46 protein-coding genes, 1 tRNA gene and 1 pseudogene are annotated in these 49,959 nt (G+C 45.6%); 28 read left to right on the top strand and 20 right to left on the bottom strand.

Annotated features, from left to right (window positions below; all coding sequences use genetic code 11):
- The 3 genes and pseudogenes from ACKFKH_RS25880 to ACKFKH_RS25870 form a co-directional block, all read left to right on the top strand.
- A pseudogene (locus ACKFKH_RS25880) lies at positions 1-181 on the top strand (hypothetical protein); the annotation flags it as partial.
- A gap of 60 nt (positions 182-241) precedes the next feature.
- Entirely contained in the window at positions 242-568 is a 327-nt protein-coding gene (locus tag ACKFKH_RS25875; protein WP_446861225.1) for a hypothetical protein, read from the top strand.
- Entirely contained in the window at positions 541-786 is a 246-nt protein-coding gene (locus tag ACKFKH_RS25870; protein ID WP_446861224.1) for a hypothetical protein, read from the top strand. The genes ACKFKH_RS25875 and ACKFKH_RS25870 overlap by 28 nt, the downstream gene beginning before the upstream one ends.
- A 34-nt stretch (positions 787-820) precedes the next feature.
- Here ACKFKH_RS25870 and ACKFKH_RS25865 read toward each other — a convergent pair whose 3' ends face one another.
- Entirely contained in the window at positions 821-1,441 is a 621-nt protein-coding gene (locus tag ACKFKH_RS25865) for an FMN-dependent NADH-azoreductase (protein WP_446861223.1), read from the bottom strand.
- A 69-nt stretch (positions 1,442-1,510) separates the two neighbouring features.
- Complete coding sequence (locus ACKFKH_RS25860) at positions 1,511-4,552, bottom strand: type ISP restriction/modification enzyme (RefSeq protein ID WP_446861222.1); 3,042 nt, start codon at positions 4,550-4,552, stop codon at positions 1,511-1,513.
- 213 nt (positions 4,553-4,765) lie between these two features.
- Here ACKFKH_RS25860 and ACKFKH_RS25855 point away from each other — a divergent pair, with 213 nt between their 5' ends.
- From ACKFKH_RS25855 to ACKFKH_RS25825, 7 genes are all read left to right on the top strand, one after another.
- Complete coding sequence (locus tag ACKFKH_RS25855; RefSeq protein ID WP_446861221.1) at positions 4,766-5,407, top strand: Uma2 family endonuclease; 642 nt, start codon at positions 4,766-4,768, stop codon at positions 5,405-5,407.
- A 74-nt stretch (positions 5,408-5,481) separates the two neighbouring features.
- Complete coding sequence (gene glyS / locus ACKFKH_RS25850; protein WP_446861220.1) at positions 5,482-7,617, top strand: glycine--tRNA ligase subunit beta; 2,136 nt, start codon at positions 5,482-5,484, stop codon at positions 7,615-7,617.
- Positions 7,618-7,900: 283 nt separating this feature from the next.
- Positions 7,901-7,987 (top strand) — tRNA-Ser (locus ACKFKH_RS25845).
- Between the two features lie 190 nt (positions 7,988-8,177).
- Positions 8,178-9,398: an Arm DNA-binding domain-containing protein gene (locus tag ACKFKH_RS25840; RefSeq protein WP_446861219.1), complete on the top strand. Its 1,221-nt coding sequence runs from the start codon at positions 8,178-8,180 to the stop codon at positions 9,396-9,398.
- A 197-nt stretch (positions 9,399-9,595) separates the two neighbouring features.
- Positions 9,596-10,387 (top strand): DNA-binding protein, encoded by a 792-nt coding sequence (locus ACKFKH_RS25835; RefSeq protein ID WP_446861218.1) that lies wholly within the window; start codon positions 9,596-9,598, stop codon positions 10,385-10,387.
- A gap of 102 nt (positions 10,388-10,489) precedes the next feature.
- The gene (locus ACKFKH_RS25830) at positions 10,490-11,065 is read left to right on the top strand and encodes a hypothetical protein (RefSeq protein ID WP_446861217.1); all 576 of its coding nucleotides are present in this window, start codon (positions 10,490-10,492) and stop codon (positions 11,063-11,065) included.
- A gap of 34 nt (positions 11,066-11,099) precedes the next feature.
- Positions 11,100-13,775 (top strand): type I restriction enzyme HsdR N-terminal domain-containing protein, encoded by a 2,676-nt coding sequence (locus ACKFKH_RS25825; protein WP_446861216.1) that lies wholly within the window; start codon positions 11,100-11,102, stop codon positions 13,773-13,775.
- A gap of 63 nt (positions 13,776-13,838) precedes the next feature.
- Here ACKFKH_RS25825 and ACKFKH_RS25820 read toward each other — a convergent pair whose 3' ends face one another.
- A complete protein-coding gene (locus tag ACKFKH_RS25820; protein ID WP_446861215.1) occupies positions 13,839-15,956 on the bottom strand; it encodes a DNA phosphorothioation-associated putative methyltransferase in 2,118 nt (705 codons plus the stop codon).
- A 199-nt stretch (positions 15,957-16,155) separates the two neighbouring features.
- Between ACKFKH_RS25820 and ACKFKH_RS25815 the strand changes: the two genes are divergently transcribed.
- From ACKFKH_RS25815 to ACKFKH_RS25800, 4 genes are all read left to right on the top strand, one after another.
- On the top strand, positions 16,156-17,376 hold the full coding sequence (locus ACKFKH_RS25815; protein ID WP_446861214.1) for a phosphoadenosine phosphosulfate reductase domain-containing protein: 1,221 nt from the start codon (positions 16,156-16,158) through the stop codon (positions 17,374-17,376).
- A gap of 17 nt (positions 17,377-17,393) precedes the next feature.
- Entirely contained in the window at positions 17,394-17,636 is a 243-nt protein-coding gene (locus ACKFKH_RS25810; RefSeq protein WP_446861213.1) for a winged helix-turn-helix domain-containing protein, read from the top strand.
- An 81-nt stretch (positions 17,637-17,717) separates the two neighbouring features.
- A complete protein-coding gene (locus ACKFKH_RS25805) occupies positions 17,718-19,049 on the top strand; it encodes an ATP-binding protein (RefSeq protein ID WP_446861212.1) in 1,332 nt (443 codons plus the stop codon).
- 5 nt (positions 19,050-19,054) lie between these two features.
- Positions 19,055-20,026, top strand: coding sequence for an O-methyltransferase (locus tag ACKFKH_RS25800; protein WP_446861211.1), 972 nt, complete (start codon positions 19,055-19,057; stop codon positions 20,024-20,026).
- 42 nt (positions 20,027-20,068) lie between these two features.
- Here ACKFKH_RS25800 and dndE read toward each other — a convergent pair whose 3' ends face one another.
- From dndE to ACKFKH_RS25770, 6 genes are all read right to left on the bottom strand, one after another.
- On the bottom strand, positions 20,069-20,458 hold the full coding sequence (gene dndE, locus ACKFKH_RS25795) for a DNA sulfur modification protein DndE (RefSeq protein WP_446861210.1): 390 nt from the start codon (positions 20,456-20,458) through the stop codon (positions 20,069-20,071).
- A 5-nt stretch (positions 20,459-20,463) separates the two neighbouring features.
- Positions 20,464-22,425: a DNA sulfur modification protein DndD gene (gene dndD, locus ACKFKH_RS25790; protein ID WP_446861209.1), complete on the bottom strand. Its 1,962-nt coding sequence runs from the start codon at positions 22,423-22,425 to the stop codon at positions 20,464-20,466.
- A complete protein-coding gene (dndC, locus tag ACKFKH_RS25785) occupies positions 22,422-23,984 on the bottom strand; it encodes a DNA phosphorothioation system sulfurtransferase DndC (RefSeq protein ID WP_446861208.1) in 1,563 nt (520 codons plus the stop codon). Before dndC ends, dndD begins: the two co-directional genes overlap by 4 nt.
- A gap of 43 nt (positions 23,985-24,027) precedes the next feature.
- Entirely contained in the window at positions 24,028-24,312 is a 285-nt protein-coding gene (locus tag ACKFKH_RS25780) for a hypothetical protein (protein ID WP_446861207.1), read from the bottom strand.
- Between the two features lie 46 nt (positions 24,313-24,358).
- Positions 24,359-25,435: a DNA sulfur modification protein DndB gene (gene dndB / locus ACKFKH_RS25775; RefSeq protein WP_446861206.1), complete on the bottom strand. Its 1,077-nt coding sequence runs from the start codon at positions 25,433-25,435 to the stop codon at positions 24,359-24,361.
- A gap of 118 nt (positions 25,436-25,553) precedes the next feature.
- Complete coding sequence (locus ACKFKH_RS25770; protein WP_446861205.1) at positions 25,554-25,907, bottom strand: hypothetical protein; 354 nt, start codon at positions 25,905-25,907, stop codon at positions 25,554-25,556.
- 102 nt (positions 25,908-26,009) lie between these two features.
- Here ACKFKH_RS25770 and ACKFKH_RS25765 point away from each other — a divergent pair, with 102 nt between their 5' ends.
- The 5 genes from ACKFKH_RS25765 to ACKFKH_RS25745 all read left to right on the top strand — a co-directional run bounded on the left by ACKFKH_RS25765 (position 26,010) and on the right by ACKFKH_RS25745 (position 31,972).
- Positions 26,010-26,255, top strand: a complete 246-nt coding sequence (locus ACKFKH_RS25765) for a type II toxin-antitoxin system Phd/YefM family antitoxin (RefSeq protein ID WP_446861204.1) — start codon at positions 26,010-26,012, stop codon at positions 26,253-26,255.
- Positions 26,252-26,647: a PIN domain-containing protein gene (locus tag ACKFKH_RS25760; protein ID WP_446861203.1), complete on the top strand. Its 396-nt coding sequence runs from the start codon at positions 26,252-26,254 to the stop codon at positions 26,645-26,647. The genes ACKFKH_RS25765 and ACKFKH_RS25760 overlap by 4 nt, the downstream gene beginning before the upstream one ends.
- 115 nt (positions 26,648-26,762) lie before the next feature.
- Positions 26,763-30,173, top strand: coding sequence for a CHAT domain-containing protein (locus ACKFKH_RS25755; protein ID WP_446861202.1), 3,411 nt, complete (start codon positions 26,763-26,765; stop codon positions 30,171-30,173).
- Positions 30,170-30,577 (top strand): hypothetical protein, encoded by a 408-nt coding sequence (locus ACKFKH_RS25750; RefSeq protein WP_446861201.1) that lies wholly within the window; start codon positions 30,170-30,172, stop codon positions 30,575-30,577. The genes ACKFKH_RS25755 and ACKFKH_RS25750 overlap by 4 nt, the downstream gene beginning before the upstream one ends.
- A 12-nt stretch (positions 30,578-30,589) precedes the next feature.
- Positions 30,590-31,972, top strand: coding sequence for a hypothetical protein (locus ACKFKH_RS25745; protein ID WP_446861200.1), 1,383 nt, complete (start codon positions 30,590-30,592; stop codon positions 31,970-31,972).
- Positions 31,973-32,062: 90 nt separating this feature from the next.
- Here the strand turns inward: ACKFKH_RS25745 and ACKFKH_RS25740 are convergent, their stop codons facing one another.
- The 8 genes from ACKFKH_RS25740 to ACKFKH_RS25705 all read right to left on the bottom strand — a co-directional run bounded on the left by ACKFKH_RS25740 (position 32,063) and on the right by ACKFKH_RS25705 (position 40,940).
- Positions 32,063-33,016, bottom strand: a complete 954-nt coding sequence (locus ACKFKH_RS25740; RefSeq protein ID WP_446861199.1) for an HNH endonuclease — start codon at positions 33,014-33,016, stop codon at positions 32,063-32,065.
- Between the two features lie 9 nt (positions 33,017-33,025).
- Positions 33,026-34,789 (bottom strand): hypothetical protein, encoded by a 1,764-nt coding sequence (locus tag ACKFKH_RS25735; RefSeq protein ID WP_446861198.1) that lies wholly within the window; start codon positions 34,787-34,789, stop codon positions 33,026-33,028.
- A 50-nt stretch (positions 34,790-34,839) separates the two neighbouring features.
- On the bottom strand, positions 34,840-35,343 hold the full coding sequence (locus ACKFKH_RS25730; RefSeq protein ID WP_446861197.1) for a hypothetical protein: 504 nt from the start codon (positions 35,341-35,343) through the stop codon (positions 34,840-34,842).
- A gap of 8 nt (positions 35,344-35,351) precedes the next feature.
- Positions 35,352-37,325, bottom strand: a complete 1,974-nt coding sequence (locus ACKFKH_RS25725) for a hypothetical protein (RefSeq protein ID WP_446861196.1) — start codon at positions 37,323-37,325, stop codon at positions 35,352-35,354.
- Entirely contained in the window at positions 37,315-37,518 is a 204-nt protein-coding gene (locus tag ACKFKH_RS25720; RefSeq protein ID WP_446861195.1) for a CxC ATPase DNA modification system associated small protein, read from the bottom strand. The genes ACKFKH_RS25725 and ACKFKH_RS25720 overlap by 11 nt, the downstream gene beginning before the upstream one ends.
- A gap of 2 nt (positions 37,519-37,520) precedes the next feature.
- Positions 37,521-39,509 carry a DEAD/DEAH box helicase family protein gene (locus tag ACKFKH_RS25715; protein ID WP_446861194.1) on the bottom strand — a complete coding sequence of 663 codons (1,989 nt, stop codon included), beginning with the start codon at positions 39,507-39,509 and terminating at the stop codon, positions 37,521-37,523.
- A 275-nt stretch (positions 39,510-39,784) separates the two neighbouring features.
- The gene (locus ACKFKH_RS25710) at positions 39,785-40,138 is read right to left on the bottom strand and encodes a hypothetical protein (protein WP_446861193.1); all 354 of its coding nucleotides are present in this window, start codon (positions 40,136-40,138) and stop codon (positions 39,785-39,787) included.
- 112 nt (positions 40,139-40,250) lie between these two features.
- Positions 40,251-40,940 carry a helix-turn-helix domain-containing protein gene (locus ACKFKH_RS25705; RefSeq protein ID WP_446861192.1) on the bottom strand — a complete coding sequence of 230 codons (690 nt, stop codon included), beginning with the start codon at positions 40,938-40,940 and terminating at the stop codon, positions 40,251-40,253.
- A gap of 183 nt (positions 40,941-41,123) precedes the next feature.
- On the opposite strand from ACKFKH_RS25705, the gene ACKFKH_RS25700 reads away from it, so the two are divergent.
- The 4 genes from ACKFKH_RS25700 to ACKFKH_RS25685 all read left to right on the top strand — a co-directional run bounded on the left by ACKFKH_RS25700 (position 41,124) and on the right by ACKFKH_RS25685 (position 43,133).
- The gene (locus ACKFKH_RS25700; RefSeq protein WP_446861191.1) at positions 41,124-41,741 is read left to right on the top strand and encodes a hypothetical protein; all 618 of its coding nucleotides are present in this window, start codon (positions 41,124-41,126) and stop codon (positions 41,739-41,741) included.
- Positions 41,738-42,172, top strand: a complete 435-nt coding sequence (locus ACKFKH_RS25695) for a hypothetical protein (protein ID WP_446861190.1) — start codon at positions 41,738-41,740, stop codon at positions 42,170-42,172. The genes ACKFKH_RS25700 and ACKFKH_RS25695 overlap by 4 nt, the downstream gene beginning before the upstream one ends.
- A gap of 105 nt (positions 42,173-42,277) precedes the next feature.
- Positions 42,278-42,643, top strand: coding sequence for a hypothetical protein (locus tag ACKFKH_RS25690; protein ID WP_446861189.1), 366 nt, complete (start codon positions 42,278-42,280; stop codon positions 42,641-42,643).
- A gap of 13 nt (positions 42,644-42,656) precedes the next feature.
- On the top strand, positions 42,657-43,133 hold the full coding sequence (locus tag ACKFKH_RS25685; RefSeq protein WP_446861188.1) for a hypothetical protein: 477 nt from the start codon (positions 42,657-42,659) through the stop codon (positions 43,131-43,133).
- Between the two features lie 81 nt (positions 43,134-43,214).
- Here the strand turns inward: ACKFKH_RS25685 and ACKFKH_RS25680 are convergent, their stop codons facing one another.
- Complete coding sequence (locus ACKFKH_RS25680; RefSeq protein ID WP_446861187.1) at positions 43,215-43,442, bottom strand: hypothetical protein; 228 nt, start codon at positions 43,440-43,442, stop codon at positions 43,215-43,217.
- A gap of 248 nt (positions 43,443-43,690) precedes the next feature.
- Here ACKFKH_RS25680 and ACKFKH_RS25675 point away from each other — a divergent pair, with 248 nt between their 5' ends.
- From ACKFKH_RS25675 to ACKFKH_RS25655, 5 genes are all read left to right on the top strand, one after another.
- A complete protein-coding gene (locus ACKFKH_RS25675; RefSeq protein WP_446861186.1) occupies positions 43,691-44,002 on the top strand; it encodes a hypothetical protein in 312 nt (103 codons plus the stop codon).
- A gap of 68 nt (positions 44,003-44,070) precedes the next feature.
- The gene (locus ACKFKH_RS25670) at positions 44,071-44,595 is read left to right on the top strand and encodes a hypothetical protein (protein WP_446861185.1); all 525 of its coding nucleotides are present in this window, start codon (positions 44,071-44,073) and stop codon (positions 44,593-44,595) included.
- A 50-nt stretch (positions 44,596-44,645) separates the two neighbouring features.
- Entirely contained in the window at positions 44,646-44,870 is a 225-nt protein-coding gene (locus tag ACKFKH_RS25665) for a hypothetical protein (protein WP_446861184.1), read from the top strand.
- A gap of 114 nt (positions 44,871-44,984) precedes the next feature.
- Positions 44,985-45,713 carry a Uma2 family endonuclease gene (locus ACKFKH_RS25660; protein WP_446861183.1) on the top strand — a complete coding sequence of 243 codons (729 nt, stop codon included), beginning with the start codon at positions 44,985-44,987 and terminating at the stop codon, positions 45,711-45,713.
- A 492-nt stretch (positions 45,714-46,205) separates the two neighbouring features.
- Positions 46,206-47,903, top strand: a complete 1,698-nt coding sequence (locus ACKFKH_RS25655) for an ABC transporter substrate-binding protein (RefSeq protein ID WP_446861182.1) — start codon at positions 46,206-46,208, stop codon at positions 47,901-47,903.
- Between the two features lie 18 nt (positions 47,904-47,921).
- On the opposite strand, the gene ACKFKH_RS25650 is transcribed toward ACKFKH_RS25655, so the two are convergent.
- On the bottom strand, positions 47,922-48,434 hold the full coding sequence (locus ACKFKH_RS25650; protein WP_446861181.1) for a hypothetical protein: 513 nt from the start codon (positions 48,432-48,434) through the stop codon (positions 47,922-47,924).
- Positions 48,435-48,444: 10 nt separating this feature from the next.
- Positions 48,445-49,611: a ParM/StbA family protein gene (locus tag ACKFKH_RS25645; RefSeq protein WP_446861180.1), complete on the bottom strand. Its 1,167-nt coding sequence runs from the start codon at positions 49,609-49,611 to the stop codon at positions 48,445-48,447.
- Positions 49,612-49,959: the final 348 nt, after the last annotated feature.

Raw genomic sequence — 49,959 nt, 5'->3', positions numbered from 1 at the left:
ACAGGGAATGCAACAGGGAATGCAACAGGGAATGCAACAGGGAATGCAACAGGGAATGCAACAGGGAGCCAGACAGAAAGCGATCGAGATTGCTCGACAATTACTGGATGTGCTGGATGCTGAGATGATCAGTCAAAAGACAGGGCTATCGGTTGAGGAAGTTCAGTCATTGGGAGGATGAAGTTTTGTGGTTGGCGATCTGGCTAGGCTAGAATCGGCACATCTTTGTAAAGAACGAGCGATGTCAGACGTGCTGAAAGATTCGTTGCCAGAAATACTTCACGATCGCTACCACATTCAAAAACAACTCGGCCAAAAAGCAGGGCGGCAGACTCTACTGGCGCAAGATTCCCGAACTAATGAGCTAGTCGTGGTCAAACGCCTGACTTTTAGCAGCGATTTTACCTGGGACGATTTGAAGCTGTTTGAGCGCGAAACTGAAACGCTGCGATCGCTCTCTCATCCGTCGATTCCTGGCTATGTTGATTCGTTTGAAATTGATACTGCAAATGGTCAGGGGTTTGCGCTGGTTCAAGGTTATTGGCAAAATCACTGCCCGAAACTCTAATCTATCTGCACCATCATCAGCCTCCCGTGATTCATCGGGATATTAAGCCGAGTAATGTGCTGTTGGGCGATCGTTCTGGTAATCCGGTCAGGTTTACCTCGTCGATTTTGGGTCGGTACAAAACTTCGCAGCACCAGAAGGTGAAACGATTACAGTCGTCGGAACCATGCTTATTCACTGTGTTTGTTCATCGAGAATGGGCAATCGGCCATTTGTGAGATGGTTGATCACCCATTACTAACTAAGACTGTCCTACCACTGCGCGATCGTCGTTTGGATTTCCGACTTCGCCTCTTCTAGTGCTTGAGTGCGCAACTGATCGCCCATATCAATTCCATTTGCATTAATGAACTGGATATCGGTGATACCCATAAATCCAAAAATCGCCCGAATGTAGGGTTCCTGAAAGTCATATCCTTCAAAGGGTGTGCCGGGTCGATAGTCTGCTCCGCGAGACGTAATCACCAGCATTTTTTTGCCATGAACTAGCGGTACATAGCCCTGATCTGACACGCCAAACGTCTTGCCCGCGCGTACAATCTGATCAATATACGCCTTGAAATTGGAAGGAATGCTCAGGTTATACATCGGGACGGAAAACACATAGCGATCGGCTGCCAATAGTTCGTCAATTAGCTCGTCAGAAATGGCGATCGAGTTGGCAAGTTCTGGGGTGTGGTCGGCGGGTGGAGTGTAGGCAGCAGCAATCCAGGCTTCATCGACGTGGGGGACGGGCTGATGTCCCAAGTCCCGATAGGTTAAGCTGTCACCAGGGTTTGCCTCTTTCCAGGCGGTGATAAAGTGGTGGGCAAGGTTGCGAGAGTGAGAGCGATCGGAGCGTGGGCTGGAGTCGAGGTGCAGAATGTGCGCCATAAATAAGTCCTTTGAGGTTTAGATCCAACCGTATCGTACTGCGATCGAGGGGAATCAGCGATCTCTTGCTTAATCTCCCATCTGTCCGATTATTTTCATGGTTTCTACGCTCACTGTACAAACTTTTTGCAGCAGATCGATCGCGTGATCTTTGTAGTCTGCAAATCGGTAAGTGTTGAATTTGGCGGCGATCGTTGCGTCTTTGGGCTTTTTCTCTTTGTGTTGGTCGAGTATCCATTCTAGTGCGGAGCGGTTGCCAAGTTTGTAGTCGAATGCGATCGGGGGCACTCCTTCTAGTTGGGTTGTTTCGTCGAGGTAGATTATGCCTGTGGTTTGGTCGGCTTTGAGTTTGGGTTTGGGGTTGTTTTTGGTGGTTTTGATTTCGACGAGTTTTAAGCCAAAGGGTTCGACGGTTTCGTAATTGATGTGCAAGTCCATCAGTTGTTTGCCCCAGTTGACCCATTGTTGGAAGTCTGGGTAGTAGGGCAGTCGAGGAAATTCGCGTTTGAGGTTGAGTTCGTATTTGCTGCGATAGGCGGGATTATGGAGTACGGCATAGGTGTAGTGGAAGATGTTTTCTTTGGTAATGGCGGTGTCGTTGTAGTGTTGCTGAAACTGTTGTAGTCCCCAATCGGTGATGTTATCGATACGGTTTCCAGTTTTGTCGTAGCGGTACAAAGGAATACATTGAGTTTTCTCAAGGAAATCATAGTTCGATGAGTACTTCACAGCCAAGGTTTGAAATTGCTTTTGAAATGAAGTTCCTGAGATACAGATAATAATATTTTCCCGCTCAAATGCCTCACCGTGCATTTCTTGATGATGCGAAGTCAAAATATCGCTTAAGAGTGGCTCACTATAAAAGTACTTTTTAACAAAAGGTCGCCAAATCGATTGCACTACTTTATCTCTACGAAACACAACTTTCTTAGCAGAGATGAGATGCTTTTTCAAATCTCTACTCCACTTGATTGAGTAGTCTACAACGTTGTCAACATTCTGACTTTGTTCGGAACACTGATAATTTTCAACATCTCCGTTATAAACCTTCACAAAATGCAAAATTTTCCTCAGAAGCTTTTCTTGATGAAGATCGTATACCCATTCATCTCTATTAGATTTTATACAGCCTGTATAAAGCTTAAACAAAGCTTTCTCTTGTTCTACACTTTTAGTTAGTTTTGTTTCTTTGCTTAATACGGGTAATAGCCTCTTGAATTCATCACTACTCGCGCTGATATTTATCCAATCAAAATTCTCGTCTGGCTGAAGATGTTCAAAAGAGATGCTGAGGAATTTAGCTTCATTTAGAAATTTTAGCTTGGCTTCTGCCATTTCAAATTCAGGTCTACGCGCATAAAAAATTTGGCATGGTGAAGAGCTTTTTCCTACATTCTTGATCATAAAGCTTATTGCCACGCCAGTCTGAATACCAAAAACATTGTGAGTAGTACCTGAAAGCTTCGGATTTTTTCTAACATCCCCTCCCAAATCAATTATGTAGATTGCGCTAAATTCATCAGAAACAACTTTTCTAAAACCGTCAAAAGTTCTAGCATATATAAAAGATGAGTTTGTGATGAATGCCAAGATTCCGTTTTCATTTAATCGATTCGTTGCCCATCGAAAGAAACGAGAATACATATCGTAGAGCTTCGTTTTCTGAGCCGTGCTTTCCTTAATATAAGTCGCTTTAATCAACTTATCAATTTCTAGATATTCGCGATTCTTATTGTTATCGTTTTCGCTCGTTTGATTAGCGTTATAAGGAGGATTGCCAATGACAATAGAGATAGTTTTTTCATTCTGGCGCTTAATCCTCTCAGTGTTCTCAACGCTCATCGAGAGTAGATTACCTTGTTTCCCTTCAAAAGTTGTGTGATCTAAAGTGTCTACGAGGCAAATATTAGAAAACTCTTCATACTTGCCCATCTTTTGTTGATAAGTGAATTCAATGTTTAGATTGGCAATGTAATAAGGCAAAATTCCTACATCATTACAGTGAATCTCATGCTTATATTTATGCTCTAGCTTGTCTTTGGGTAAATATTCAATTAACTCCGTTACAAACGTCCCTGTTCCAGTTGCCGGATCAAGAATCTCTACACCCGGATCAGCCAAAAGTTTTCCAAAATGTTTGTGAACTAAATAATCAGCACTCTCGATCATAAAGCGCACAATTTCATTTGGCGTATAGACAATTCCTAGTCTGTCAGCCGCCTTTGGGTTGTAGGCTTTATAGAAATTTTCATAAATCGCTTTGAGAAATTTTTGCTTCTCGTGATGATTGTAAATGTTCGCAGCAGTTCGACGAATCACCGCGTAATAACGCTCGATCGTACTCAGCGTATTTCGACGAGTTGCCCCCGTAAAAAACGTCTGAACAATCTCATGTAACTCTCGTGCAATATTATTTTCTCGGTGAAACTGTGACTCATTAAAAATATTGAGAAAAATATCTTCTGTCAAAATATGCTGAATTAACATTTCCTGCACATCAAACAGCGTCACTTCAGGATTAATCGACTCCTTACAAACCTCCCAAAATCGATTTCTTCTCTGACAAAACGCAACATTCGTCTGCTCCTGCATTTGCAGCATCGATCGCAAGGTTTCCAACATGGTCGGCAAGTCTTGCTTAAAGGTACGAACCGCCTCCCGAAAATCCTTTACCTCCGGGCGCACATAGTTGGTAAACGACCCCAGCACCGCATCCAATTCAACCGTATCCCGCATTGAGATCCGCGCAACCTCATGCCCCGATTGGATCAAAATCGCCGTCTGCGAATCCTCAAACAAGATATTGTCATTGGGATATCCCTTCTCAAACTTCTTCTCAATCTCTCGATCGAGACAATCATCCTGATCTTTACTCTCCCAATAGCCCCAATCGAGACGCAGCGCATCTTTCACTGTCCCATCGGGGTAGACCACTTTGCCCTGTCTTGTCTTGTATTCCAACTCCGGAATCAGTAAAAAATCACGCGGCTTACAATACTCATTCAACAACCGCTCAAACGCATTTCTGATACTTGTTTCGTTCTTTGAGCCTCCGTACTGAATAATGCGATCGAGTTCTGCGTGATATTGACTAACCAGGAGTTTTGACATTTCATGAAGTCTTATGGGTGCCCGGTTATATTTCCCTAGAAGTTACGATTGATACCGTAATGTCCAATGACTTTTTACGTGATCTCCATCACAAATCACTCCTGCTTAATCAAGCCTTGATAGGAGCTAGATGATCCTCAGCGGTTATGCTGAGACAAAGAACGATCGCTTAGAAATACCCGCAAGGGGTTGCCCTCATCCACAAATCGCGCCATGAGTAACGTTCAAACTAGACTGCTCTCTGATACCTGGGTCGCTGTCCCCTGGGACGAATTTCTGCAATTTGTCGAAGACCCCGCTCACGAAAAAGGCAAAGCCTACTACCACAAAGGACATGCGAGAGTAGAAATTCAAAGCGTAGGTTCTGATCACTCCAGCGATCATGCACTAATTATTTTTGCCATCAACTTGTTTGGCATTCTAAAAGGCATCCCGCTCAACGCAAAAGACAACTGTAGCTATCGAAAATCAGGGGTTCGAGAATGTCAGCCTGATGTTTCTTACTACCTGGGCGATCGGGCAAAACTAATTCCCTGGGGCACGATGATTGTCGATCTCAACAAATATGCTGCACCTGACTTAGCGATCGAAATTGCCGTCACTTCACTATTAGATGATCAGGGCACCAAGCGATCGCTCTACGAAGAAATGGGCGTTATGGAATACTGGGTGGTGGATGTGCAAAACATGCAGATTTTGGCTTATGAAATGAGCGATCGCGGCAGCCACCGCATTGATTACTCAAAAGCTCTACCAGGGTTAGCCATTTCAACGTTAGAAGCAGCGCTGCGTCGCAGTCGAGAAACCGATCAATCCCAAGTAGGCGCATGGCTCATGGAACAGTTTCGCGCCTGAAGGCCCCACATCCTCCTGACACGGTAAACTGATGAGATTGACTATGGCAATTTTGCCCCTGGGCACCCAAAATCATGGCATCGTTTTTGTTGGAAGTTGGCACCGAAGAATTACCCGCAAGCTTTGTAGATGAAGCGCTGGATCAATGGCGATCGCGCATTCCCAAAAGCCTCACTGAGCAGTCTTTGACTCCAGAAGCCATCGAGTACTATGGCACGCCGCGCCGATTGGCAGTCTTGATCAAAAATCTACCGCTTCAGCAGCCTGACCAGATTGAGGAAATCAAGGGGCCACCCGCGCAAGCTGCCTTCAAAGACGGACAACCTACCAAAGCCGCCACAGGATTTGCCCAAAAGCAAGGCGTAACCGTCGAGTCATTTGAGATTCGCCCCACCGAAAAAGGCGATTTTGTCTTTATCCGCAAAGTGATCAACGGTCGCCCTGTTGCCGAGATTCTGACTGAGCTAGTTCCGAAGTGGATTATGGAGCTAGAAGGTAAGCGGCTGATGCGTTGGGGTGACGGTGACATTCGCTTTTCGCGTCCGATTCGCTGGCTCGTTGCTTTGTTAGATGATGCAGTGTTGCCGATTTCAATTGTGAGCCATTCGATCCATTTTGAGAGCGATCGCACCTCCTTTGGTCATCGCGTTTTACATCCTGATAGCGTTTCCATTCCCAATGCAGACTCTTATGTTTCGGTATTACGGTCTGCGTCTGTGGAAGTTGATATTGAGCAGCGACAAGCCACGATTCAAACACAGGTTGAGCAAGCAGCCCAGGACATTGGAGGAATCGCCACGATCGCGCCCCATTTGCTTCGAGAAGTCACGAATTTAGTCGAGTATCCCTCGGCTGTCGTGGGCAAGTTTGATGCAGCCTTTTTGGAATTGCCGTCAGAAGTGATCATTACCGAAATGGAGAGCCATCAGCGCTACTTCCCCGTTCTCAAACGTGAGAATTCTAACGAACTATTGCCTTATTTCATCACGACTTCCAATGGCGACCCTGCAAAGTCTGACATCATCGCTGCCGGAAATGAGCGAGTCATTCGAGCAAGACTGTCTGATGGCAAGTTTTTCTTTGAGGCCGATCGCGCCCATTCACTCGAAAGCTACTTACCTAAATTAGAAACCGTCACCTTTCAACAAGACTTAGGATCGGTGCGGGCTAAGGTCGATCGCATTGTGGCGATCGCAGATCTGATCTCAACTCAACTGCATATTACAGGCAATGATCAAGCCGCTATTCAACGGGCCGCTCTCCTATGCAAAGCCGATCTCGTCACGCAAATGGTGGGCGAATTTCCAGAACTGCAAGGGGTCATGGGGCAGAAATATGCGCTGACGAGCCAAGAATCTGAAGCCGTGGCGACTGCTATTGTTGAGCATTATTTACCCAAAGGTGCCGGAGACAGTCTGCCTCAAACGCTGGCGGGTCAAGTTGTGGGATTGAGCGATCGACTCGATACGTTAGTCAGCATTTTTGGATTGGGCTTGATTCCTACTGGGTCTTCTGATCCGTTTGCGCTGCGTCGTGCGGCGAATGCGATTGTTAACATTACCTGGTCATCTGACTTAAATTTAAATCTGCACCAGCTTCTTCAACAGATTGTTTCTAGCTTTGCGGCTGATTACGCCCAAGTGATCAAGCTCTCATCCTCAGATCTATTACAGCAGCTAAAAGATTTCTTTCTCCAACGCATTCACACCCTATTGCGAGAAGATCGAAATATTGATTACGATCTCATAAACGCGGTCATTGGTGAAAATGATCCTGACTATGCAGAACGAGCGTTGTCAAATCTATTGGATGTGCGCGATCGTTCCCATTTTCTCCAAACCATTCGCAACGACGGTAGACTCGCAACCATTTATGAGACGGTGAATCGGGCTTCTCGGCTGGCTGCTCAAGGTGATTTGGATACGCGATCGCTCGATCTGTCCACCGTCGATCCCAAACTATTTCAAAAATCCTCAGAGCAAGCCTTCTACGACGCATTGGGACAACTGCAATCACAAACCAACTACCCCCAACTGGTCGAATCTCTGAGCAAAATTGCCCCAACCGTGAGCAACTTTTTTGATGGTGCAGACAGCGTTTTGGTGATGGATTCTGACCCTGCAATCAAACAAAATCGCTTAAATCTACTGGGCATTTTACGAAACCATGCGCGAATGTTGGCAGACTTTGGGGCGATCGTCAAAAGCTAACCTACGAATGCCACTAAACCATGTCTACGTTCTACTGAGTGCGACACGAGGGTTGCAGCTTATTCCAATCTGGTAGTCCTAGTTTGAAAAAGTTGGACAGGCATTGTCGGAAGCCTTGCAGCAGGAGACCGCCCACTTGGATATGTTTTTCTCTGTCCTTCCCTAAATGGCACTCCCTATTCCTGTATAAGATCTCCAAAAAACTTTTCAGTGTGGTCTAATTCTGCTAGTATTATAAATCTGTGACTGTGAAAGCTAAAAAGCAGAACGGTACAGACCCAATGGAGAGATGGCCGAGTGGTTGAAGGCGCAGCACTGGAAATGCTGTGATGGGGTAACTTATCCGAGGGTTCGAATCCCTCTCTCTCCGTTCTAAAGCGCCGATATATCAAGGCTTTCAGAGAACCCCCGAAGTTTCGGGGGTTTCTTTTTGGGCGATCAGTTGGGTGATTTTGGACATCTTTAGACACCTTTTGACTATGGTTTGACTATGAAATTTGGACGTGATAATTGTCTGAACAAGGGTGAGTACGTTCGTATTCTTCATTGGGATAATTATTATGTACAGCCAAGCTAATTCAGGCAAATCTTTCAAAGGGTCTGTGAGTGTCGAGGTCTTTCAAGGTCGTTTAAGGTTGCGGCTTCCTCGGCAATTGTTTGGAGGCAAACAGAAATATCTGACGCTGGGGCTATCTGATACGGATGTAAATCGCAGGATGGCTGAGGCAAAAGCAAAACTGATCGAGTCTGACATCGCGCTGGAACGATTCGATTACACGCTGGAAAAGTATGGCAAGCCAAAAGCACCGACTCTCACGGTTGTTGAAGCGGTGAAACCGAAGGCAAAGCCAGAGCTTGATCTTGCTCAACTGTGGGAGCGGTACAAGGAAGTGCGATCGAAGAAAGTCAGCGAAACAACGATGAAGCTCAATTATGCGAGAGTGACGGGTCATATTCAGAAGTTGCCGACCGTTGAGTTAGAGGATGCGATCGCGATCCGAGATCATCTGCTTGAAAACAATTCAGGGTACACTGCCCACCGAATCTGGGTGCAATTCAACGCTTGCTGCAAATGGGCATTGAGAAGCAAACTGATTCCTGAAAATCCCTTTGCCGAAATGCGGGAGGATTTCAGACACAGCGACACTGAGCAGCTAAAAGATATCGACAGCTTCTCAAAAGAAGAGATGGAAACCGTGATTGCTGCCTTCGAGAACCATCCGCACTTCAAGTACTACGCGCCGTTTGTCAAATTCCTATTTTGGACAGGTGCAAGAACTTCTGAAGCGGTGGGCTTGCAATGGAAACATACCACTCCTGATTTCCAGCACATCATCTTTTCAGAAGCCGTAGTGAATGTTTCCTCCAAAGGCATTCGGAAATGCACGAAGACCAAGAGAGCAAGAAAATTTCCACTGTTTTCTCTACCCAAGCTGATCGAACTGTTGCAAAGTATCAAGCCTGCTGACTGCGATCCGGAATCTCCAGTCTTTACTTCTGTCACTGGGAAGTTGATCAACTCTCATTCGTTCAACGCCAATGTCTGGAAAGGTTGCAAGAATCATGGCAAACGGTTCGATGGCATTGTGACAAAGTTAGCAAAGGAGGGGAAGATTGACCACTACCGCCCTCAGTATCAGACTCGCCATACCTTCATCACGTTGCAGATCGAAGCGGGGAAGAGTCCGACGACGATCGCAAGATGGGTCGGAAACCGAGCTAACGTGATTGAGAAGCACTACATGGGCGATTTGTCTCATCTTGGTGCGGCTGAAATCTAATGCAATCGCTTGAATGTCAGCAGAAATAGCACGTCAGAAGCGCAAAACGATGATCAGCAAAAGACTTCCTGATGCAGTTTTCTAAAAGCCTCACTTGCTAAATCTCCTGAGTTTTCCAGCAGCAAATTGTATTGAAAATGATACTAATAGAGCGAAGCAACGCTATTTTAATGAGGAACTGATTTTCAGTGATTGAGGTGAATACTTTATTTTTAGCTTGGCAGGACTTCAAATCCCGAACTTGGTTCCCTGTAGGAAAGCTCACCCGTGTAGATGGGCTATATCACTTCAGCTATCTTCAGGGAGCAATTGAAGCCCAGAATCAAGCAGGCTTTCAGCCGATCTGGTCATTCCCCAATTTTTACCAACCCTATAGTTCTACTGAACTTTTCCCGCTGTTTGCCAATCGTTTGCTACGTCCTGACTACGAGGACTTTGTGCGATGGCTCAACCTTCCTCAACATCAACACGACCCAATCTCGTTGCTTGCGCGGAGCGGCGGTAAACGTAAAACTGACAGCTTTGAGGTTTTTCCTAATCTCGAACGCGATTCGCAGGGAAACTATCACGTTCACTTTTTTGCACAGGGGTTGCGTAACTGTTCAGAAGCGAAGCAACAAATTCAATATCTTCAGTCTCAAACACCGCTATTGATTACTCAGAATATTGAGAATCAAGTTGACTCGCAGGAACCTCGTCGAGCGCGATCGCTGAGCCTACAGACCGAGGATCGAAATTTCGTTGGCTGTTGTCCCCACTATCTATCTCAGAATTTCTTTGAGCTAATTTGTTGCTTTCCTCAGCAAGTCAGCGTGACTGTGGAACGAGTAAATTTGCCTCCGACACCGCTCCAGTTTCGTCTCCTATGCCATTTGGTAGCGACGTGGACAGAGGGTTTTCAGCCCTTTTCTAGTTTGCTCTATCAATCTTTATCTCAAGGTGAGATTAAAACGCTTGGCGCAAAAACTAATGCTGTGGAAATCGTATAGCCTCAGGGCTTGGTGGAGTAAATGATTTAGTGGATACGAGATCAATGTAAAGAACAACAATCACGCGATCGTTCAGTCCATATTTGAATCGAGGTTGTGAGAATGCAGAACAACTTACTGAGTCGATATCTAAATTTAGAAGAATTCTGCACCTGCACTCAGACTTACCGGAAATTTGCAGATTACATTAACCCCTATCCGCAAAACGTAGAGGAAACGATTCCAGCATTGCAAGCGCTCTGTCAGCATTTGCTTGACCCGATCATCGATCATTTTGGCAAGGAGCGGTTCCAGCTTACCTACGGCTTCTGCTCGAAAGACATGAAGCGCTTTCTAAGCCAGAAAGACCTGGAGACAGGGATGAAGAATGGACGGGTTGACCCTAGCCGAGATCAGCACATGGCGCATGAGGTGAATCGGAATGGGAAGTACTACTGCGATCGCTTAGGGGCTGCCTGCGATTTTCGGATTGTGGATTTGGAGAGCGATCGCTTGGTGGAGTGGATTTTAGAGCAGCGATTGCCGTTTGATTCACTGTATTTTTATGGAAGCGATCGACCAATTCACATCAGTTACGGAATGCAACACAAGCAGGAAATTTGGGCATTCACGCCAGAGGGAATGCCGACAAAGAAGGGAATGCCAGACCTCATCAAACTACCAGATCAGTATAATTGAGGTAGCCAATCCTACTTGATGTTCTGAATCGAAAATGCAGACACCAGAGCAGCCATTGTTATCTGAAGAAGATGTTAGAACCAGAGTCGTAGCCGTTTGGTTGGCAGATCATGGGTTTACAGCGGAAAGCATTTCAGTTGAGTTTTCTTTCGAGATTCGTTTAGGAAGAGGAATTCTGCGGGTCGGTTCTAATGAACCTGTCCGTTCACCTGTGTTTCGCCCAAGAGCAGATGTTGTAGTGCGAAGCTGTGATGGTAGAAATCTACTCGTTGTTGAAGTGAAAGCCCCAGGCGAACCGTTAGATGAAAGCGCAAAGGAACAAGGAATATCCTACGCACGTTTACTGCGTGTGGGAGGTATTGCACCTTTTGTCGTGTTGACTAATGGTAATGAAACTCGAATTTATGACAGCATCTCAGGCGAACTAATCAACGATATTCAAGTTCCTACAAGCCATCCCTACGTCCAAAATGGATTTCGTGTCACTACTGACGACATTGCTTTACGTTCAGAAGCACTGGAAACCTTTGTTTCGTTATCCCCAAACAATTTAATTGAGTTTTGCCGCCGTCAAGTTGACCATCGGATGCGTCCTCTGCGGGATGATGATCCGTACGGCGGGAAAAAGTATATTCCTGCGCTCTACATTGAACGGAATCAAGCTAAACAAGATTTTGCTAAGCGCATTGATCGCGAAAAGCGGAGAGTTGTAGTTTTGGCAGGTGAACCCCAAGTGGGGAAGACAAATTTTGTCTGTCATACGGTGGAAGAAAAGCTTGAGAGTGGAATTCCTTGCTTGTTTTATCCGGCTATCGGAATACAACAAGGTTTACTAGAAGAGATTCGCGAAGACTTCGAGTGGATTATTCACGATAATAGTGCAGCGCATCAGATCATCCATCGATTAACTCGAATCATTCAACGAGTTGGACAGAGACTAATTATTTTTATTGATGGATGGAATGAGGCTAGTCAAGAATTAGCTCGTGCAATTGATAAAGGGAGTGAGAGACTGGCTTGTGATGAGATTCAAATTGTCATTAGCTTGACCAATACATCTGCGAATCGATTGTTACTAGACGATGTGGGAAACCCCTCTTACATTGCAGAAGCAGCTTCTATTGAAAAATCAGCAATTCCGCTTTTTGAGATAGCACCTGAAAAACTAAATGAAAATTTCAGCACTGTTGAAATTCAGAAGTACAGCATTATAGAATTTCAGAGAGCTTACGAGGTGTATGCTCGCGTCTACAATGTGCAAGTTCCACCAACACACTTGAAGATTGCTAATCCATTCATTTTACGAATTGGCATGGAAATCTTCAGAAATAAGAATTTGCCGGAGGTAATAGATGAGCCTGAACTTTTAGAAAAAATAATTTATCTAAAAGCTGAACGAGTAAGGCAAATGAATCAAGATGTTGTTGTTGCTCTTTTAATCAGCTTAGTCAGAGAAATGTTTGCCAAGGATGCTCCTGTTAGTCAAGAAAAAGCGAGAGAATTGTGGGCATTACCAGCTACAAATGATGTGCCAACTGGTTTATTTGAAGCGGCACTACTATCGAAAGTGTTTAGCGCCCGAAATCTATCATCTCTAGATTTCTACTATGGGCGCGAACGAGATTTCTTAGTTGCTTATCTATTACGCAATTGGACAGAAGCTCTCTTAGCAGAGCCTGACAAGATATGTTCGGAGCTTTCTAAAACAACTTCCACAGGAGTTGGACTAGAAGCATTAAGATGGTTTCTCAAGCAGCCCAGGCATTTCTGCCATTTACAGGCAGTTGCTAAACTATCAATTCAACTAGAACCAGTTGTGAGGAGAGTAATATCGTCATCTGTACGTCAAAACCCAATTAGTTTTGATGATGCAAATGCAAATTGGCTTAAGCAGACAATTGAGCAATTCATTGCTGATTCTGATATATTCGTTAAAATTCAGGCTGCTAAGTTAATTGCAGAAGCGCTAAAAGATAAAGACAAACTTACCTCACTTCTTTTTGAGGTTGAAGATGATAAAAGCTTGGAAGAACTAATTGCTGGGCTATTGGAAACCAACGAAGAGTTTTCGTTTGGGCGTAGCGGTGCTGGTCAGGTTGTGCTTGAGACATTCAAAATTATTACTGATTCTTTTGAGAACTATAACTTTGAACTGTGTATTGACGATCATGGTGAATCAAACATTTCAGCTATTTTAATGCAATTAATGTTGCATCAGAACGCAGCTATCCGGCAAGGTGCTGCGAAAGCGCTTGGTCACACTGCTCCTCGTACTCTACTTAGTAATATTTCTACTGTAATGGAGGTAAGAACTATAAATGCTCTTGACGATTATATTGAGGCTATCGATTTGGCAACCAGGTCTTTGTATGAAATCTACCTTGGTGGAGCGCTAGGCTGTCCAGGAGCAGTGCAGGCTTTGTCGGATTCTCCGATCGAACTATTCAAGAAGTACGTAGATTTACATCGGCTTTGTAGAGATATCGTTGTTTCTTATTCGGGTAGAGGCTGTGCTGAAAGACTCTTTGAGTTTCTAGAAATTATTCACGAAGAAGTAGAGAAATCACGTCGAAATGCAAAAAGTAATTTTGCTCAGTGTCTTGAGTTAACCCTGCCTTTGGATTGCTTTATCCCTGATCCTGAGTACTCTCTGATGATCGACAGGTGCTATCAAGCCATACAGGACATCGAACCGGATTTTGATAATTAGCGTCAGCACAACCACATAGGTTCCAATTGAATCAGAATTTCCACTTCTAGATTAGTTCCAATTTTAGTCAGATTGCAAATAGCTCTTTTGCCGCTTACGCATTTCTGAGCGCGCTAATTTCACCCGATATGGATCAGCATCTTTTCGCCACACCACTCGATATCCTTTCAATTCAGCGCAATGGTCTTCGAGGCATTTAAGCCAACCTCGTCGATCGCGAATCTTCTCCCAATCGTCGAACAGTCCCCAATCTTCCTCCTGCCGACTCAGCTTGGCAAACTTCTCGTAGAGCGGGTAGTCCGGCATGACGAGCAAATCTTTCTGATGCAGCACAGGCGGATTATCGTTTGGGTCATAGTCCCGATAGCTGACGTGCAAATCTCGCAAATCAACCTGCATACTGGTCTGAAGTGCTGGATGGGGTTCAGCATCGAAGTCCGGATAGAACAGATAAGAGATTTTCGGCTTGCGGCAGTGGAACTTGATGACATTTGCCTCTTCAGGACGACCGATCGTGCGAGAGGCGCAACCTTCATAAAGTCGTAAGAGCGGATCGAGGGCTTCGATCGCAGATACATGCACCCAAAGCGAATTCGACAACTTCTTGCCAATCGGACTTGACTGACATCGGGCGCTAATAATTTCCAAGTTGCCCAAACTCAACAGCATCAAATCTGCTGCCGCACAAGCTTGTTGATAGCCACCAAATAGAGATTTGATGTCATTCTGAACTATTGAAGTGAACTCGCGCAGCTTGGGACGACGGCTGAAATGGCTAAGGGCAAGATAGACCAGTAGATCTTGGCGGCGTTTGTCTGCGATCGCATCCCACTCTTGAGCGTTGGTTGCTTGCAGGACAACCTGGAATGCCTTGCGAAGCGAACCGAATTCTGTTTGTAAGGTTGTGAAGTCTTGAACTTCATCAGCTAGGGGCAAACGTCCACGATCGCTGACAAATGCCATCAGTGGAGCCAGCAATTCCTTATATTCCTCAAAGCGGCGAACACTCGTTTTGACTCTGGGCGTAGTGGTGCGAGATCGGAATCGAGAAGCCCGGAAGCTTTGCGCTTGCGCCTCATCTCGAAATACAAAATAGATGCCCAGTGCTACCGGAATCGAATCCACCCCTAAAACCTGGTCGATGTAGACTTTCAGTTCTTCTTGCTCATAATTCTTCTGAAAGGTGTTGCGGCGCGTAATGACTCCATCACCATAAATGACGGTGCCGCGAATGCGATCCTCGATCAAAACCTGTGCCGCGACAATTAACACTTTTTGAGTCAGTGCCCACGCTTGAATCATTGCCTCTCGTCGTTCAGTAGGATTTTCGATCACGTTTATGATGTATCCCAAGTTGACGACATCCGCAGAGATACAAGATGTATCCGGTCGATAATAAGGGTCCCAGCCAGAAGCCGAAAAGCCTTGCTCTAGGATGTGTTGAATGTCTCCACCATGACCACAGCCGTAATCAAAAAACGTAGTTTCTGGTGTGAATAATCCTGCCTCCAACGCTGAACGCACAGGTTTAGAAAGAGTAGTCCGAACCAACGCTGCTTTGTGGCGATCGATCTTAGGTGCGGTGCGCGGTGCGTGGATTGGGCAAGCCAACCGATGCTCATGCACCTCAATGTGATGCGATCGTAACCTCTGTTGCCAGCCGAATCGTGTTCCGATATCGCGAGAGTTTGCCAGCAGTCCTAAAGCGTCTTGCTGTTGAGTCAGTTCTGCGAATTCTGCGTAGTGGGGATAGTCTGGAGTAACGAAGGTTTCTTTACGGTGCAGAACAAATGGATTATCAGTGTCTCGATAATCGCGATCGCCGATTTCTCCTGTCTTAAGATCAACTTGGATACTGCGCTGGAGTGCCGGATGTGAGTCAGTGTCAAAGTTTGGATAAAAGAGATAGGAGATTTTAGGCTGGTTGGTGCTGAACTTAATTAGCGTAGGGGTGATCGGTTGTTGGAGATAATTTCGGGCTAACTGTTCGTAGTTTTGTAATAGTGGTTCAAGGATCGTCAGAGCGGAAATATGGACGTAAAAGGCTCCGAGGAGACGTTTGCCGATAGGAGCGCGATCTGCTAAGGCAGATATCTCTGAGACATCACAGCGTTCCACACCTTCAGCCAATTTCTCATCAATGGATTTTGAAGCGCACGTTGCCAACTCTACGCTGTCCATAAAGCTTACCTAGTCGCTCGACTTAGCACTAGGATATTCGCTAATTTAAGCGCAGCGAAATTCAGTACGACTATACTAAAACTGATTTCAAAGCATTGTCTAGCGTATAAGATGACGCTTTCAATTCTTTTACGCTACATCTAGAGTGAAGTGCCAAAGTTCTGTTATCGTTAGAAGCCACTGGGAGGACGAGAGAACGATGAGAACCTTAAGTTTGTTTGAGGAAGAGCGTCTCACATTGCCGAAAAGCATTGAGTTATCGGCAGAATCGCTGCGTCATTACGGTTCTTTCTACAAACATTGGGCGATCGCGTTCTCTGGTGGAAAAGATTCTGCGGCAACGGTGACGCTGGTTTCTCATTTAATTGAAACTGGGCAAGTTCCTAGCCCCGAAAGTCTGACCGTTCTTTACGCAGATACTCGTCAAGAGTTGCCGCCGCTGCACACTTCCGCGATCGCTATTCTAGAAGCATTGCGCGATCGCCTTGAACCCATCTTGGGTAAAGATGGCTTTCAAACCCGCGTTGTCTTGCCTGAATTAGACCACCGCTATTTTGTCTACATCTTGGGTCGGGGTGTGCCGCCGCCTTCTAATACGTTTCGCTGGTGTACACCGAAGCTGAAAGTGATGAGCATGGAGCGAGAATTAGAGGCTTTGCGCCAGGAACGGGGTGAGAAGTTTCTGATGCTGACGGGCGTGAGAATTGGGGAAAGTGCTGCGCGGGATCAACGCATTGCGGTGAGTTGTACGAAAGATGGTGGCGAGTGTGGACAAGGCTGGTTTCAGCACTCTTCTTCTAACGCGATCGCGGATACATTGGCTCCGATCGTTCATTGGCGAGTCTGTCACGTTTGGGACTGGTTACTCAACGCGGATCTAGAGCTTGGATTCCCAACGTTTGAGATTGCCAAAATTTATGGGCAGGATGTCAGCGATGGCGAAGAGCCGATGAATGCCAGAACTGGATGTATTGGTTGTCCCCTGGTTCAACATGATGCGGCACTTGATCGCCTGATTGCTCAACCAGAATGGGGATATCTCGCGCCCCTACAAAGGCTTAGACCGCTGTATTGGGAAATCCGAAAGCCTCAGCATCGCTTACGAAAGCACGGAGAAGAACGGAAGTCCGCAACAAAGTACATTGGCAGAAATCGCTTAGGTCCGCTCCATCTAGAAGCGCGTCGCTGGATGCTGGAACAGGTGTTGGCGATTCAGGAAGAGGTGAACGTGGTGGCGCGATCACTGAATAAGCCAGAAATCAGCCTGATCAACGATGAGGAACTGGCTCGAATTGAAGAATTAGTTGCGGCGAATACATTTCCTGATCGCTGGGACGGAACTGAGCATCGGGGCGACGAATGGCTTCCTGAGATTCTGCCCGATGGCAGCATCCAGCCGCTATTATTTGATGAGATTTGAATGGGTGAGGAGAGGGTATGGAGAAGAAAACTATTGCTCAGGCAGCGATCGAGGTTTTGAAGGCAGAAAAACAGCCGATGACGGCAGTCGAGATTACTGAAGCCATTCTGAAAAAGGAACTGTACAGCTTCAATACAAAAGACCCAAAAGCGATGGTGCGTGGAGCGATCGAGCGGCGCTGTGAGGGGATAAATCGACGAAATTCAGTAACTGAGAAGTTTTTCGAGAAGCTATCAGACGGAAAATATGCCATAAAGTGAGAGGGTAAGGAAACTAAATTATTGAAACAGTGATCAGGTGATCATGCTACAAAATTCGTATTTATCAAGAAGTGAACTCAAATGAGTAATAGTCCGAGGGTAATCAATGCCGAGCCAACTAAAGAGTTGTTCATATATATGCTGGTTCGAGACATTCCGCTTATTCGCGCAATTGTCGATCTAGTAGACAACTCTGTGGATGGTGCAACTCGCTTGCAGAGTAATGAGGACTATGAAGGGCTTTGGATAAGAATTTCAGCTAGTGAAGACTCATTTCAAATTGAAGACAACTGTGGAGGCATAACAGTAAAAGAAGCAGAAGAATATGCCTTCAAATTTGGTAGAGCAAATGACGCAGAGGCAACACCAAAATCAATTGGAAGATTTGGAATTGGAATGAAGCGAGCCTTCTTCAAAATAGGAAGAAAATTTACAGTCGAGTCAGCTACGCCCAATTCAACGTTCTCAGTTTCGGCAGACGTAGAAGAGTGGAAGAAGAAAAGTGAATGGACGTTTGAATTTCAGAAAGTTCAAGAAAATGGTCAGTACATAACCGAAAACATTGGAACTCGAATATTAATTGAAGAATTGCATGAGAGTGTATCTGAGGATTTAAGCTTGGAAAACTTTATAGCGCAATTAAAGCAAGAAATAACAATTGCATACTCATTAAAGATAAGGAAAGGGTTAACTATAAGTATCAATGGGGAAGAAATTTCTCCAACCTCTCTTAATTTTCATATCTCAGACAAGATTAAAGTTGCGAAATTTGAAAAAGAATATAGATATTTTGGCAGCCGTGAAATTGATACTCCAGTGCGAGTCAAATTGTATGCAGGTGTTGCAGACAGAAGTTTAGATAAAGGTGGGTGGTACATCTTTTGCAATGAGCGTATGGTTCTTGAAGCTGACCAAACTGAAATAACAGGATGGGGAACGAAAACAGGCTTTCCAAAATACCATCCTGATTTTGCATTCTTTCGAGGTTATGCTTTTTTTGAGTCGGATGATGCTGCTTACCTGCCTTGGACCACAACAAAGACAGGAATAGACTATGACTCACCTATTTATAAGTCAATAAAACAAGAAATAAATCGATTGACAGCGCCTGTCATTACTTTCCTAAGAAGAATGGCAGAGGAAAAGAGCCGTGTAGAGCGTGGTGAGATACCTGAAAGTCTACTTGAACAAGCATACACTCAAACTTCAATCTGTTCTGTACTTGAAGTGAGCGCAAGCACTTCCTTTGAAATACCTGAGCAGTCAACGATACCACCTAGTGAGAAACGTGGAACCATAAACTATAGTAAGCCAGTTGAAGAAATTGCTCTGATTAAAGAGCTATTAAATGCTTCATCCAACAAGGAAGTTGGTGAGAAAACTTTTGATTACTATCTGATGAATGAAGGATAAGGATGATGCCTGGTAGCTATTCAAAAATCAATTATCGTCTTCGTCCTGCAAAAGCGGTCGAAAGAAAAATCATCTGTGACTCCCTTCGTTGTTTAAGTCCTTTTGGAGAACTCTCAACTTACAGATATGTGGGCTTTGGTTCAACCTACTTCAGCGACTTTATTCTTTTTCATAAGTCTCTACATATTGAGGATATGGTCAGCATTGAAAAAGATAGACACGCCAAAGAGCGCTTCGAGTACAACAAGCCTTTCGGATGTATTGAGATCAAGTACGGAGATTCCTGTGAAATTTTACCCGCCCTTGAATGGAATAAGAGATCTATTGTGTGGCTTGATTATGATGACTCACTAGAAGTAAAGATTCTGGATGATATCGATCTCCTTGCAAGTAAATTGATGTCTGGAAGTATCTTAATTGTCACAGTTAGCGCACAACCAGAGCAACCTTCAGACGAGGATCTGCCAAGAGAAAAGCTGAATGAGTTTAGAGAGGGTAAGCTGCGGGAAAGGATTCCCAACGAAAAAATTCCTATCAACTTGCAATCAACTGATTTAACTGGTAAAAAACTCGGAAATTTATACAAGAGAATAATTGACAATCAATTAAACCAGAGCATCACCAACGCTAATTCAGCACGCTCAGCAAAGGAAAAGCTTAACTACAAGCAAGTTTTCAATTTCCGTTATGCCGACGGCTCTCGTATGTTGACAGTTGGATGGCTTATTTTTGAGCAGGACTATTCTAACATAGCCGACCAATGTAAATTTGATAAGCATTTCAATGCAGCAAAGCTAGATGAACCTTATGAAATAAAAGTACCAAATCTTACAATTAAGGAAATTCAATATTTAGACGGTCAAATGCCCACAAGCGATTGCGATACTTTGAAGCGGATTTGTATTCCACTCAAAGATGTTAAATGCTATGCGGAACTTTACAAATACTTTCCCTCCTTTGTAGAAATGTTTATGTGAAAACTGAAAGATGATTTCGAGATGCCCTTTAGTGTTTTTGCTTTAGTAGATTGTGGACGTTAGAAGATAAAGCTGCTCTATACTTTTTAGTCCTGAGTCAGCAGCTAAATATCCAATGCCCCTATGTAGATGCAACCGAAACTGAGTTGCAAGAATTTCAGAATTATCACCCAGTCCGTCATTGCTACAACGCTGCTTGAGAGCAACTATTAGCAAACTTCCGATCTCGCCCCCAAATACCTGCCACGTCATCTCCACATTGCTATCAGCAGGAATTGCTACAGGTGAAGGTGAAGTAGGTTCAGCTAGAGAACGACAGAATGCCCAGCGACAAAGAATGTTCCACTGGTCAATTTTGGTAATGCGCTTGAGCTTTATTAGTTGATCCTTAGCAGATTGGGAAATGCGGACGCGATCGACAGGAGGTTCCATAGATTTCACCAAAAGTATCCGGGTTTGACTTGAGTTTGATGCTGAGTACGATCGTATTTAAGCAAATATTCACGAGAAACCACACGATTTTCCCGCAACCGTTTGACCTCGGCTTTGCCGATTTCCGTATCGGTGGAGAGTAAAAGCACCTGATGGCTGGCTTGGGCAAAATAACGATCGACAAGATTATTTCGATGAGACGAATCCAACCGCCCAAGGGGTGTGTCGATCGCGACAGGCAACTGCCGACCAGAAGCACGGGCTAATCCCCACAGCAGGGAGATTGCCAACAACTGTTTTTCGCCCGCCGAGAGCCGATGCTTGGGAACGGGCAACCCTTCGTAATCAAACAGAGAAAGGCTGAAAGTCTCCGTGTCAATCTGAACGCGATACACCAGATTGGATTTATGCAGCAAATAGAGAAAGCATTCTGTGACCAGGGTTTCAAGCTGGTTGAGCTTACGGAGCTTCAGTTTTTGCTTAAAGGTTGTGAGCGTGTCTTGTACTTTACCGATCGCGCCGAGAATATGCTCGTCATTTTTTTGATCGATCGCTAGCTTCCCATACTCCAGTAGTTCTTGTTTGGTACGCTCAATTGTCTGTCCTGCTTGGTCTAATAGCCGCTGACTGTGTTCGCGATCGGCTTTGAGATGAGCAACATCCGCCTGAGCTTGTCGAACTTGCTGTGTTAATTTGTCAAAAGTCTCTGGAGAAGCTGCTGTGGCGAGATATCGTTCAATAGTTTCAACGTTTTCCTGGCAGGTTTGCAGTTGCTTCAGGCGTTCTTGAACGATTTGGAATTGATGCGGCAAAACCTGTTCTAGTATATTTTTGATCTGATTTAGGGTATCAATATCAGCCCCTAACCAAATGCCTTCAGGAGAATGCGCGATCGCGTTCTCTTCCTCAGCTAGAAATGTTTGAAGCTGCTTAACTTGCTTTGCCTTCAAGTCCAGCTTTTCAACAAACTCTAATAAGCGCTGACTGCGTTCTTGTAGTAATTCTTTGGCAACCTCGAACTGCTGATGTCGAACTTCGTGTTGTGCTTGAACTTGAGCTTGTTGGAGTAAAGGCTGAATCATCGCTAACGGCAAAGCTCCGGCAGCAATCTCTCGCAGAACTGCGCGATGAGCTTCCGCCTCCTGTTTGAACTGTTGCAGTTGGGCTTCTTTTTGGGTTCGTTCTCCTGCAATCTTGCCTCCTTCCGACAAGAACCGATCTTCGGCTTGCTTTAAGAGGTTCTCTGCTCGATCTAGCTTGGCTTGAATCGAAGTTACTTTCTTTTTGATCGATTGCTTCTCCTTTTTCTGATTCTCTAAGCGTTGCTCAATATCTTCAATTTTTTGCTGTTCTTGTAGGGTCGCCAAAGCTTTGCGCTTGCGGGATGCAAGAACATCTAGATCGGTAGAGAGACGATCGGGAAGTTCTAGTCCGAGTAGCGATCGCATTGCATTCTTGACAGATGGTGGTGGGGTTTCCTGTTCTGCTAATTCGCCAACCTGTTCACCATCAAACAGAAACAACTGAGAAATTCCCAGGGGTAACAGATCTTCGATACGCTCATCCCATTTCTGCACAAGGTCAGGAGAAGCTTCACCGTTGGTCATAATTCTCAGCGTATCTCGATTGCTCACTAGCTCTGTCCAAAACCGATAAATTCTAAACTCTGTAGGCTGTGATTCGTTGTTTAAGGTTTGCTGGAATGCAAGTTCGATCGAGGCATCCTGCGCTTGCCGATTGATGCACTGCTTGAGAAATTCCGCATAGCTAAAACTGCCGCGAGTAGAACAAGGAGCGCGATGCCCATACAGCGCAAGGCGAATCGCATCCATGAGCGTCGTTTTGCCGCCGCCATTCATTCCGCCAAACAATACGATCGTTTGTTGTTCTTTCCCAGGACGCAGATTAAAGACCTGTCGCCCTTTGTAAGGACCAAAATTCTCTAAAATCAACTCTTGGAAAATCATTCGGGCTGTACCTTAAATTTGAGATCTGCCCATGAGGACGTTGGCGGATTGGTAAGCTGCTTCACGGCTTCGATATCGCCGTCTTTTGCAGCTTTCTTGATGTTCCAGTTGAGATGAGCATTGTCGATCGCATCTTCTCTGGGGCGCGAACTCGTTTCAAAATGCTTTTCTAACGCATCAATGATGCCGACCCGTCGAGACATCGTTTGAAACTTACGCTCAGTGCTTAACAGCCGAGTCATTAGCTCAAAGTGCATCGGATCATCACAGATTTCCTCCAAGATGCTCCACTCGTCGATCCCAAGTTGGTCATTGCCTGCGTTGGGACGCGGATCATCGAATTCCTTACCTGTGACCGCTTCGTAGATCCCAGGCAAAGTATCATCAAATTCGTGGAATTCTTCGAGCCAAATGCGGCGGATTTCGCTGAGTTCTTCGATCGCAATCAATTCGATGTTTTTCATCTCAGTAGGCGCATTCTGCCGCGCTTCCTTCTGAGTCTGTAGCACTCGGCGCAGCCACTCTTCCCGCCATTGCTTGGTATAAGGACCGGGAATGTTCACAATCTCTTTGGCATCAGAACCGTCTACATTGCGTTCATAGAGTTGAATCTGTCCTTGCCGTCTGCGAAAATCTCGGCGATCGAGGTCATCTTCTACGTCTAATTCATTTCGCAAATCGAGCAGCGGCTGCATCCACTCTTTCTCCTCATCGTTCTGGATCATTGCTTCCATTGATTTGTCAGCAGAAACGAGAGTACAGACCCAGCACCCGAATCGAGAACTACCGCAGCTTGGAGTAGAAGTATCAACGACTAAGGGACATTCGTTATCTGCCGTTGCGCCTCGATACATTTTGAATAAGTCTTTGTTGTTGTTGCCCCACGGATTTTGCCATTGCATCAGATACAGCCACACTTCATCGGTTCGCCAATCCTCGATCGGAGTGTAGATCAAAGAGTTGGGGCGACTAGGATTGTAGTTGAGATGGGAAAAGACTCGCCAGTTTCGGTGTTTTTCCATCAACGCTGCCCGTGATGAACTCTCAGCCTTGCGCGTTCCGAGAACTAGGATGACTTCGCCGCTTTCACGAATCTTTTCACGAATATAGTTATCTGAAGGTTTGATTTTAAGCCGTTCGGTACACCAGCGAAAGCCTTGGCGTGGGGCTGGGTAGCCTTTACCAATGAGGTTGACCCAAAAGGTGTCTTTGACCGCAGGCTTGAGCAGAATTGGCTCGATCGGTAAATTCTTTTCTTTCGCAACGACTCCCATCACCGTGAGCGATTTATCAACCCAAGCAGACACCACAGGATTCTCAACCATTGTGTCTGTCGTGATGACGTGAATGGTTTTAGTGCGTTTCTCTGGTGGAAGATCCGCGATCGCAGTCCACACCAACTGAAGCACCGCTGTCGAATCTTTGCCGCCAGAATAGCCAACGATCCAGGGTAATTGGTCTTGACAGTACAGTTCTTGAATTTCGATCGTCAGAGCTTTCAACTCTTCAACCAATTCAGGGACAGAGCGTTGAGATTCTAATTTTCCTGTTTCAGTCATCACACCTACCCTCAATACGAATCAGTCGATCTTCTAGAGCAGATTACCCTGCTTCTTGTAGCCCAAGTATTCGAGCCGTTTCCGCTTCTAGAGGCTCATCGATATAAACTAAATTCACGTCTAGAAGAGTCGCAACCTGATTAAGCTCCTCTGGTGAACGACTGGTGTAGCCAAAGCCCTGAAACTCATCGGGATCATCTTCGTGCCCAATCACAGCCGTATTCCATCCCCACTCTATCGAAGTGTCTACTGCGTCAATCCGCTCTAGAAACAATTGCACTTTTTCTTCACTGGGACTGGTAACTTCAAATCCTCTTAAACTTTCCATCGTTTTATTACCTTGAGAAACAGTCTGAAATTCAAGCATCAACACCCTACCTTCCTGCTAAGGTATAGGCTTTCTCTAAGCGGTCTTCCTCAGTCGTCAACGGCAGCTTCATTGCCTGTTTCAGATATGCCGTCATAAAGCTGACACAGGTTCTCGATTTGGAGAGCCGACCGCCATACATGATCCGACCCTCCCAATCTGGATTCGATCGCGACCAGTCAATCTTCCGAAACACTTTCAAATGGCGTTCCCAGTCATCAGGATAAATCGATAGCAAAATCGCACCTGCACTACCGATCCCCGCCAAAGTGACCGCATGACTGTGAACATATTCCCGCCGAATCTCACCAGGGCTAACCTTTTTGTCAAACACCTGTTGCCAGTCGAGGATGTTCTCGCTGACCGCCCTCCAAAAGTTCACCCCAATTTCAATCTGTTTCTCCAGTTCTGCATCTCGGTGATTAACCAAAAGTGCGTGAGTTGCACCGTAGATGCTGCTGAGGGTGAAAAGCTTACTCGAACGAACCGGAAGATTACTGCGCTCCATGTCTGTGAGTTTGTCGAAAATCTTGACTTCTTTGACGACTGATTTGGAAAGAATAGATTTGCGATCGCGGCTGTCATAAAGAATATTGAGCGAGGGATCAGGATGAACCGCGTACCGATTCAAATCAGTGAACATCTGCTGCGATCTCTTCAGCCCAATGTCTAAGAAAAAGACAACTGCGATCGTCTCATCTCCAAGGTCAGGATTCTCTTTCAATGCCTGCTCAAATGCGGCACGGCGATGCTGTCCGTCATTAATGACAAACCGAGCATCCATCGGAACTTTTAGATTGCCAATGTCTTCCGAACCAACGGCTTCAAAGGCGATATCGGCATTGATCGAAACAGTGATGGCTGAGAACACGTAGCCCGTTGGATTATCTACAACGTAACGAGCAATTTCAGGCACACGGCTTCGGTTAAGAATCCGTTGCGCCCTCATTTCGGGCGGAATTTCTTCGTCATCGAACGAAAACAGCTTTGGGATCAAGCGCACCGGACACATCGAAACGTAATACTCACGCCCCGCTTGGATGCCTCGAATGGCTGGAAAAGTGTACTCAAATGGGAGAGCCATAGAACAGGTCTGAGACTTTCCCATGTAATGTATCACTAAATCGACATACAGTATGTAAAAAATCGCATACAGTTAACGTTTTGTTTAGTATTAGCTACCTGCGCCGTGAAGTAAGAGCTTAATAGGCGGTCTTGAAGCCAGTGACAGAGATAATATCGTTTGCTAAATCTCTTGCCATGATTGGAATAAGGCGCTTCATGTTGGACTCGAACACCTCGCCTGCCCAGATTTGCTTGAGGCGGTTTCTAGCAGCCTCATTAACGTAAACGGTCTTGTCAGGCATGATCAGCAACATCGCGACATCTCCTGAATTTTCGGTAACGACAAAGACAAATTCATCTTGATCGGTTTGCAACCCTTCGTACCAGTAGTCAATGTGTTCTTCTAATTCGTGTTCGTAGATAGCATACGCCATCTTGCCGCCTTGTAATAAGGCTTTCTTAAGTTTGGTTACGATCTGTTGCTTCGTCATTTGAGTTCTATATTGAACTTGACCCTAACAAAGTCTCTCATGTCTTAATGGCTGGAAGATTTGGGGTACGATCGCTGATAATCCACGGTGAAGGAGAGCAGTATGGTCGAAATCACGATCGAGGAAATGTCTGAAGATCTCCCAATGTATTTACGCCGAGTGGAGGCAGGTGAAAGTTTTGTTGTGGTTGCGGCAGGAAAAGCGATCGCAGAAATAAAACCAATTCATCGCTCTGATTTATCCGATGCCTTTAAGCAATTGCGCCGGATTTGTCAGGAGGAAGACTATGCCCTAGAGATTCCTCCCCGCAACGATCGCTCAAACAGTTTTGTCGATGATCTAGCATGAGTTTTTTATGTGATACCAACATCATCAGTGAGTTGAGCCGTCCTCAACCAAACGCGGGCGTTACGCGATGGGCAGATGCACAGGCTGACATTACGATTAGTGTAGTGACTCTGGAAGAAATTATTTTTGGATTGACTGCTAAACCGAATGCTCGGATTGAGAGGTGGTTTGAGCAATTTCTGAAGGACTTCTGTAATGTGTTGCAAATTACACCTGAGATTGCGAGACGAGCAGGTGAACTGAGAGGGAGGCTACGGTTACAGGGAAAGCCGAGATCGCAGGCTGATATACTAATCGCAGCAACGGCTGAGGCTCATAATCTAACTCTTGTAACTCGCAATGCCAAAGATTTTGAAGACTGTGGCATCGCTCTATTGAACTCATTTAATTAAGTTGTGGCTATGTTGGGTTTCTCTATGATTTGAGGTATAAAAACGATCTCTAAAGTTTCCAGAAATTTCGTTTTTTCTCTGTAGAACTAGAGGTAAATGTTAAAATCTGTCAAAAATGCCACAAGGAAGATTTCATAGAGAGCTACCTTCAAGATGGCGAACGTCTGGGGAGTGGTTTGCTCTGGGGCAGCAGCAGTTTCAGCGTGGTGCTTACCCAGCAGCCTTAAAGTCATTCGACTACGCGATTGCACTTCAACCGAATATCGCTGATATTTGGAAACGTAGAGCAGAAACTTTAAAGAAGCTCAAGCGCTACCAAGAAGCAAAAGCTGCCTATAGTAAGGTAACTTTTTTGTCTTATTCTCCTGACATTGCGGATCAAAATGCCAAACGATGGTTTGAACAGGCGAATCATTACTTGAGTGCAGGTGAGTTGAAAGCAGCACTTGAATGTTATGACCGTGTTATCAACCTTCAGCCAAACTTACAAGCTGCTTGGTTCAATCAAGGATCAGTGCTGCATGACCTAGGAAGATACCAGGATGCGCTTGCACACGTTGATCGCGCTCTCGAAATTGATTCAACACTAGCTCACGTTTGGTTCGGTCATGGTGTTTTGCTGGGTCGTTTAAAGCACTATAGCGCAGCCCTGGAAAGTTATAATCGAGCCATTCAAATTCAACCCTATAGCTATGAGGCTTGGGTGAACTCTGGAGAGGTGCTTATGGAATTGGAGCGCTATGAAGAGGCAGTTGCAGCCTGTAATCGCGCACTCAAACTTCAACTATCACCGAATGCATTTTATATACGAGGCGAGACGCGGAGGAGGTTAGGACAATGCGAATCTGCGATCGCAGACTTTGATAGCGCCTTAAATATTCACCCAGCTTTCTACAATGCTTGGCATGGTCGAGGACTTGCACTAGATAAATTAGAAGAATATGAAACAGCAATTGATAATTACGAGAAAGCACTTTCGTTTGAACAGAACGATAGTGCCTTTTGGCATAACTGTGGGATTGCCTTGGCTAAGTTAAAACGGTACCAAGAGGCGATTAATCACTACGATCGTGCCCTTGCTCTAGAGTCCATAAACATTAGAACTTGGATTGAACGAGCCATTGTGTTGGAGAAGTTGAATCGATATAAGGAAGCAGCCGAGGACTATAACCAATATCTTGAGTCCCAGCCCAACAACTACGAAGTTTTATCAGCTCGTGGATCTGCCCTCAACAATTTAGAGAAGTATGAACCTGCTCTTGAATCTGCAAATCGAGCTATTGAGATTGAGCCTAAAGCTAGTCAAGCATGGTATGTAAGAGGATATGCGTTGTGTGGATTAGGATTTTATGGTGAGGCAATTGATAGTTGCGTTCGAGCCATTGATATCGAGCAGGATAATCATTTGGCTTGGGAGTGCCGAGGTTCTGCTTTAACCGAGTTAGGACGCTACCAAGAAGCAGTCGAAAGTTACGACAAAGCTTTACACTGCAACCCAGACTATGGTTTAGCTTGGGCGGGTCTTGGTCTAACGTTGGAGAAGCTTGGACACTACGAGGACGCGATTGGAAGTTATGATAAAGCTCTGTACCATAAACCGGATCTTCATCAGGTTTGGCACAATCGCGCTAACACGCTTCACAAGCTATTTCGATATGAAGAAGCAGTTTCTAACTGTGACCAAGCCTTGCTCTACAAACCAGATGCTCATATAACTTGGGATGGTCGTGGCAAAGCGGCAGAAGATTCAGATGGGCGAGGAAAAAGTCCGTTTGCGTTTTCTCTACCACCTGAAATGTACAACCCAGAACTAGAAAAACGTGGGCATGAAGGACGCCTTGCCAGTATTCGGCAGGGTTTTAAGTATATTGAACGAGGAACCGAAGGGTGGGGACTCTTGCACTCCTACCTTGGCGATGCCTATCGCGATCGAGCGCGAAGAATTGAATTGCCTTATCGCTTTTGGAGAAAGGCATCAAGCAGCTATAAAACTGCCCTGAAAACCCTCACACCAGATCGTTTTTCAGAAAGTCATTTGGACGTTTTGAAAAATTTGATTGGAGTGCTATTTGCACTTAACGAGATTGACGAAGCGCAAACATTGCAACGCGATGGTAGTGATTTACTTCGGCGTTTATTGTCTGACCCGTCTTGTTCCCCTAAGCAACAAAGATCATTACTCTCCAAACAGTCTAGCTTCAATCAAATCAGTGTAGATCTTGCAGTGCAAGCAGGAGATTCAGCAGCAGCCCTTCAACTTGCAGAACACGGAAAAAATACCTGTTTGCGCTGGATGCTAGAAATTGGCGAACCGCCAGAAATCACTTACACGGATGTTCAGGAGTGGCTTCCGTCTACGACTGCCCTGGTTTATTGGAATCTCAGCCCGAATGCACTCACTACATTTGTGATTTTGCCAGGTCACGATCGCCCCCTATTAATTCCTGCTCCGGTCTTGCTCCCCACGGATTACATCTCTAAACCCCAAACTGATCACACAGACGAACGCCCTGCTACGGTCAAACAATTGTTGGCATGGGAAACGTGGCTTGACGAATGGAATCAAGACTATCAAGCCTACAGCAGTGAGAAGAATCCCCAGCACAGCCATTCTTGGCACACTCGCATGAGCGATCGGCTAGATGCCCTACAGCAAATATTGAATATTCCAGCGATTCAAGATTGCCTTCCGCCATCCGTCACTCAACTTGTTCTCGTTCCGCATCGCGATCTCCATCGCTTCCCCATACACGCTTTCTTTCACCTGCCGTCTACCTATCTGCCTAGTATCTATCTCGGACTTAGCACACTATCGAACAATAACAATTGTGATCGACTCCTGCTAATCGAAAATCCCAAAACCGATGCTGTGTCGGGCGGTGGAACCTTCATCGAAATCGAATCCGCTCTGATCCAACGTCTCTTTCCAACTCAATTGATTGAAAGAGATCATGCAACCGTTCAGCAAGTCACTGATGCTCTCAATCAACCTCATCGAATGTTGCACTTCAGCGGTCATGGCGCATATAACAGCTATAACCCTGCCCAATCCTGTCTCTTTCTTGCTGGAAACGATCGACTCACTCTGCAAACCCTCGCCCATCTTGATCTTAGTGCTTATGACCTTATTTGCCTTGCCGCCTGCGAAACAGGTATCACAGGTAGACAGACTATTACAGATGAGTATGTTGGTTTATGCAGCGCTTTCCTCAAAGCTAAAGCAACTCATATCGTTAGCACTTTTTGGCGAGTCGATTCGGCTGCCAGTCTGTACTTCATGGTTGAATTCTATCAAGAGCTTGCTGCTGGACAATCTCCCTATCTTGCTCTCCAACACGCCCAAACTTTCCTTAAATCTGCAACTCGTCAGGACCTGATCACATGGATTGATGCCGCACCATCTGACTTACCTAAAAGTTATCGAATTGCCCTACGCGAGGAATGCGAACTCCTTGCAGAAATTGAAACAGAGCATCCCTATGCTCATCCGTATTATTGGTCAGCCTTCTCAATCGCCGGACTATGAAAGACAAAGACGCAGATCAACAAGTTCTTGATGCCTTCCTCTTCGCCCTTGCCCAGCAAGACGAACCACTTTCCGATGTCGTACAAAGGCAACTTTATGAAATCAGCCAATTCCTTGATCAACAAGTTACCGATTTAGATGATCTTGCGATCTCAACCCCTAATTTAGCTGCACCTTATCGTCAAGCGCATCGACTACTAAGGAGTGAAAGAGGTGTGCCGCCTGCCGAAAAAGATGCAGGCGAAAATTCTGGAGGGAGCGATAATGTAATGCCAGATGACATTCGACCCAAACTGCTCGAAGCCGAAAAACTGTTAGATGCGATTCAACAAAGGCGAGATCAAGCGTATCGTATTCTCAATGCTGATGATCCAGTTCAACAAGCTAAACACACCTTTCAATAACCACGAACTCCTGTGACTCTACTTCGCTATCTTACCGTTGATTTATTTCTCTACGACTTGCATGATACGCTCACTGCAAGCGATGACAAAATGAAAGAAGTTCATCAGAAATTTTGGTGGCGCATTTACGGTGATGAAGCACCTGCAAAACAAATTGTACTTTCCGAAATAGAGAATAGCTTTCCTTCCTATGTCAAACTCCTGAACGATCGCACTGATTGCATTGAGAAGTTTCCCGATTCAGAAGATGGCTATTACTATCCCGTCAAAATTGGAGATACCTATGCAGTACAGATTGACTATTCTGGTAAACCTAATGACCCGGATTGGGAAAATCCCAATATTGCTGAGAGACTTCAGCTTCTCAAGCAAACGGTTCTCCTCAAGACTCGCAATGTTGCGCCTAACCTGGGACAAAATTGGTTGATTTCGGCTCAACTTACTGATTCGGAGGAAGCTAAAAGCGTAGCTGAAAAATGCTACCAGTCCTGGAGCAGTCATGCTAACTGGGAACAAGACTACAAAGGATCAGGCACATTCAAAGGCGCAAGCTTCTTTGAACTTGTGCGGCAAGACACTACAGCCGACGGTAACAATCACAATGAGTATCTTCTCATTTGTTTGTTTCCCGAAACCTACAAAAAGGATGAAATGAATCGTATGGTCGCGCAACTCTACCGTGACCTCATTGAGCTATTTCTCAGCCGAAACAAAGTACTTTGGCTTTACGAGCAAAGCCGTTTATTCAAGCCAACTCTCAAACGAATGAACCACGAGGTTCAACAGATGCAAAGTGAGCTTAAGCATCAAATTATCAGTGCCTCAATTAATCTTCACCACTTGCAAAAGACTCTAGCTGAAGTCTTGTCTATTTCCAACGATTACGAGTCCTTCTTGAGCATCTTGCAAACACAAATGACTGCGATCGAAAGCAATATCCGATTTTATAAAAAACGAGTCGAAAGCCTCAGAAATCGGGATACTCAAGCAGATCTAGAATTTCTCTACCGCTTCAGTACCTACGCTACAGAGAACTACCTTACCCAAATCAAAGCAGATAGTACTGCTTTTAATGCTGGGTTAAAGCCAATCGGAACATTCATTAAAACTATTCAAGGTATCACCGAAATCGAAAAAGCTAAAAACGATCGTAGATTTAATTCAACTGTTCAAATCGCTACAGTTGGAGTGAGTACTGCATCACTTGCCGCTTCAACTCTAAGCAACCAAGCAGATACGATAGTCAAAACAGTTTTTCCAGTTGCCAAAGATCAACCCATACCACTACACAACGCTTGGTTAAATTTTTTAGTCCCCTTTTTGTTAAGCGCGGCGATTGGAGCGTTATGTGCAAGGATATGGGCTTGGTACATCCATAGAAACTGGCATCACTAACTCTTCTTGTCTTGGATGGGGAAACTTTAATTTCACCTTAATTGGCAAGCAGGTTGTGGCACTTGAACAAATGCATTTGACTACAGTTAACTATTTTTTTAACAGCTTCTCTGCCAGCGCCCTGCTAATGAATCGATCTGAACCAAGATGATCATGATCGAGACAGGTGAGCCGCAGGTTAACTGGATTCATCGAACCCTCCTGATGCCTCGATGTCACCGTAAGTTCAGAATTTTCGATCGTTTTGTCGCATCCACTCTCGTATTCACATTTCTGATGTAGAGATAGGAGGCGAACTGTCCAGAAAGGATGAGGAACACTTATCCTTCCTAATCTTGGATGTTGGACGGTGGGTGGTTTTGCTCCTACGTCGTAGATTGATAAGCGATCGCTCTTGTAAGCATTACACCAACCGCAGGCAAGACGTAAATTGCTCGAATCATCGTCTCCTCCCCCCGAAAAAGGAAAGACGTGATCAATCTCTATCTGGAAATCTCGCTTATTGATGCCACGGGGTTTTAGGTAGTCGATAAATTGAGGCTGCGGTATCTCCTCAGAAGTTATGCGCCCCAGAAATTTGTCGATCGCCCATTGAGAAAACTTGTAGCCACAGATCCAACAGCGAGGCTCAGGTCCATAGATGTCCCATAAAGCATCCTTAATGCTGGAGTCAAAAGCAACGCGATCTCGAACTTGCCTTCTCTCAATCTCTTTGTACACTAATCGAGCGATCTGCTTAACCAACTCACCTTGTTTACTGACCTCAACATTAGTAAACAGGGACGGCACTTCAAGCTTTACTGCATGAACAACATGAGCATAGCTTGGGTAGCTCCCTACAAACCGCTCTGGATCACAAATTGATTCCAGAAACCATTGAGTCCATAGCGTATTGATGTCTGCCCGTAAAACAGTATCCTGTTTGCCCGTAACGAAATCAGGAACTAGAAGCCCAGCGATTGTGCTGAGATTTGCCATTTGCCAGCTAGTTTCTAACCTGGCGGAAGTTGCTTCTAAGAATGAGTAAATTCTGTCAAAGTTCATGGACACAGGCTAGTCTTTCATCTCTAGGCGATATAAATCCACTTTTGGCAGTCGTTCTGGGTCTTTACGATACTCCGACCACAATTTTGCCCACTGCTTTCTTCTAGCAGGAGCGTCTTTTCTAACTCCTTCAAGATTCCAGCCTCGGTTGAAATAACTTGTGTTCACTCCATCCAACCAATCATCCACTAATTGAGGCATAGCCTGTACACTACCAATTCCCAGACGGCGTTCGCAGAGATACTGAAAAAAGTCCGCCGCCAAAATTGTCAGCGAAACCTTGTTAAAAATATTCGATGTTCTAGGTGATCCCCAATAGTTATTAGCACCGTCATCATTGACATCTGCTAACTTATCCCGAACGGCTGACCAGAACGCAGCAAAAGCGTCTCGCCACGGTCCTTCAAATTGGTTCCAGTAATCAAAAGGCGAGGAGAAGCCCTTTGATTCCCAATCTGCAACAATTTCAGACCGGGCTAAGAGTGTGCGCCGCCATTTGTCCGCATAATCGTTCTTCTCTCCAAACAGCCGCCCACCTTTCAACTCTTGAAAGATTCGGACAAGTGAAAGAAGGACATTCCATTGGAGTAAATCTTTGTTTTCAGAAGTCAGCCCCCGCTCGACACGCTGGTAAAAGGGACTATGCGGATTTCTCGTGAAGTATGCTACGGCTCTTGACTCTTCAAGCTGGATACCAGCTTTCTCTAAACGCTCGGAAACTCTGGTCAATTCCTCATTTGACAAGCTTGTGGAGACGATCGTGCCTAGCAGTGCCTTACCAATGGGTGTCGCTTTTTGATTAACCACCACGAATTGAAAAACGTGTTCCGCTGGATCATCAGTCACTAAAAGCGAGACTGGCAGCCGTCTGGCGATTTTTGCCTCGATCTCGCTCTGTGCTGAGTCTGGATCGGCTCCGTCAAGAATTGCCTGTTCAATTTCACGACTGTAAGGCGGCTTGCTGGAGAGAGATTTAGCAGATTCAACTGCCCCTCTGAGTCTATGCTGACCATCAACCACCACGATCGGGCGAAGAAAAGAGATCATGGCATCCTTTGAATACCCAATAAATTCGTCCTTATTGAAGGAACTTCCCAATTCTTCTAGCACCTTGACTCTGGCGGCAACCTCTTCCCAAAAGTCAAAGATGTGTGACTCGTCGGAGAAAACGGCTCCTGTTGATTCTTCTGAATCTGGAACGTCTTCTGATGATTCGCTGTTATCTGCCTCTTCATCGATCGTATCTGAGTCCGTGGTAGCGTCCAACGCAGATAATTCTGTAGATGCGCGACGCTTCAGATCAACCAAAAGCTTATCAGACGGCTGTTGGCTGGCAAGGCTATACACCCTACGTTCAAGATCAGTCTTGACTCTTCTGAGCAGGTCAAGTAGACTCATCTCTTCCAATGGCTCAGATTGAATAATCAGAACCCCTGTTTCAGCAAAGGGTGAATGCTCGACACCTGCATCTGGCTCGAATCGAACAATACCCTGGTTCGTTTGGCGTGTCGCACAGAGCAAAGGATTTTGAATGATATTGCTATCGTTACTGTAGAAATCTCCAAGCTCCTTAATGCGCTTTTTGTCTTCCTCGCGCTGGAAGCCAGTTGTCTCTGTTGTCTCTTTAGAACCAGAGCCAATTTCTTTTTTCTGGGGAATGCCTGCCCAGTCGTCAATTTCAGTTGCTGGGGCAGCGAAAAGAATTAGCCAACCCCCTGCGTCTGTTTGCCGAATGCGAACTGCCCTGTAAGAAACCAATGCTAACGTTGTCATTTCTGATACTTTCGAGTCGTGAGAAGTTTATTACACCACAAATATGAATTTTAGCGGCTAGAGTCTTGCCAGTGCGGATTCTGGTTGATCGCATTCCTCAATAATTTTGCATAAGTCCTAAGAAACTCCTCCACATAATAGGGCTTCGAGTTCAGCTTCTCGGCAAGATAATCATACCCGCCGCTAGAATACTCGTTCATTCTTTCCATCCCTACATCAGTTAAGTTGGTTGGACTCGTAGGATCAACTAACTCAACAAAAAGTTTGCGAACTTCATCTTTCTCAGTGACCACAACGCCTAGCCGAGAAAGTTCAGTTCTGATCAACAAACCAATGATGAGTCTCTGATAAGGTTTGTAATCTTTTACAAAATTATCTACGAAGTCTGTAAAATCAGGACAGCGTTTTGCAGGTTCGCTTTTTCGCCCCGTTGCCAGCCCTATCATCAGGCAGAAATAGTAGAGATCAAATTTGGTCTGAATTGGTTTTTGACCTCGGATGTTGAAGAACCAGTTCTCTGCATCTTGCCGCATTCTGAAAGCTTTGAATCCCATAATATCTTCTATCCCTCTACCTCTTCCAAGTCAAACTGGTCAAAATAGTCTTTGCCCTCGATGAGTACAGCGTTTGGAGTCTTTGTAACTCCTGACTTAGGCAACGATCGCACCAGCCCTTCCGTCCCTGCTGTATGTCTGAACAGCGTTAAGAACTTTGCCGTTTTCCCTGAGCTTGAGTGAATCACATCTGTAAATCCTGCCCGTTCTGAGGAGATTGTGAAAGCGACAAACTGCTTACACAGATAGGGAATCAACTTAGCAATCTCCCGACGCACTTCTATCGAGAGCGGGTTAGCCGGACTATCAACAATCAGTGGAAACTGGTGCTGTCCTCGACTCAGCAGGGTGGTCAGAAAGGTGTAGCCGACCGAAAGCGTTTGCCCAACACTAGCCCCATCTTGATTGCGGAGCTTTAGAGAACGATCAATTTTCTCAATCCGAATCGGATCTCGCGATAAAACCTTCTCTAGTCGCTGGTTACATTCTTCAGCGATCGCGGTCTTTAGATTCGATCTCGCCTTTTTCAAAGCAGCTTCAACAATGGTTTGCAAAACTTCAGTTTTGGCACGGAGTTCTAACGTTCCGGTGATCTCTGCTAAATCTTGCTCTGCTTCCTTCAGCAATTTCCTCAGTGACGCTAGACAGGATGTTTTCTCATCATCGTCATAGTTTGAACTCCGATCGATGTCCTTGAGCAAGTTCTCTAACTGCTGTTTACGAGCAATTTTCTGATCTCGACCCTGGGTCCAAGCTTTTAGCTCATCATCCCCTTGATCGATCAATTCCTGTTCTAGTACTCTGACTGCCGTAGCAGCCAGTTTACTGGTTTCAACATCGCAACCCAACTGCTCTAGTTTTTGAGTGAGATCTGCGGTTGTTTCGTTATCTTTCTGCTTTATCTGCACATCGATATCTTGTTTAAGTGCATTCAAAATACCTGATGTGTCTTCACCGAGATAAAGCTCGCTCCGTTTGCCAATAGCTTCACGCGAATGACTATCCAAAGGACGACCGCAAATACATTCTGCCTCCTCCAACAATTCGCTAAAGAACTGCTTAGATGTGTTAGCGGGTAGGCGCAGGCGATCTAACTGATCCTTCAGTTCGCTCAACGATCGAGCAAACGCATCATGCAACAAGTGAGGTTGCCGAATCCGAGCCATGACTTCTGCTGCTGAAATCTCAACCTGATTGCGCGATCGCAGTTCCTCCCGCTTCTTTGCCTCGAATTCTTCGCGCAAGCTTTCTTCAGTCCCAATCTGTTCGTTAATTTTTTGCTCTAGCGCCTCCAATTCTGGAGCCAGAATTGCTAACTCTGCGACTGCATCATCTCGATCGTCAGCCACTTGCTTAATTCGATTTCTTAAAGCCTCAACTTTCTTCCGACGTTGGGTTAATCCCTTTTCGCCTTTTGCCGTTTTGTTCTTGGTTGCTGCCTCCCAAGCTTCTTCAGCTTTCTGGCTAATGTCCTCCAGTAAATAGAGTTGAAATAGCGCATCAATTGCCTTGGAAGCCTCAGATTCTTTTGGATCTAAGAGTCTTTCAGCAAGCTCACCATCGAATACAAATAACTGTACGAATCGGTCATTTAGAAACCGTCTGACCTCTAGCGGAGGTTCCCAGCCAAGACGAATCCCGCCGCTCCCGATCGAGGTTGTCCGATATTCTGCTTTCCCCACCTCAAAATTCAGCGTTAACTCAAAGGTTAAAGGCTGCTCGTTAACTTTCAGGCGCAAGATAAACAAGCCTTTTGACTGTAAATCACCGGGACGACGGAAGCTCTTGATCTTGTCTGAACTCCAGGACTGAGCCTCGCCATTCATCGCAGCACGAATCATCGTTAAAGTCGTGGTTTTGCCTGTACCATTGGGCATCTGAATCAAAGCGACTGGCGCAATTCTCTCACCCACCGTTAGATCAATTTCGATATCAGGGCAGCGCAACCCTTTGCTTTCCCAACCTGCTAACTCAATCCTCATCGCTGCCTCCAACGCTGACATTGATGGCATCGCGAACCGTCGCTAGATATTCCCGCTCATCATCTGCGCTCAAATCAGAGGCACTCATTGCATTAAGCCAAGCCACTAAACGATTTGCCACTTTGTCAGGCTGCCCTGTCTCACGAACTGCTTCCTGAATTGCCTTGATCACTTCACCATCCAAATTGGACATTTCTACTCAATCCTCCTGATTTGAGAAAGTTCAGACAGCCAGAGACAGCGATCGTCATCTGCATTAAATTCTGCATCGTCTTCCTCGGTCGATCGCACAAAATCCACCACAGTCGCCCGTTTTTCTGGACTTTGAGGATCAGAACGAAGACACCGACCAATCCGCTGAATCGTTTCAAGCCTTGCTCGTGCCGATGAAAACAGAATGACGTTCTTGAGATTTCTGATATCAATCCCCTGCGAAATGCGATGGCAGGTGATCAAGCAATCGATCTTGCCTTTGGCAAATTCCGTTAGATTTCGTCGATCGTCTTCTGCATAATAGGTTCGGTAGCGATGGGTGTAGGAATCTATGATTTCTAAAATTCCCTCTCCATAAGCCTTATCTTCCACAAACACGATCGTTGATTCGATAATCTGCGGATGAGCCTGCAAAAACTCAGCGAATACCTCTGGTTTCTGTTCTGCTGTCTTGTATACACGAGCCAGTTCCATCCAAAGCTCTTGCTGTGTCATCGGTCTGCCTTCTCGCTTCCGTGCTGCCTGTTTGGAGTAAACCTGTCGAAGTCGAGAACGATCGCTATCCGTCAGCGTGTAAGTCAGCGGAATGTAGTCAAACTCGCACAGAATGCCACGTTCGATTGCGTTCTTCAGTTCAAACTGAAAGAAGACATCCCCAATCTCATCAAAGATAAATGCTGTACCCTCTGGGTCATATTCCCGTATCGGAGTTGCACTCAACCCTAGTCGATAGCCAAAACTCTGATGCTGACCTGCTAATTGCGATCGCAGCAACGGGCTACCCAAACCATGTACTTCATCGTGAATGATAACGAGTCGCTCTCTCGAATCGGCTTCAAGAAGACTAAATAGAGAAGCAAGTTTTTCTCGTGACACAACCAACACAGCCTGCTTCGGATTGAGAGCAAATTCTCCTAACTCGTGATGTTGAGCATAATGCCTTAATACCCGATAAGGTCTAGGACGTTTAACTGCCCAGGATTCAATTTCTTTACGCCACTGGTCAAGTAGGTCTGTTCCATCCGTACTGATCACAATGCCATCAATTCGATTTTGCTCATCCAGCACTGTGAGTGCTTTGATAGCAGTGCGAGTTTTACCTGTACCCGTTGCCATCTCTAGTACACCCTGTCGGATTTCAAGGAATTTTGCGATCGCCTCATCCTGATGCCGCCACTGTTGCTCATTCTTGTTCTGTCCGTAGCGAGCAGGCTTCTCTCGTGCGATCGCCGAACCAAAATTCTCTTGAAGTGCCACAGGTTTTGTCGCTGGAGCTTTACTGCAAATGAGTGCTGCTGACTCATTGGAAAGGGGTAGCACTTTCAACCCAATAGCCTTACCTGACCAGGCTTCCTCAAACTGCTCCTGCTTAACTCGGACTCGTTCTTCGTCTCCCGCAATCCAGCTTCGGTAAACATCGATCGATTCATAGTTTCGTTCATATCCATTCTCTGACTCGTTGGCTGAACCCGTGAATGCCACTTGATCACCCCACGGAAATTGAAAAATTCCAATCTTCTCGTGAAAAATTCCAGGTTGTTCTAGGTGTTCTGGAAAAGCGAACTGAAGAACAAGATGATCATTCGCCACCAGCCAAGCAAACAGCAAAACACTAACTTGCTCATCAGCGATCGTAGAGCCTGCTAAAACTTCTCGCACTAACCGATCAGCCGCAATCTGCCTGAGTTTATTGCGCTCTTCCTCATTCAGTGTCTTTTCCAAAGCTGCACGATCGTTCTCTGAGAGTTCAGGTGAAATCAGTAGATGAATTGTGACTGCTTCTGTTGCAAAGCGCGGCAGCGATTCGAGCCATGCTATTAATGCCTTGCTTGAGAAATATCCAACAGCACGCTTGTACTGAATACAGGATCTTAAACAGGGGGCAAAAAAGTCTCTACCAAGGCTAGAAGTCCCGCTGCGATAGTGACTGGATAGCCTCCGTATCATTTCCTGTCCATCTGGAGATCGCATCCGCCCCTCATTCATAAGACCACGCTTCAGAAAAATCTAGCAGTGATATCAGGATTAACCTGCTGGCAATTTCCATCCAAAATGGAATTTTCATCCCGATATGACAATAAGCCTAAGCTCATGTTTAACAAGTAGGCAAGTGTCCCCAAGGCCAACTTGAGCTTTAACACTGCTTTACATTAGTGTTCCCATCCCGCAGGCAGATTCTCTTGCAGCCAGTGAACTCTACACATCTTGGCTGCAAATCTCTTTGGCAGATGATATTTCTTCAAGTCTTAATCAGCTTCGCTCCACAGCAGGCGCAACCGCTGATTGAACCCGCCACGCTCAACTCGCCGAGTTTCCTGCTCGCTAATCACATCAGATCGCTCAATTTGATAAACTGCCATTAGTGTATCGATGACCTCGTAGAGATCAGCCAATTCCTTGATTAACTCAGCGGGGTTTGCGGTTCCTACGGAGTTGCGCTCTGCACTAAGCGATGCCTCTTGCGCTTCCTCAATCAGTTTCTCATGGAGAGCCTGTTGGAATTCCTTCGCAGACATTTGCGCGATCGCGTATTGCCGACCTGATGCCTCAATGATTTCAGGGATGCGATCGCGCACCAGCTTGTTGTACTCCCTAATCATCAGAATCTCCTGATTTGAGTTAAAATCTCCGCCAAGGCTTTTTGGAACATAAAGGATTCTGTTGCCAGAGTTCTCTGTATGAAATGAGCCAGGTGAGGAAGCTCTTAATACTTTAGTACTGAGTAGGGTGTTTTTGTAAATGGGGTTGTAACTTTGCTACCTCAGCATCTTGGACACTACTGCCTTGTATAATTTCCACCAGACGATCGCTCGGCTGAATCCCAACCTCTTCAGCAAATTGCAAGATCGTTCTCAAATTCACATTGCCATATCGCGCCTCAATCTCATCGACGATCGCATCTTGAATCGTGCGCGGCAAAAATCGTTCTGTGTCGGATTTTGCTGTTTGGGAGGCAGTTGAGCGGTTTGACGATCGCGGAACTCCCAGCAAATTAATTGCAGCTTGTAAGATCTGTGTCACTTCCGGTCGAACATTGGGTAGCCGTTTGAGGAGTTGAGCGATCGCAGCTTCCAAGACCGCCAATAATTCTTGCGCTGACAGCATCGGTAACTGCTCGACCACAGTTTGCGCTTCAGATTGGGTTGCCTCTTCAAGCCCCAAACAAACTCTGAGACTGAGATTGCCTCTGAGGTAAGCCCGAATCGTATCAGGAGGGATACCAGTGCCATCACTCAATTTCTCGATCGCTTCTTCATTAATGCCGCCTTGCCCACTCTCCCAACGGCGAATCGTACTGTGCGTCACGCCAAGTTGAGCGCCAAAAACATATGTGCTGGCATCTCCACGTAAACGTTTGACTAACCGTGCCAATCGCTCTGAGCGATCGTTCTCCTGTAACACCCGACTTCAATCACTGTTATTGAACAATCCAACCCTATCACCGAACTGGGGCGGTTGCTCCGCAGTTTGCGCTTTCAGGAATTAAAACCCATAAATTCTAAAATTTAACACTTCCAGATCTCAACAAATGATACACTTGTCCTAAAGCAATCCCTCGCTTGGAGCCGACTGGAGATTTTGCTCATGTCCTATCCAAAACGGCAATCTTCGACTAACCGGAAGCGAACAACCGAACGGCAAATGATTCTTGCTCGTCGAAGCCGCTCTATCAAAGCCTCATTACTCAAAACGCTCTCGCTTGATCTCGTCACGCTCTACCAAGCTGATCAAGCAAAAGACTCAGCGCATACAACTGCTCGAAATCCATCTCATCCAATGCCGCATCAATCCTCGGATCTTCGTGAGCCTACGAAACTTGACCCAGCCAATCGCTCTATTCCTCCTAATCTTGAAATTCCCGATCGTCTTGCCGAGGAACCGATCGCTCGATCAGATGAAATAGATTTGAGACAGGTTCAGAACACGAACAATCACGATGACAAGGCTATTCCTCGCTCCGCAAGTGAGAAGTCGTTCGCTATCGTCATGGTTCGATGCTTCGCGTTTCTACTCGGCGTTCTGATTCGCTGTGCCCTGATTTTCTACCTCCAGCCGTTTGCCATTGTGCTCTCTGGAGTCGCGATTGCAATCATCGGTATCAGTGTTCTGTTAGTGGTCGTTTTCACTCCTTGGAAGAAGAAACTGCTCTGGAATCTGGGTTGTCTGTTTGGAGGGCTGCTGTTAGCAGTATTGATGCTATGAACCAAAAACACAAACAGAGGGATTTGCGAATTCCTCTGGTGCTGCTGGTATTGAGTGCCACTGTAGCTGCCTCTACTAAACTTGTATGGCAGTTCAATCCGAACCTGTTTTTGATGCCAGCCTTCAAATCTGCCGAGGAACTTCAGTGTGCAGAAGTTGTGACACCTGATGCAGTGTTGAGCCGAGAGCGGATTTTGAAGCTGATGGCGATCGCAGAAGGAGCCACCAAAACGAGAGTCCGAAGTGTTCTGAAAGCACCGTATTGTCGATTAAAGCCAATTACTGTTCGGGCTGGCGTTGCGGCAGAACGGGAGGTTTACCCACTTGAGGCTGATCCGAAGATTTGGGTCATCGTTCTCTATGAAGAGGATAACTATGTCGGTGTCCGAGTCGTTCCGCAAACTCAACAGTGTTCCGGTTCTTTACTTTAGTCATTCAACGTTATGAGCATCATTCAACGATCGTTGGCAGGGTTAATAATCGGGAGCCTCACAGCTTGCCAACTCGCAAAAACTCAGCCCTCATCTTCAAAGGCAATGAGTATTCAGATTTATCAAAAATGGGAACTTCAACGGGGCGATCGTATTAACAATCAAACGATTGTGAGCGCATTGGGTGAGTTAGCGATCGATCTGGACGGGAAACCAATTTATGCCCCAACGAGCGGAGAAGCCAAGCCTGATCAAGCTGGATGCCTCCTGTTTGCTGGCACGGATCTACCAGCCTATCTGTTTCGATTCTGCGGAATCAGCAGTCCAAAACTGGGTATGTTGCGGAAAGGTCAACCAATTGGAACTGCACATCTTCTGGTGTTTTCGACCTTTCTCAAACAGAACAATGGCACTTGGGCATTTGTTGAACCAAGTAAAACCATGCTTGAACAAATTTTGAAGGGCAGTTAAGCACGAGGCTGCTATGGAAGAAGGCTTTTTCATCCAAGTGATTGAAGGACAACACTCACCCTTCGAGTCAATGCTAGAGCGATTTCCTGATGGTTTTCCGGCACTGATGTTGGCAGATCAGATTACAGGCAGAGTCTATCCAGCCCGATTCAAGCGAGACAAGAGTGGCGATATTTTTTGGTTAGTTGATCGCACTCAGTTGCGCCCCGATCAATGGATGATGCTGGATGCGCTGCATGGGCAATGTATCGAGTGTGTGTGGGTGAATTGGGAATTGTACGCGGAACTTACCGGAGAACTCTCGGCTGACGATCGTTCTGACGACGAGGATATGGTTTATCCATTATTTGTGGAAGCTGCTAACATTCCGGTTGTGATGTTTGGGAGCTACTTCGGCATTTCTGAACGGTGGGTTGAGAAAAGCGATCCGCGCATTCAGCGCATTATCGAAGCGCAGACAGTCTTGAGATTTAATTCAAGCAGAAGGTAAAAATCGATTGGAGATAACGAATAGGAAAAGCAACCCTGTAGCGTTCACAAGTGAATTGTGGAATTACGTGAGTGAAGTTAGTTACTCCGAAACCTTCAAGATCCCTCTGCCGATACGTTCCACGAACTCGGATGCTGAACAGCCTGCTGCTTGAGCTGCTTGCTTAAATCCTTCCCAACCTGCTTCTGTCACCAGTACTTCTCGCCGTTTCTTGCGCTCCTCATAGACAGTCGGTCGCCCCTCGTGATAGGTCAGATTCTCACGAGAGTTCGGGTGTTCACCGGGTTTGTACTGGCTTTTTTTCGGCACGGTTGCAACTAAGCATAAAACGACTGTTGATCACTGTTTCTCGCGATCGCAAGAAGCGACTGGACTGATCATAACACTTCAAAAATATTCGGGGTATAGTTGATTTCTATAATAACCGGGGTATAATAAAGAGAAGAAGAAACAACTTCAGCCTTTCTTCTCCAAATGTAAAAGCGGGAGAGCGCCCCAAGTTTCTGACGCTCAGGCACTCTCCCAACTCACCCCTAAAAATTAGGAGTCTTCTAATCATGTCATTTCTTGCTGATTCTGCTCGATCCGAATTAGACACTCAAGCTGCGATCGTAGCCGAGCGTGTCGAGGTGGACTATCACGAAGGCGTAGCCGATTTTGCCTTTGGTAAAATGCCCCGCTACCCCAAAGACCCTAACTATCTCAAAGGTTGGCTTGATGAACTTCAGAAGCGAGTTCACTTTGAAGGCGATCAGGCAGTTTATCCTGAAGCGACCTATTCTTCACCCTGTACCAGCGATCGCAATGCCATCTTTACGAACGTGCTGATCGCTGAGTCTGCTTGGAACGGCTGGAAGGATGATTTCTAACAATTAAACGTCCGGGGGCTGAGTCTTTTCAGCCCTCTTCTAAGCCCCACATAATCGGAGAATCTGACATGGCAAAGGTTGTTCAAGCCATCACCGCAAAAGTTGAAGCGATTCGCTTCGCGAAGCTCCGAAGGATCGGCAAACTCAAAACTGGCAATCATGGAAAGTACCGCTCTGTACTGTTTCTCGATCAAGCCCAACCGCAAGGGAGCGAAGCTGCAAAAATCTGGAAATCGCTTTCTGAGGAAGAAGCAAAGGATTTGATCCAAGGCGCGATTGTTCAACTCGTACCCGCAGGCAAGGATCGAAGCGGTAAGGACAAGCACAACATTGTGCGAATCGATGCAAACCTTTCTCATACGGCTAAACGAGCGATTCATCGTCCAGATCGCGTTCCGGCAACTTGGAGTGATGAGCAGAAGTTAGCGTTATCCGCCCAAATCTGTGATCATGCCGACTTGCTGAGATTCTGCTTAGAAGTCGCTCACGAGAAGTTTGCAGGTCTAGCAGATCAACGAGATTTTCGAGCATTAGCAACCACGTTATACCTGCAAGTTCTACGACAGCAGGCTGACAGCGAGTTGAATTCTTGAATCCACATTCAAAGGAAACCACGGTACTAAACCCAATCAGGAGAACCAAGATGGCACAGCAATCACATACCTATAAGTCTGCCTGCCCTGCAATCGAGATCAATCGGCTATTAACCTACATTGGACAGAATACGGCTGATTCAGAGCGATCGCTAATTCAAACAGATGAAGTTCCAGCAGTTGTCAATTGCCTGATTCAACGCCTGGTCTGGCAGCATCCGCATTTGAATCAAGTGCTGCAAGAAATTTTGGATGACCTTCGATATGGCGTGTGAGAAGTCATGGCAGTGAAAGGAAATCAGAAATTCTTCTCTCCAACCAGCGCATCACCTGATATGACTTGAATCTGAAATCTGAGCAATAATGAGGCATCGGGTTTGGAACTGCCCATGTCTCATGACCAGATCAACGGCGAAGCCATTGTGACTGAGTTGGATATCAGCCATCTGGTCACTGAGGACGGAACTCCCGTGGATAATTTTCAATCGGAGAAACAGCAGCGGCTTCTCGTTGAACCGCTTTACAGTTCTTGGTCGCCCGGACTGCCCTTTATCGCTGCCGCCAACGTGGGCTTATTCTATGCGCTCAAGCAAGACCCGATCGTACCCGATATGATGCTGAGTTTAGGGCTAGAAATGCCGACGGATTGGAGCCAGAAGCAGAGCCGATCATACTTTGTTTGGGAGTTTGGTAAAGCGCCGGAAGTTTGCATCGAAATCGTCTCGAATCGAGAAGGCGACGAGTTAACCCTGAGCCGCAAATCTCAGCAGAAAGGCAAAATTGCAACGAAGAAGGAAATTTATGCTCGGATTGGTGTGCCCTACTACGCAGTGTTTGATTCCTTACAGCAGCTTCAGAAGTCAGACGAGATGAATGGAACATTGCTGCGAGTGTGGGCATTGGTCGAGGGGCAGTATGAAGAGTTGCCGTCACCCGATTGGTTGAGAACAGTTGGGTTGGGGCTGACGCTGTGGGAAGGGGCGTTTGAAGGAGTAACGGGAACCTGGTTGCGGTGGTGCGATCGCAACGGGCAAATCATTCCGACTGGAGCCGAGGGCAGAGAATTGGAGCGCCAACGGGCAGAAGCACAACGACAACGGGGCGGATCGCCTTGCTGAGCAGCTACGAGCAATCGGAGTCAATCCGGATGAAACATAACACACTAAGACTTGTAGCCAATCTACAGTTTTGCGGAAATGTCAACTATAAATTCAGATGAAGGGAAGCAATAGCTTTACATCTATACGAAGATTCTTAGTCATTAGATGAAAAAGCTACATAGATTTACTATGTAAGTGTCTCAGTATAAGGCTAATCAACGTCGTCAGTGGAAATATGCAGTAATTAATATATCCTTAATGAAATATTACTGTATAACGGTTTCAGTTGAATCTATGAATTCCGTACCACCTCCAGACCTCAATCCATCTCCTTCCCCACCCCCCAATCCAGACCCTACTGATCCCATTCAGGCTCTAATTGAGCGAATTCTTGGTCTTGTCACATGGGTTGTCAGACTAATCCGATCGGGTAAATGGTCTACACTACTAATTCTTTTCGCCGTTGCATGGTTCTGTCTAGGACTGCCAGGACAAGAAGGGAAAGCAGGATTGGCTTTTCGCTCGTTGTCTAACTTCCTTCCAGATTATTACGCTATTGTTTTTTGGATAATATTTATTTCCAGCATTTTTCTCGCTTTTCTGATGGAATTTTTTCAGCTTAATAGACCTATACTTAATAACGCTATATCGCGCAGATATGTAATGCTCTTTTTAGGGGTAGTAGTTGCTGCCATTTCCCTGGTTTTTTTAACTACCCGTGTTATTCATCTTTCAGCTAGTTCAAGTACTCTGTACTCTTCAGGTGATGGATTTAGTTGGGGAGAAGAATTCTTAATGCCAGAAAGTCCTGATTGCAAGAACAAAACCAGCGGAAAAGTTGCCTTTGAGGGTGGCGACTATGGTAGTGCTGAGAGATACTATCGCGATTATGCTAGCAGTGAAAGTTGCAGAAATTACCCTGAAGCACGAATCTATTTCAACAATGCCCATGCTATGAAGACGAGTAATCCTATGAGGATTGCTGTTAGTGTCCCAATCACTAGAAAGGATGGCGATAGAGATTCGGCAGAGCTTTTAAGAGGTATTGCCATAGCTCAAGAGCAATGGAATTCAGACGATAAAAATAGACAGCTTTTAGTTGGAATTGTTGATGATGGTCACGGCATGAATGGAGAGGGTGAATGTGGTGAAAGACGAGATGAAGGTGAATGTAAAAAAGCTCTAGAGGTTGCAGAATCTCTAGTCAAAAAGCCTGACCTGTTAGGCATCATTGGGCATTTTAGTAGTGATGCTACCGAAGCCGCAGCACCAGTATATAAGAGAGGAGAGCTAGTTATTATATCTCCCACAAGTACGGCAATCAGAAGTAATTTAGAGTCCTGTAAAGCAGACTCTGATGCGATTTGCCTCAATTCCTATGTCTTTCGTACCGCTCCAAGAGACTCAATTGCAGTTAGAAAGCTAATTAGTGAACTTCCCACAACAATTAGTAAGGTTGCAGTTATTTATGAAAGTGAGAGCAAATATAGCCGACTCTTCAAGAAAGTATTTCAAGAGAGATTCGGAAAAAAGCAGGAAACAGATGCCGTTGTAAATCAGCAATCTGAGGATAATCCTTGTAACTTTTCTAGAAGTCGAGGTTTTGGAAAAGGTGAAGAATGCCTTGCTGAAGCAAAAAACAAACAAGCTAACGCCTTACTTCTAATTCCAAGTACTAAAAATGCTAATAGTGTTGTAGACGACTTTCTTAAACAAAACTCAAGCTCTGCACCTGCGCTCAGATTGTTGGGATCAGACAGTATGTACAAGGAGAGGTTTATTACTGATCCTAATAAGCAGAGAACACAAAATATGTTAGTTGTAGTTCCTTGGTATCGAAATAATGAGCCATGTAGTGATGATTCTGAAAGGCTTGAATGCAAGGCTAAGAAACTTTTTGGCTATTCTGAGATAAGTTGGAGAACTGCAACAGCATATGATGCAACACAAATTCTTCTACAAGGGTTGAAAAAAACTGCTGATGAAAAGTGCAGTGTAAAAGTCTTGGCTCTCAAAATCTTTGACCGAGGCGCTAGTTGTACCCGAAAGGAACTTAACAACGTTCTGATAAACTCCAACGTTGAAGCAGTAGGCGTTCTAGGCAATAGAAAAGTGAAATTTGATGAGGACGGTGATCGCGAGGATGACGGACAACTTGGCGTTGTTGTTGAAGTGCGAGATCGTGAATATAGAAAGTTTCTAGGATAGCGTCTTTATCAGAAAGACTTAAATCTTGGAATCGAATAAATCTTCACTGTTGTACCACAGATCCTTTTGTTGGTCAGCAGATGCCTCCTCTGTAAAAGTTGATGCTAGTTTCAGATCACCTGGGTCGCTCAAAGGCACAGCAGATTGCTCTAAAGTGTCTGGTTCTGTGACTTGATGGACAGCAAGCAGCGAGAGGAGTTGTTGGGAAAACTGCGGCGCGATCGCTCCCTCAGTCGATAAGTTTTGTTCAACGCCGAAAGTTGCTTGCAAGTAAGCAATTTGCTGCCGAAGTTGATGAATGGCATCTTGAGCCATTCGCCTCATTTGTGATTCAGAAAGAGATCGCTTGCCCTGCTCCTGCTGAAGCTGATACGCGATCGGCATCCAATATGCCCGCAGTGCCCACAGCAGCATTTCTTTGTGCGAGTACGATTGATGCCGTTCGTTTTTGAGGCAGTCCAACAAAATTCCATCCGGGCTGTCTGCCGCCACTTGAATTCTGACGCGGTAATCAAACTTCTTGGTAGACATTCAGCCCTCCTCAACGTGCGATCGTGACGCTCCACGAAGCGTTTGCAACTCCTTCCAATCGACTGACTTTACCGCCCAATAGTTTGAATACGCCAAACGCATCCGAAACGCGGCAAGCCAGAACTGGATCAATGGGGGTCGTCAACGATCGATAGATTTGGTCTTGTAAATTCGGTGCCCACGATGGCTCCAAGGCATATTGCGCGAAGAAGTCTTCCAATTGAGCTTTCAGGTAGAGGGATGTGCCACCCGAAATAATCACTTCGTCAAATTCGTAAAGGTCTTGCCCCAAGCTGGACTTGATCCAATCGAAAAGGTCACGGGAGTAACGACTGCATGATTGTGCGATCGCGTCTTGCAGTTGTTCCACCTTGCGCCCGATTTCGGCTTCTGTGACCACCATGCGAGCGATCCGCTCCAACAAAATCGGATTCTGTTGAGCTTGGAAAATATACTCGGTCAATCGTCCCCAATCTTTGGTGTCGAGATTGAGTGAAGCACGATTAGCAATCTCCTCAATCAATTGCTCGAATCCTAATCGAGTCCCATGTCCACTCTGCGGGGTTCCTTGCTTGAACGGCAATAAGGAGGCATCTCGTTGCCCAATCATGGTGACAAGAATATTTCTGTGATTGAAAGACTGAGGCGCATCGTTTCGACGGCTCTGAGCGAGTCCAGCACCTTCAGGCTTCACGTCTAGCACCAACGGAGAAATCGAATAGCGGCGACCTCGGAAATTAAAGCTGACAAGATTCTGACTCAGCAGATCATGAAAGGCTTTGCGATCCTGATATTCCTTGTAGGGCAATAACGCCGCTAGTGCGATCGTAAATTGTTCCGGTAAATTTGCCGTTTCTGCGATCGCGCCAATAATCGCTAACGCCTTGTACGCTGCAAACTCATACTTGCTCAATCCAGTTGGAGGCTTCCCGCGCATTTGTTGTGCTTTCATGCCCAGAACATAAACTTTCCCATTGGCAAGTTCGATAAAGGCATCATTCTCCGGTCTGCCGCCTGCAAGCCCAGTGTCGATCAAATCATTAGGTGAGATTTCGAGAAACTCTGACCCCATTAATAAAAGCTCTGTGTTGCCCTGCGACCAGCATTTCCAAAACACTTTGCTTTGGGAGGTTCCGGTATCGATCGTCAAAATGACATCTGGTAGTGAAGCGGTCATAGATAGTTTCCTTTAGTTAAACGGTTGATTAGATTCAAGCCTTCTAGTTGATCATTTGAAGTTAAACGCTGCTTCTCAGAAGGTAAAGCGGAGGTATCTGCTACCTGTAGAGGGGCGCGATCTCTGAAGTTCCACGACTCCACAAAGGCTGAATCAAGCATTCAAAGGTATTAGGGTGGTGATTGAAGGCAAAAAGTAGGTAATGGAAGATCAAAGAGAAGTACGGCAAGGTCAGATTGAGAGAGGCTGAATCGCTAAAACGATTGCTCTGTCTATTGTCTGAATCATGAACGAAGGGTATGTCAATAGTTTTGTGTCAAAGGTGAAAAGTTAGAGGGGAAATCGGTC

The organism is Phormidesmis sp. 146-20 (assembly GCF_052939475.1).
Note: the sequence above shows the minus strand (reverse complement) of the source record. Positions and strands in the feature narration are given on the sequence as shown.

Coding starts and splice junctions, on each gene's coding strand:
- ACKFKH_RS25700 (WP_446861191.1), top strand. CDS start 41,124: ATGTCCTATCCAAAACGGCAATCTTCGACTAACCGGAAGCGAACAACC.
- ACKFKH_RS25800 (WP_446861211.1), top strand. CDS start 19,055: ATGCCTGGTAGCTATTCAAAAATCAATTATCGTCTTCGTCCTGCAAAA.
- ACKFKH_RS25825 (WP_446861216.1), top strand. CDS start 11,100: ATGCAGACACCAGAGCAGCCATTGTTATCTGAAGAAGATGTTAGAACC.
- ACKFKH_RS25840 (WP_446861219.1), top strand. CDS start 8,178: ATGTACAGCCAAGCTAATTCAGGCAAATCTTTCAAAGGGTCTGTGAGT.
- ACKFKH_RS25685 (WP_446861188.1), top strand. CDS start 42,657: ATGGAAGAAGGCTTTTTCATCCAAGTGATTGAAGGACAACACTCACCC.
- ACKFKH_RS25710 (WP_446861193.1), bottom strand. CDS start 40,138: ATGATTAGGGAGTACAACAAGCTGGTGCGCGATCGCATCCCTGAAATC.
- ACKFKH_RS25855 (WP_446861221.1), top strand. CDS start 4,766: ATGAGTAACGTTCAAACTAGACTGCTCTCTGATACCTGGGTCGCTGTC.
- ACKFKH_RS25875 (WP_446861225.1), top strand. CDS start 242: ATGTCAGACGTGCTGAAAGATTCGTTGCCAGAAATACTTCACGATCGC.
- ACKFKH_RS25650 (WP_446861181.1), bottom strand. CDS start 48,434: ATGTCTACCAAGAAGTTTGATTACCGCGTCAGAATTCAAGTGGCGGCA.
- ACKFKH_RS25770 (WP_446861205.1), bottom strand. CDS start 25,907: ATGACGAAGCAACAGATCGTAACCAAACTTAAGAAAGCCTTATTACAA.
- glyS (WP_446861220.1), top strand. CDS start 5,482: ATGGCATCGTTTTTGTTGGAAGTTGGCACCGAAGAATTACCCGCAAGC.
- ACKFKH_RS25660 (WP_446861183.1), top strand. CDS start 44,985: ATGTCTCATGACCAGATCAACGGCGAAGCCATTGTGACTGAGTTGGAT.
- ACKFKH_RS25805 (WP_446861212.1), top strand. CDS start 17,718: ATGAGTAATAGTCCGAGGGTAATCAATGCCGAGCCAACTAAAGAGTTG.
- dndE (WP_446861210.1), bottom strand. CDS start 20,458: ATGGAACCTCCTGTCGATCGCGTCCGCATTTCCCAATCTGCTAAGGAT.
- ACKFKH_RS25665 (WP_446861184.1), top strand. CDS start 44,646: ATGGCACAGCAATCACATACCTATAAGTCTGCCTGCCCTGCAATCGAG.
- ACKFKH_RS25750 (WP_446861201.1), top strand. CDS start 30,170: ATGAAAGACAAAGACGCAGATCAACAAGTTCTTGATGCCTTCCTCTTC.
- ACKFKH_RS25820 (WP_446861215.1), bottom strand. CDS start 15,956: ATGGACAGCGTAGAGTTGGCAACGTGCGCTTCAAAATCCATTGATGAG.
- ACKFKH_RS25860 (WP_446861222.1), bottom strand. CDS start 4,552: ATGTCAAAACTCCTGGTTAGTCAATATCACGCAGAACTCGATCGCATT.
- ACKFKH_RS25695 (WP_446861190.1), top strand. CDS start 41,738: ATGAACCAAAAACACAAACAGAGGGATTTGCGAATTCCTCTGGTGCTG.
- ACKFKH_RS25740 (WP_446861199.1), bottom strand. CDS start 33,016: ATGAACTTTGACAGAATTTACTCATTCTTAGAAGCAACTTCCGCCAGG.
- ACKFKH_RS25670 (WP_446861185.1), top strand. CDS start 44,071: ATGGCAAAGGTTGTTCAAGCCATCACCGCAAAAGTTGAAGCGATTCGC.
- ACKFKH_RS25645 (WP_446861180.1), bottom strand. CDS start 49,611: ATGACCGCTTCACTACCAGATGTCATTTTGACGATCGATACCGGAACC.
- dndD (WP_446861209.1), bottom strand. CDS start 22,425: ATGATTTTCCAAGAGTTGATTTTAGAGAATTTTGGTCCTTACAAAGGG.
- ACKFKH_RS25725 (WP_446861196.1), bottom strand. CDS start 37,325: ATGAGGATTGAGTTAGCAGGTTGGGAAAGCAAAGGGTTGCGCTGCCCT.
- ACKFKH_RS25735 (WP_446861198.1), bottom strand. CDS start 34,789: ATGACAACGTTAGCATTGGTTTCTTACAGGGCAGTTCGCATTCGGCAA.
- ACKFKH_RS25755 (WP_446861202.1), top strand. CDS start 26,763: ATGCCACAAGGAAGATTTCATAGAGAGCTACCTTCAAGATGGCGAACG.
- ACKFKH_RS25675 (WP_446861186.1), top strand. CDS start 43,691: ATGTCATTTCTTGCTGATTCTGCTCGATCCGAATTAGACACTCAAGCT.
- ACKFKH_RS25810 (WP_446861213.1), top strand. CDS start 17,394: ATGGAGAAGAAAACTATTGCTCAGGCAGCGATCGAGGTTTTGAAGGCA.
- ACKFKH_RS25830 (WP_446861217.1), top strand. CDS start 10,490: ATGCAGAACAACTTACTGAGTCGATATCTAAATTTAGAAGAATTCTGC.
- dndC (WP_446861208.1), bottom strand. CDS start 23,984: ATGACTGAAACAGGAAAATTAGAATCTCAACGCTCTGTCCCTGAATTG.
- ACKFKH_RS25730 (WP_446861197.1), bottom strand. CDS start 35,343: ATGGGATTCAAAGCTTTCAGAATGCGGCAAGATGCAGAGAACTGGTTC.
- ACKFKH_RS25715 (WP_446861194.1), bottom strand. CDS start 39,509: ATGCGATCTCCAGATGGACAGGAAATGATACGGAGGCTATCCAGTCAC.
- ACKFKH_RS25720 (WP_446861195.1), bottom strand. CDS start 37,518: ATGTCCAATTTGGATGGTGAAGTGATCAAGGCAATTCAGGAAGCAGTT.
- ACKFKH_RS25760 (WP_446861203.1), top strand. CDS start 26,252: ATGAGTTTTTTATGTGATACCAACATCATCAGTGAGTTGAGCCGTCCT.
- ACKFKH_RS25690 (WP_446861189.1), top strand. CDS start 42,278: ATGAGTATTCAGATTTATCAAAAATGGGAACTTCAACGGGGCGATCGT.
- ACKFKH_RS25780 (WP_446861207.1), bottom strand. CDS start 24,312: ATGGAAAGTTTAAGAGGATTTGAAGTTACCAGTCCCAGTGAAGAAAAA.
- ACKFKH_RS25765 (WP_446861204.1), top strand. CDS start 26,010: ATGGTCGAAATCACGATCGAGGAAATGTCTGAAGATCTCCCAATGTAT.
- ACKFKH_RS25865 (WP_446861223.1), bottom strand. CDS start 1,441: ATGGCGCACATTCTGCACCTCGACTCCAGCCCACGCTCCGATCGCTCT.
- ACKFKH_RS25815 (WP_446861214.1), top strand. CDS start 16,156: ATGAGAACCTTAAGTTTGTTTGAGGAAGAGCGTCTCACATTGCCGAAA.
- dndB (WP_446861206.1), bottom strand. CDS start 25,435: ATGGCTCTCCCATTTGAGTACACTTTTCCAGCCATTCGAGGCATCCAA.